Origin of the sequence: Nostoc sp., from assembly GCF_036917275.1 — a bacterium.
GTDB lineage: Bacteria > Cyanobacteriota > Cyanobacteriia > Cyanobacteriales > Nostocaceae > Nostoc.
In genome coordinates this window covers 173,015-230,685 of record NZ_JBALDF010000070.1, presented here as the reverse complement: position 1 = coordinate 230,685, position 57,671 = coordinate 173,015, and the positions used below count along the sequence as shown (strand labels likewise).

General features: G+C 41.6%; 49 protein-coding genes and 2 pseudogenes. 18 read left to right on the top strand and 33 right to left on the bottom strand.

Annotated elements, in window-relative coordinates; translation table 11 throughout:
* Window positions 1-207 precede the first annotated feature (207 nt).
* A complete protein-coding gene (locus V7K35_RS27920; RefSeq protein WP_335083507.1) occupies window positions 208-858 on the top strand; it encodes a pentapeptide repeat-containing protein in 651 nt (216 codons plus the stop codon).
* A gap of 70 nt (window positions 859-928) precedes the next feature.
* Here V7K35_RS27920 and V7K35_RS27915 read toward each other — a convergent pair whose 3' ends face one another.
* Both V7K35_RS27915 and recJ read right to left on the bottom strand, forming a co-directional pair.
* A complete protein-coding gene (locus V7K35_RS27915) occupies window positions 929-1,102 on the bottom strand; it encodes a hypothetical protein (RefSeq protein WP_335083505.1) in 174 nt (57 codons plus the stop codon).
* 163 nt (window positions 1,103-1,265) lie between these two features.
* Window positions 1,266-3,671 (bottom strand): single-stranded-DNA-specific exonuclease RecJ, encoded by a 2,406-nt coding sequence (gene recJ, locus V7K35_RS27910; protein ID WP_335083503.1) that lies wholly within the window; start codon window positions 3,669-3,671, stop codon window positions 1,266-1,268.
* Window positions 3,672-4,009: 338 nt separating this feature from the next.
* Between recJ and V7K35_RS27905 the strand changes: the two genes are divergently transcribed.
* The gene (locus V7K35_RS27905) at window positions 4,010-4,342 is read left to right on the top strand and encodes a hypothetical protein (protein WP_335083501.1); all 333 of its coding nucleotides are present in this window, start codon (window positions 4,010-4,012) and stop codon (window positions 4,340-4,342) included.
* A 212-nt stretch (window positions 4,343-4,554) separates the two neighbouring features.
* Here V7K35_RS27905 and V7K35_RS27900 read toward each other — a convergent pair whose 3' ends face one another.
* The 5 genes from V7K35_RS27900 to def form a co-directional block, all read right to left on the bottom strand.
* Window positions 4,555-5,217 carry a GNAT family N-acetyltransferase gene (locus V7K35_RS27900; RefSeq protein ID WP_335083499.1) on the bottom strand — a complete coding sequence of 221 codons (663 nt, stop codon included), beginning with the start codon at window positions 5,215-5,217 and terminating at the stop codon, window positions 4,555-4,557.
* Window positions 5,218-5,270: 53 nt separating this feature from the next.
* Complete coding sequence (locus tag V7K35_RS27895) at window positions 5,271-6,101, bottom strand: PD-(D/E)XK nuclease family protein (RefSeq protein ID WP_335083497.1); 831 nt, start codon at window positions 6,099-6,101, stop codon at window positions 5,271-5,273.
* 219 nt (window positions 6,102-6,320) lie between these two features.
* Window positions 6,321-6,596: a hypothetical protein gene (locus tag V7K35_RS27890; protein ID WP_335083495.1), complete on the bottom strand. Its 276-nt coding sequence runs from the start codon at window positions 6,594-6,596 to the stop codon at window positions 6,321-6,323.
* Window positions 6,597-6,625: 29 nt separating this feature from the next.
* A complete protein-coding gene (locus V7K35_RS27885) occupies window positions 6,626-6,829 on the bottom strand; it encodes a hypothetical protein (protein WP_273762005.1) in 204 nt (67 codons plus the stop codon).
* Window positions 6,830-6,839: 10 nt separating this feature from the next.
* Window positions 6,840-7,403: a peptide deformylase gene (gene def, locus V7K35_RS27880; protein WP_335083493.1), complete on the bottom strand. Its 564-nt coding sequence runs from the start codon at window positions 7,401-7,403 to the stop codon at window positions 6,840-6,842.
* 124 nt (window positions 7,404-7,527) lie between these two features.
* On the opposite strand from def, the gene V7K35_RS27875 reads away from it, so the two are divergent.
* From V7K35_RS27875 to V7K35_RS27850, 6 genes are all read left to right on the top strand, one after another.
* Complete coding sequence (locus V7K35_RS27875; protein WP_335083491.1) at window positions 7,528-8,430, top strand: cell division protein FtsX; 903 nt, start codon at window positions 7,528-7,530, stop codon at window positions 8,428-8,430.
* 26 nt (window positions 8,431-8,456) lie between these two features.
* The gene (locus V7K35_RS27870) at window positions 8,457-9,266 is read left to right on the top strand and encodes a DUF3598 family protein (RefSeq protein WP_335083490.1); all 810 of its coding nucleotides are present in this window, start codon (window positions 8,457-8,459) and stop codon (window positions 9,264-9,266) included.
* A 205-nt stretch (window positions 9,267-9,471) separates the two neighbouring features.
* A complete protein-coding gene (modD, locus tag V7K35_RS27865) occupies window positions 9,472-10,323 on the top strand; it encodes a ModD protein (RefSeq protein ID WP_335083488.1) in 852 nt (283 codons plus the stop codon).
* A gap of 608 nt (window positions 10,324-10,931) precedes the next feature.
* Window positions 10,932-11,609 carry a hypothetical protein gene (locus V7K35_RS27860; protein ID WP_335083486.1) on the top strand — a complete coding sequence of 226 codons (678 nt, stop codon included), beginning with the start codon at window positions 10,932-10,934 and terminating at the stop codon, window positions 11,607-11,609.
* A 476-nt stretch (window positions 11,610-12,085) separates the two neighbouring features.
* Entirely contained in the window at window positions 12,086-13,030 is a 945-nt protein-coding gene (modA, locus tag V7K35_RS27855) for a molybdate ABC transporter substrate-binding protein (RefSeq protein ID WP_335083484.1), read from the top strand.
* A gap of 54 nt (window positions 13,031-13,084) precedes the next feature.
* Entirely contained in the window at window positions 13,085-13,837 is a 753-nt protein-coding gene (locus V7K35_RS27850; protein WP_335083482.1) for a 2OG-Fe(II) oxygenase family protein, read from the top strand.
* A 208-nt stretch (window positions 13,838-14,045) separates the two neighbouring features.
* On the opposite strand, the gene V7K35_RS27845 is transcribed toward V7K35_RS27850, so the two are convergent.
* Both V7K35_RS27845 and aat read right to left on the bottom strand, forming a co-directional pair.
* Window positions 14,046-15,254, bottom strand: a complete 1,209-nt coding sequence (locus tag V7K35_RS27845; protein WP_335083480.1) for a hypothetical protein — start codon at window positions 15,252-15,254, stop codon at window positions 14,046-14,048.
* 57 nt (window positions 15,255-15,311) lie between these two features.
* Window positions 15,312-15,887: a leucyl/phenylalanyl-tRNA--protein transferase gene (aat, locus tag V7K35_RS27840; RefSeq protein ID WP_335083478.1), complete on the bottom strand. Its 576-nt coding sequence runs from the start codon at window positions 15,885-15,887 to the stop codon at window positions 15,312-15,314.
* A 103-nt stretch (window positions 15,888-15,990) separates the two neighbouring features.
* Between aat and V7K35_RS27835 the strand changes: the two genes are divergently transcribed.
* The gene (locus V7K35_RS27835) at window positions 15,991-16,320 is read left to right on the top strand and encodes a hypothetical protein (RefSeq protein ID WP_324978480.1); all 330 of its coding nucleotides are present in this window, start codon (window positions 15,991-15,993) and stop codon (window positions 16,318-16,320) included.
* A 48-nt stretch (window positions 16,321-16,368) separates the two neighbouring features.
* On the opposite strand, the gene rpsN is transcribed toward V7K35_RS27835, so the two are convergent.
* From rpsN to V7K35_RS27805, 6 genes are all read right to left on the bottom strand, one after another.
* Window positions 16,369-16,671 carry a 30S ribosomal protein S14 gene (gene rpsN, locus V7K35_RS27830; protein WP_273762024.1) on the bottom strand — a complete coding sequence of 101 codons (303 nt, stop codon included), beginning with the start codon at window positions 16,669-16,671 and terminating at the stop codon, window positions 16,369-16,371.
* 149 nt (window positions 16,672-16,820) lie between these two features.
* Window positions 16,821-17,489, bottom strand: coding sequence for an endonuclease III (nth, locus tag V7K35_RS27825; RefSeq protein WP_335083473.1), 669 nt, complete (start codon window positions 17,487-17,489; stop codon window positions 16,821-16,823).
* The gene (rseP, locus tag V7K35_RS27820) at window positions 17,486-18,586 is read right to left on the bottom strand and encodes an RIP metalloprotease RseP (protein ID WP_335083471.1); all 1,101 of its coding nucleotides are present in this window, start codon (window positions 18,584-18,586) and stop codon (window positions 17,486-17,488) included. The genes nth and rseP overlap by 4 nt, the downstream gene beginning before the upstream one ends.
* Before the next feature lie 179 nt (window positions 18,587-18,765).
* Window positions 18,766-20,049, bottom strand: a complete 1,284-nt coding sequence (serS, locus tag V7K35_RS27815; RefSeq protein ID WP_335083469.1) for a serine--tRNA ligase — start codon at window positions 20,047-20,049, stop codon at window positions 18,766-18,768.
* 193 nt (window positions 20,050-20,242) lie between these two features.
* Window positions 20,243-20,581: a hypothetical protein gene (locus V7K35_RS27810; protein ID WP_335083467.1), complete on the bottom strand. Its 339-nt coding sequence runs from the start codon at window positions 20,579-20,581 to the stop codon at window positions 20,243-20,245.
* A gap of 243 nt (window positions 20,582-20,824) precedes the next feature.
* Window positions 20,825-21,403 (bottom strand): DUF3611 family protein, encoded by a 579-nt coding sequence (locus V7K35_RS27805; RefSeq protein ID WP_334796633.1) that lies wholly within the window; start codon window positions 21,401-21,403, stop codon window positions 20,825-20,827.
* A gap of 686 nt (window positions 21,404-22,089) precedes the next feature.
* On the opposite strand from V7K35_RS27805, the gene V7K35_RS27800 reads away from it, so the two are divergent.
* Window positions 22,090-22,437 (top strand): PadR family transcriptional regulator, encoded by a 348-nt coding sequence (locus V7K35_RS27800; RefSeq protein ID WP_298913428.1) that lies wholly within the window; start codon window positions 22,090-22,092, stop codon window positions 22,435-22,437.
* Between the two features lie 302 nt (window positions 22,438-22,739).
* Window positions 22,740-23,270, top strand: a complete 531-nt coding sequence (locus V7K35_RS27795; RefSeq protein ID WP_335083465.1) for a cofactor assembly of complex C subunit B — start codon at window positions 22,740-22,742, stop codon at window positions 23,268-23,270.
* 450 nt (window positions 23,271-23,720) lie between these two features.
* Here the strand turns inward: V7K35_RS27795 and V7K35_RS27790 are convergent, their stop codons facing one another.
* Window positions 23,721-24,038 carry a DUF3155 domain-containing protein gene (locus V7K35_RS27790; RefSeq protein ID WP_041566316.1) on the bottom strand — a complete coding sequence of 106 codons (318 nt, stop codon included), beginning with the start codon at window positions 24,036-24,038 and terminating at the stop codon, window positions 23,721-23,723.
* Between the two features lie 286 nt (window positions 24,039-24,324).
* On the opposite strand from V7K35_RS27790, the gene V7K35_RS27785 reads away from it, so the two are divergent.
* Window positions 24,325-25,680 carry a GAF domain-containing sensor histidine kinase gene (locus tag V7K35_RS27785; protein WP_335083463.1) on the top strand — a complete coding sequence of 452 codons (1,356 nt, stop codon included), beginning with the start codon at window positions 24,325-24,327 and terminating at the stop codon, window positions 25,678-25,680.
* A 69-nt stretch (window positions 25,681-25,749) separates the two neighbouring features.
* On the opposite strand, the gene V7K35_RS27780 is transcribed toward V7K35_RS27785, so the two are convergent.
* From V7K35_RS27780 to V7K35_RS27735, 10 genes and pseudogenes are all read right to left on the bottom strand, one after another.
* Window positions 25,750-26,991, bottom strand: coding sequence for an S-layer homology domain-containing protein (locus tag V7K35_RS27780; protein ID WP_335083461.1), 1,242 nt, complete (start codon window positions 26,989-26,991; stop codon window positions 25,750-25,752).
* A 386-nt stretch (window positions 26,992-27,377) separates the two neighbouring features.
* Window positions 27,378-28,025, bottom strand: a pseudogene (locus V7K35_RS27775) (S-layer homology domain-containing protein); the annotation flags it as partial.
* A 1,651-nt stretch (window positions 28,026-29,676) separates the two neighbouring features.
* Complete coding sequence (locus tag V7K35_RS27770) at window positions 29,677-30,390, bottom strand: conjugal transfer protein TrbI (protein ID WP_335083459.1); 714 nt, start codon at window positions 30,388-30,390, stop codon at window positions 29,677-29,679.
* Between the two features lie 525 nt (window positions 30,391-30,915).
* Window positions 30,916-31,092 (bottom strand): annotated as a pseudogene (locus V7K35_RS27765) (NACHT C-terminal helical domain 2-containing protein); the annotation flags it as partial.
* 638 nt (window positions 31,093-31,730) lie between these two features.
* Complete coding sequence (locus tag V7K35_RS27760) at window positions 31,731-32,471, bottom strand: choice-of-anchor K domain-containing protein (RefSeq protein ID WP_335083456.1); 741 nt, start codon at window positions 32,469-32,471, stop codon at window positions 31,731-31,733.
* A 386-nt stretch (window positions 32,472-32,857) separates the two neighbouring features.
* Window positions 32,858-35,071 carry a tetratricopeptide repeat protein gene (locus V7K35_RS27755; RefSeq protein WP_335083454.1) on the bottom strand — a complete coding sequence of 738 codons (2,214 nt, stop codon included), beginning with the start codon at window positions 35,069-35,071 and terminating at the stop codon, window positions 32,858-32,860.
* Between the two features lie 262 nt (window positions 35,072-35,333).
* A complete protein-coding gene (gene psb34 / locus V7K35_RS27750) occupies window positions 35,334-35,513 on the bottom strand; it encodes a photosystem II assembly protein Psb34 (RefSeq protein ID WP_335083452.1) in 180 nt (59 codons plus the stop codon).
* A gap of 298 nt (window positions 35,514-35,811) precedes the next feature.
* A complete protein-coding gene (gene thiO / locus V7K35_RS27745; RefSeq protein WP_335083450.1) occupies window positions 35,812-37,806 on the bottom strand; it encodes a glycine oxidase ThiO in 1,995 nt (664 codons plus the stop codon).
* 107 nt (window positions 37,807-37,913) lie between these two features.
* The gene (locus V7K35_RS27740) at window positions 37,914-38,318 is read right to left on the bottom strand and encodes a hypothetical protein (RefSeq protein WP_334794948.1); all 405 of its coding nucleotides are present in this window, start codon (window positions 38,316-38,318) and stop codon (window positions 37,914-37,916) included.
* 16 nt (window positions 38,319-38,334) lie between these two features.
* Window positions 38,335-38,673, bottom strand: coding sequence for a 2Fe-2S iron-sulfur cluster-binding protein (locus V7K35_RS27735; protein WP_322716724.1), 339 nt, complete (start codon window positions 38,671-38,673; stop codon window positions 38,335-38,337).
* A gap of 75 nt (window positions 38,674-38,748) precedes the next feature.
* On the opposite strand from V7K35_RS27735, the gene cimA reads away from it, so the two are divergent.
* Window positions 38,749-40,395: a citramalate synthase gene (gene cimA / locus V7K35_RS27730; protein WP_335083448.1), complete on the top strand. Its 1,647-nt coding sequence runs from the start codon at window positions 38,749-38,751 to the stop codon at window positions 40,393-40,395.
* A 320-nt stretch (window positions 40,396-40,715) separates the two neighbouring features.
* Here the strand turns inward: cimA and V7K35_RS27725 are convergent, their stop codons facing one another.
* The gene (locus V7K35_RS27725) at window positions 40,716-41,411 is read right to left on the bottom strand and encodes a hypothetical protein (RefSeq protein WP_335083446.1); all 696 of its coding nucleotides are present in this window, start codon (window positions 41,409-41,411) and stop codon (window positions 40,716-40,718) included.
* A 749-nt stretch (window positions 41,412-42,160) separates the two neighbouring features.
* Window positions 42,161-42,394, bottom strand: coding sequence for a hypothetical protein (locus V7K35_RS27720; protein WP_273762052.1), 234 nt, complete (start codon window positions 42,392-42,394; stop codon window positions 42,161-42,163).
* Between the two features lie 160 nt (window positions 42,395-42,554).
* On the opposite strand from V7K35_RS27720, the gene V7K35_RS27715 reads away from it, so the two are divergent.
* Window positions 42,555-44,666, top strand: a complete 2,112-nt coding sequence (locus tag V7K35_RS27715; RefSeq protein WP_335083444.1) for an NAD(P)/FAD-dependent oxidoreductase — start codon at window positions 42,555-42,557, stop codon at window positions 44,664-44,666.
* Window positions 44,667-44,733: 67 nt separating this feature from the next.
* Here the strand turns inward: V7K35_RS27715 and V7K35_RS27710 are convergent, their stop codons facing one another.
* On the bottom strand, window positions 44,734-46,284 hold the full coding sequence (locus V7K35_RS27710) for a hypothetical protein (protein WP_335083442.1): 1,551 nt from the start codon (window positions 46,282-46,284) through the stop codon (window positions 44,734-44,736).
* Window positions 46,285-47,513: 1,229 nt separating this feature from the next.
* Here V7K35_RS27710 and V7K35_RS27705 point away from each other — a divergent pair.
* The 4 genes from V7K35_RS27705 to V7K35_RS27690 all read left to right on the top strand — a co-directional run bounded on the left by V7K35_RS27705 (window position 47,514) and on the right by V7K35_RS27690 (window position 52,234).
* A complete protein-coding gene (locus tag V7K35_RS27705) occupies window positions 47,514-48,968 on the top strand; it encodes an aminotransferase class V-fold PLP-dependent enzyme (RefSeq protein ID WP_335083440.1) in 1,455 nt (484 codons plus the stop codon).
* A 108-nt stretch (window positions 48,969-49,076) separates the two neighbouring features.
* Window positions 49,077-50,363, top strand: coding sequence for a sulfite oxidase (locus V7K35_RS27700; RefSeq protein WP_335083438.1), 1,287 nt, complete (start codon window positions 49,077-49,079; stop codon window positions 50,361-50,363).
* Between the two features lie 36 nt (window positions 50,364-50,399).
* A complete protein-coding gene (locus tag V7K35_RS27695; protein ID WP_335083436.1) occupies window positions 50,400-51,191 on the top strand; it encodes a sulfite exporter TauE/SafE family protein in 792 nt (263 codons plus the stop codon).
* Between the two features lie 50 nt (window positions 51,192-51,241).
* Entirely contained in the window at window positions 51,242-52,234 is a 993-nt protein-coding gene (locus V7K35_RS27690) for an RNA ligase (ATP) (protein WP_335083434.1), read from the top strand.
* Window positions 52,235-52,290: 56 nt separating this feature from the next.
* On the opposite strand, the gene V7K35_RS27685 is transcribed toward V7K35_RS27690, so the two are convergent.
* The 4 genes from V7K35_RS27685 to V7K35_RS27670 form a co-directional block, all read right to left on the bottom strand.
* A complete protein-coding gene (locus V7K35_RS27685) occupies window positions 52,291-53,790 on the bottom strand; it encodes an Ig-like domain-containing protein (protein ID WP_335083432.1) in 1,500 nt (499 codons plus the stop codon).
* 39 nt (window positions 53,791-53,829) lie between these two features.
* A complete protein-coding gene (locus V7K35_RS27680) occupies window positions 53,830-54,603 on the bottom strand; it encodes a TIGR03943 family putative permease subunit (RefSeq protein ID WP_335083430.1) in 774 nt (257 codons plus the stop codon).
* A 53-nt stretch (window positions 54,604-54,656) separates the two neighbouring features.
* A complete protein-coding gene (locus V7K35_RS27675; protein ID WP_335083428.1) occupies window positions 54,657-55,712 on the bottom strand; it encodes a permease in 1,056 nt (351 codons plus the stop codon).
* 876 nt (window positions 55,713-56,588) lie between these two features.
* A complete protein-coding gene (locus V7K35_RS27670; RefSeq protein ID WP_335083426.1) occupies window positions 56,589-57,596 on the bottom strand; it encodes a WD40 repeat domain-containing protein in 1,008 nt (335 codons plus the stop codon).
* Window positions 57,597-57,671: the final 75 nt, after the last annotated feature.

The window sequence follows — 57,671 nt, the reverse complement described above, 5'->3', positions numbered from 1 at the left end:
CCGATGCGATGCTAACGACAAGCCCTCCAAGTAACGCTACGCACAGTCACTACCACTAAAGATTTTTTAATCACTTGAATTTATCAATTTCAATCAAAATAATATTTGATGTTATCAATCAATTTATCTAAAGTGAGAAGAAAGCACATTATTGATGGCTCCTATAAAAGCAAGCTCACCACTACAAATCATAATTGGCAGGAACTAATGAATAAACCAAATCCAAAAAAATTAACTCAGTGGATTGTAACAGCAGTATTTCTGGTACTTATAGCAGGATTTTCCCTGCTTGACCAACAAGCAGTTAGAGCTTTAACACTAACACCATCCATACCTACGGAATCTAAACTAGGTCCAGTAATGCCTCCGGTTATATCGCCAATGGAGTCTGTAACTTCCCCGGTAATATCTCCGGTAATATCTCCGGTTGTATCCCCAATAGTGTCTGTAGCAGAAAACGTTAGACGTTTATTGCAAACTAATGAATGTGTCGGATGTAACCTGACTGGAGCAATGCTCAAGGATGTAAACCTGCAAGCGGCAAACTTGGAGGGTGCTAACTTACAAAATGCAGACTTAGAAAGGGCTAACTTGCAGGAAACAAACTTACAAGGGGCTAACTTTCAAGGAGCAGATTTAGGCAAGGTAAACCTTTTGGGAGCAAACCTGTTGGGAGCAAACCTATTTGATGCAGACCTAGAGAAAGCCAACTTGCTGGGGGCAAACCTACAAGCGGCTAACCTACAGGGCGCAGACTTGGAAAAGACAAATCTTACAAATGCAAACATGCAGGGGGTTAACCTGATGGGGGTTGATTTGGAAGATGCTATCAGACCGGAAGGATTCACTGTTCAGTAATTAAACTGAAGTTCTTTGGGAAAATTTAATAAAAAACCTCAAAAGCCTGATTCACTAATGAATACAGGCTTTATTTTAATATTTGAAGGAGCGCGGCGATCGCATATAGCAATCCTATCTGAGTTGTGAAAAATGTAGATAATGAAACGAACCGCCAAGGACGAGCCAGTGCGTTGGGCGGCTGTGCCGACTTGAAGCAACTGGCGTGCCAAGGACGCAAAGGGAAGAAAGAAGAAAGAGACATATAATTTTCACAAATGATTTAGGACTGCTATATATGACACCTACATTGATGAAGATTTACACTTTTAGTGGTGATGCAAAGTCCAAAAGTAGCAGACAAATGGGTTGTAGATGTCGCCACTCAAAGTGCTTTTCACTCGCAGTCTGATAATCCGCAACTTGGGTTAATAATTGTCGGAGCTGGCGATCGCCACAATAGTAGATAAAGGTACTTCGGCAAAATACTGTTGCTGAAATTGTTCTTCTCGGACAGCGGCTAAAAATCGTGCCACTGCTGCATCAGCAAAGCTTTCTGCACTATCGGTTGGATGCCAGCTAATTTGTAAATAAGGGTCTTGTCCTTTGACTGTGAACCCTAAAGATTTTAAAGCTTTGATTCCTACAAGTAAGGTTTGGTTGCTGATGCCGATTTTCTCTAAAAGTTGGACGCGGGTTACTAGTTGATTTGTACGACTGAGATATTTGGCAATTCCGACAAGAGTCAGCCAAATTTGATTGGGTGGTTGGTGGTTGGGTTTAGACCAAGCGATCGCTAATTGTTGCTGATTGTCAAGCACAGACGCAGAGCGGCTTGTTATTAGACATCGCCGCAACCATGTGCGTAAATTATCCCAATTAGTGGGACATTCTTCGATAATCAGTGCTGTTAGCGGTAGCAGGGCGTTTAGCCAGTCCTGAGTCCTGATTCCTGAGTGTTGCTGATTCCGTAAGTCTAAGATTAGTGGTGTTAGCGATCGCGGGGCGTTTAACCCATTTTGAGCATTGAGTGCTGAGTTAACACTGGGACGCACGGCAATTAATCTGATTTCATAACGTTTTTTGAAGGTGTTATAGTCTAGTTCGGCTATGCAATCACACCTTCCTCCAGGCAATTCATCTTTGTAATGTCCCCACCATAAACCAGGAAAAGCACTTATGCCGGAATCATCCCGAATATCAAACTCGGTTTTAATGTACTGTACCTTTTTGCCTTGCCAATCCTGCTGATTCCGATGCCAAGCATTTTCAAACCAGCAGTTTTGAATTAACAATTTCGGAACAGGATTACCCATTCCACAAGGTTCTAGCAGTTTCAGTTCCAAAAATAACTCTTTTCCCAAGTCTGCTACTGTTACCGTCAAGTCTGCTTGCACGGTAGGCGTTAGGGTTGTACTACCTAAATATTGCCGTAACTGCTGATTAATCGCTGCTGTAAATAAAGGAATGTTCTCTACCAACAAACTCAAACCTGCTGCAAAGGGATGTCCCCCAAAGCGATGTAACAAATGTGCTTGGTCTTTCACCAGTTGGTATAAATCGACGGAATTCACCGAACGAGCAGAACCACGGGCGAGGGGAGTAGGGGTGGAATCTTCTTCACTCCCTTCCGTACTCAACAAAATGGTCGGACGACCTGTTTCTTGCGCTACCTGTCCAGCAACTAAGCCCAATACACCCGCAGGCCATTGGGCATCTTCTAGGACTATGACGCTGGTGGTTGATAAGTCTAGTTGAATAAGTTTTTGTGCTACTTGCGCTTGCACATCTTTTTGTAAAGATTTGCGGCGGGCATTTGCGAGTTCTGTAACTTCGGCTAGTTCGTGACAACGTTTGGCATCACGACTAGTTAATAATTCAACGCAGAAACTTGCATCACCTTGGATACGGCTGACGGCGTTAATTCTTGGCCCCAAACCAAAGGAAATATCTGTGGGGCGATCGCCACTTTTCTGGCACAATTCTAATAATCGCCCCACCCCCGGACGCCGACGCGCTGCTGCTGGCTGTTGAAAATCTGCTTGCAGTCGTTGAATTCCCATCTGTGCCAAATAGCGACAATCTCCACTTAACTGCACTAAGTCGGCAATTAATCCTACTGCTACTAAATCTAATAAATCCTCTAATGGATGTTTTGCAATATTAGGCAGACTTTTATATAATGCTTCCACCAACTTATAAGCTACCGCTACCCCAGAAAGATTAAACAGCCGATGTTCCCTTGGCAAATAACGGGGATTAATAATTGCTGCGACGGGTGGGCGTTCGGTGGGTAAGGTGTGATGGTCTGTAACTATTACATCTATACCTAGTTGTTTGGCATAGATAATTTCATCAATGTTTGTGCTACCTGTGTCGCAAGTAACAATTAATTTGCAACCTTGTTTTGCTAAGTTATCAATCCCTTGATTATTGAGTCCGTGGGATTCTTTCAGGCGATTGGGAATGTAATAAATTAACTGAGTATTTTGCTTGAAAAATTCCCCCAATCCATCCCACAGTACAGATGTGGCGGTAATTCCATCAGCATCGAAGTCTCCCCAGATGGCAATTTTTTCTCTGGCGTTATATGCTTGTTGCAACCGGGCGATCGCTAGGTGCATTTCTTGCCCAAACTCAAACGCGCTGGCTGGTTGATAAGCTTTATAGTTGATAAAAGCTGTTAATTGTTGATCGTCTTTAATTCCCCGTTGCCACAATAATTGCGCTGCATATATTCCACTTGATAGGGGTGTATGTTGTTTCACCGCTTGGATGAACCACTCCGGGGGTTGTTCGGTTGCTGCTATAGTCCACTGCTGTTGTTCTGGCATATAAAGAAAGTTAGGAGTTAGGAGTTGAAAGTTAGGAGTTAAAAGTTGATTTATAAAGTAGTTACTGCTTTGCTATCAAGCATCGTTATATAATATGGTGCGTTAGGCGCTTTACTCATGTCTTTGCTGACAAATGATATCGAAAATATGCGCCTAATACACCCTACTATAATTTTATTTTTACTTGATATAGTGGTTCCCAGGTGGATGAAGTACATATCAAAACCTCACCCCCAACCCCTCTCCTTGCTAAGGCTACGGTGTACACACAAGTCCTAAAAACCTAGCTTGATAAGGCTTTCCTGATTGTCTCATACAAAGCATTGTCAGTCGATGCAATGGCATTGTCAGTCGATGCAATGGCATTGTTAGTCGATGCAATGGCATTGTTAGTCGATGCATTAGAATTGTCAGTCGATGCATTAGAATTGTCAGTCGATGCAATAGGATTGTCAGTCGATGCAATAGGATTGTCAGTCGATGCAATGGCATTGTCAGTCGATGCAATAGGATTGTCAGTCGATGCAATAGGATTGTCAGTCGATGCAATGGCATTGTCAGTCGATGCATTGGCATTGCAGGTGCAAGAGACTCATGTGTATACTGTAGCTTTGCTAAGGAGAGAGGAGATAAAGCTGTACCTCATTTTTATTAGAAAACGCTATAAATGACCTCTAAAAGTTTTAACTTCTAACTCCTAAGTTTTGTTAGAGGATGTTTGAAAAGTCATGATTGATGTATCAGATATTTTTACCCCACCCTAACCCTCCCCGATATATTGGGGAGGGAACCGGATTTTCTTATTTCCCCCCAATATATCGGGGGGATTAAGGGGGGTAATAATTCGATTAAAATCACAACATACCACTTTTCAAACAACCTCTTAAACTGGAGATTGATCCCCGTTCGTTTGAGATTCATTTACTAGGGGATTGAGGACTACTTCATTAGCGACACTATCGGGTTTGCGGGCGCGAATGGCAGGACGCGTAGGCGTAGCCCGTCGTAGACATCGCCTGTAACCTGCTCTTTCAGCTTTTTGGTGTTCGTAATCAATTAATCTGCCATAATATTCATGTTTGCTTAAATTCATCGACAAGAATATATGCTGCCGAATATTACCAAAACCTTTGCGGTTAAAAAACTTTAATGCTGAAGTATTGGTGGGATCGGTGTCTACCAGCATAAACCGCGCCCCATCTTCAATCATCCGGGCGACGACTTTATCAACCAACTTGTCTGCAACTCCTTGACGCTGAAACTTCGGACTAACTCCCAACCATAAAATGTAACCGTAAGTCCAGGATGCTTTGGTGATGATCGTTCCCAAAATGAATCCTGCTAATTCTCCGTCTGTTTCAGCCACAAGACAATATTCGGGATCGGTGTTGTAAAGTCCAATCACCTCCCATTCGTCCCAAGTGCGGTATAAATAAGGATATAAATCGCTGGTAAATAACCCTTCTCCCAAGTGGTAAATGGGAGCAATGTCATCAATTCCTAATTCGCGGACATAAATGGCTTCAGTTTCGTCAAAGCTTGACATAAATTTAGAAGTTGTGATTTATTTATACCTCTATTGGATTTTACAAACATCCTCTAATGTATAGGGTTGAGTGAAACTTCTTGAATGCTGTCAAAATTTGGCAATGAGTCTTTCACTGCTTCTTCAGTAGCTTGTGTGCGGAGTTTACCGTCGTAGGCATCGCACCGTTTGGCAAACTGACAATAATCACAGGTTTTGCTACCCTCCACCACTTGGGGAAACTGCTGGTTATTTTGGTAATTTTCCAGCAAAGTAGTTAACTGGTTTAATAGTTGATTAAGTTTCTTTGCTGTTTGTGTATGTTGAGCAGTATTGTAATTAAATTTAATATTTTGCGGTTTACCCTCAGATTGGACAAACCAGTAAGTCATCGAAATATTTTCTGGCAAATAGTCGCTAGTCTCTGCCAATACATACAGATAAAGCCGTGTTTGCCAGTTTGATTGTAACTTGCGTTTATTGGGTGATTTAGGATAAGTTTTCCAGTCGAGAATTTGCGCTTGTTGGTTATCTGCAATCAATAAATCGTAGATAACCGTCAGCAAATAATCCTGAACTTGCAGAGTGCGGAAGTGTTCACTTTCACGGAAAGTTTGATTATCAGATGCAGCCGTTAAAATTTCTGGGGCTGCATCGGCAAAAGCTAGCATCCAGCTTTGCAGTTTAGCATCTGCTTGCAGGAAACTATCAATTGGCAAACCCATTTCTCGCTGCTGCATTAGCAAGTGAAAACGACTACCCAAAGTTTGCCGTTCTTCTTGTTCTGGATTTGAGGGCGAATTGAGTTGTTCTAGATAGGTATGTTGAAATTTACGCGGACAAGCTTCTAGTAAGTTCAGTTGTCCTTGAGACAGTCGCAGTAGTTGAGTGTGAGTTGACAGCATTCTTCTATTCTAGAAGCGATCGCTTTGAATGGAGAAACGACGCCCTTTGCCAGGAAAAGCAATCAAGTTGCTATAAGGGATTACTTGATTGCTTGAGAGGAGTGGTAAACTAATACCATTTCTTTGTGAAGCTGCGCCAAATCTCTTAATTAATTATTTCTTGGCGTACTTGGCGCTCTTGGCGGTTCGTTCTTTATTTCTTGCACTATAGGCGCATCTTCATCCAGGATTGGTATAAGTATGCAATTGCTTTGTCTGAATTAGTTTTGGGTTGTTTGTCTCGATTATATGCACAGATTGCGACTCTAATTGGTTATTAATGTATTCGGCGATTTGGACACCTGCCCCAATTACTTGGGCGATCGAGGCGATAATTGCGAATGCGGCTACGATCCTTAACCGCAGCGCAGTTAATAACACTAAAAGCTTTAGGAGCAGTGGAAAATGGAGAGTAAAAATAAAAGGTAAAAGGGTGAACTTTACGTTTTTGTTCATCCCCTCTACCTTTTTTATGTACCTGATGCTTATTTTATGTTAGCCCTTGCGTCCTTCACTGCGGCAAAGAAAAAGAATCCTGTGAGTGGAATGCTCAATGCCAGGATAATCGCCGTGACTTGGAAACCCAAATCTGGATGTCCGTAACTGAGTTCAAAAATTGAACCGACGGCTGCGATTGCACTTACACAAGAACCACCCAAAAATAAACCGCTTTTTGGAGTTAAATACACTACTAGCCCCCTATACTATTGGTTTCACCGCTTGATACGAGAAGCCATTCTTAGATAGCTCCTGGGCCAAAGTCAAGGAGTTTTCTACACGGTCTACAAATACCACGCCGTTAAGATGATCCATCTCGTGCTGAATGCAGCGTCCCAGAAGGTCATTAGCCTTTAATGTGCGGGGACGGCCGTATTCGTCCTTATAGGCTATTTCCACGACTTCGGGGCGCTTTACGTCCAGGTATACATTGGGAATGCTCAAGCATCCTTCTTGGGCAACAGAGATATCGCGGCTTACTTGTTTAATGGTGGGGTTAATCAGCACCAAAGGCGGATTAGCTGCATTCTCTGGTTCCAGGTCGATGACAATTAGTTGTTTGTGAATTCCCACTTGGGATGCAGCCAAACCAATGCCATCTTTGCTATACATAGTTTGCAACATTTCGCGCACCAGTTGGCGGAGTTCGTCATCTACTTTAGAAATCCGCTTTGCTGCTTGACGCAGCACCCGATTACCTAAATAATGAAGCTCCAAAGGTGGATTTTTTAACTTTTTTTTCTCTACAGCAATTTCAGAGGGCATGAGTCTTGATGGCTAAATGGTGAAAATTCCTACTTTAATTCTATCAAGCTCGTCACTAGTCAGTTATGAGTGCTGAGTTATAAGTTATGAGTTATGAGTTATGAATTTTTGACTGGGGTGACGTGTGTTTAAATCTTTCACAAAACTTGACTACCTGCTCAAAGAAACTTTCCTCGGTTTATTGCGGGGAGGTTGGATGAATTGGGCAGCTATAAGTACTGTTACGGTGTTACTGTTTTTATTCGGCTTGAGTTTGCAAACCTCTTGGCAAGTCGAAAAACTCCTTTACCAGTTTGGTAGCCAGTTAGAAGTATCAGTTTATCTCGAACCGGATACGCGGATCGAAAACATTGAGCCACTGATCGCAAAAATCCCACAGGTAGCGGCTATACAAACTATTACCAAACAGGAAGCTTGGACTAAGTTAGTTAAGGAAATGAGAATTTCTGATATTGAGGGTGCTACCCAGCAGCTAGGTGAGAATCCTCTGGTTGATGAGATGAAGGTGAAAGCTCGTAATTCTCAAGTTGTACCAACTTTAGCAACCCAGCTGGCTAAGTTACCCGGAGTTGATACGGTGCAATATGTTGATGAAGCAGTTAAACGCATTGCCCAGTTGCACCAAGGTCTGAACTGGATTACTTTAACTATTACAATTATTCTGACTTTAACAGCGATCGCAGTGACTACTACGACAATTCGCCTGATTGTCATGGCGCGACGCCAGGAAATTGAAATTATGCAACTAGTGGGAGCAACTTCGGCTTGGATCTACCTGCCGTTTATTTTACAAGGAATTACCTTTGGTTTAGTTGGTGGTGCGATCGCTTGGAGTTTCATTTCTGTGATTCAACAGTTTCTCGGTAAGTTGCTAGCCAATCAACCTGAGTTTATTCAAGCTATCACTAACGGGGTGCAACTCACTCCAGCCCAAATTTTACTATTGCCCCTGATTCTCTTGAGTTTCGGTGCAGCTGTAGGATTAATGGGAAGCTTATTTGCAGTCCGACGTTTTGCTAAAGGTTAGGCATTGAGCATGGGGGAAAAATCGTAATGAAATCGCAATGGGAATGTTTTCTGCAAAATCTCGGTGTCTGGGAAGGTTCATTTACTAGGTTTTCTCCTCAAGGTACGCTTCTGAACGATACTCCTAGCCGTCTTTCGCTGGAGGGTTTGAACAATAACCAGACAGTGCGCCTAACTCTGAGCCGTTCGGGAGGAGATGATGTCAAGAGAGAATATAGTTCTGTGGGAGGGGGTGTGCTGTTTTTTGAAAATGGTTCATTTTCTGAAGGTTTAATTCAGCTAGGGCCATTTTCCGAATTTGGGGCAGAACTCGCTTTTGTTCATGAAAATAGCCGCTTACGTCTGGTGCAATTGTTTGATAAAAACGGTCAGCTAAATGGGCTAACTCTCATTCGAGAACATCTAGCTGGAACACAAACAGCAGAACGTCCACCCTTGCAGATAGATGACTTGTTGGGAGAATGGCTTGGTGAAGCAGTGACAATATATCGAGATTTGCGTTCGCCTGATATTTACTCTACAACTTTGAAAATACAACTTGATGATACTGGGCGATTAATTCAAAGTACTTCTTTTGGTGAACGGAAAATTACTTCAACAGCTACTATCAAAGGTTCCATCGTTCTTTTTGACCAAGATCCCCAAAAGCAGATACAAGTCTTATTGTTACCTGATGGTGCTTCTGCAACTTCTCCGCTCAAGGTACAGTTACGTCAACCCTTATTCTTGGAAGCGGGTTGGTTAATCCAGCCAAACCTGCGCCAACGCATGATTCGCAGCTATAACGAGAAAGGCGAATGGGTTAGTCTGACATTAGTTACTGAAGAAAGGGTGTAAAAAAATTGTCAGCAGAGCTTATAAGTCTGTAAAGGTTGACTCGTAATCCGTCGTACAAGGCACACAGGAAATTATAAAATTATTTTGTTACCAACTATTTTGGGGAATAGTAGTAATTATTACAATTCCTGCAACTTAATAATATTAGGTTTAGTTGTAAATCTTTGTTGAGCTTATATATTTGTAAGCTGATCACAAAACTAAAATGAGTGTTTTCTTCTCAGATGAGGCGATCGCTAAGTTAATTCAGGAAGATGTTCCCTACCTAGATTTGACAACCTACGGACTTGGTATTGGCAAGCAACCTGGTGAAATCGAGTTTTCTACCCGTCATCCAATGACCATTTGCGCTACAGAAGAAGCAGCCAGAGTATTAAAATATTGTGGTGCCGAAGTTCATTATCAAGTGGAAAGTGGTACAGTCTGCCAGGAAAAGCAATTAATTCTTCAAGCTAGTGGCACTGCTCAAGCTTTGCATAGTGGCTGGAGAGTTGCTTTAAATTTGATGGAATATGCCTCCGGTATTGCTTCACGTACCAGAGTATTAGTAGATACTGCCAAAACAGTGAATCAGTCTGTTTCTATTGTGACTACTCGTAAATGTTTTCCAGGTACTAGAACGCTTTCCATCAAGGCAGTTCTAGCTGGCGGGGGCTTTTTTCATCGCTTAGGATTATCCGAAACCGTTCTGATATTTAACCAACACTTAATATTCCTGGGAGGTATAGCTGGGCTAATTGAGCGCATGAATCAATTACGACAACAGTTTCAGGAACAACTTATTTGCATTGAAGTAGATACTCCAACAGATGCCTGGATGCTTGCTCAAGCAGGTGTAGATTTGATTCAGTTTGATAAAATTCCGATCGCAGACCTTGAGCCTCTGGTTTTGAAGTTGAAGCAGCAGTATCCGAACTTAAAACTAGCGGTGGCTGGGGGTATCACCTCTGAAAATATAAAAGATTATGCAAGCACTGGTGTAGATATTTTAGTGACAAGTTCGCCATACTTTGGTAAACCATCTGATATTGCAGTCAAAATGACAACGACCCAGTAGTGCATTTTTAATTTATAAATTGCGAGAAAGAGAGGCAATTTCAAAGTCCCTCTTCCAGCCTTGGGAGAGGGATTTGGGGTGAGTACTTTTAATTTATGCAAGAAGTCTATTCACTGGAATTTCCAATTTACAGATGAGTCTTACTTGTAAACAGTTTATTAGCTTGATAGTAACCTATTTATAAGGCAAACAACCGCAGCAAGCGTCTCTACAATATTAAGCTTAACTATTTTAAAAAGAAATAAAAATTAATTTTGTTAAGGTTTGATTACCAAAAAATATAGTAATTTACTCAATAAGTTGGTATTATCTTCAATAGATTACACAGATACACTTATCCATTTTGAAAACGCAAGTCTAAAAAGAGATTTGCGGCTAATGGCAAGTGATTTATTAGTTTTTAATAACTCATATTGAAAACTAGGTATTTTGTATCGTCTGGTAAGGAGTTGAAAGTTGAACAATTTGAATGTTTGATTTTTTTATAACAACGTTTATTGTCAACTTGCTCAGTTTTGGCGATAACGATACTAATTTTTGGTGAGCAAACAGCTTTGAGCAAAACTATCTAATTTTTCAATATTCAATAGTAAACGGAGAAATGTTTTATGCGTTTTACCCGACAAATACCCATTGCATCTTTTCTATTATCGATGCTGGTTTTATGGCAGCCTAGTTTAGCTGACTCAAGGAGTGATGTTCACTGGAATAAAGAAGAAAAAACACCATCTATTTGGGAGAAAAATAAGTGTCCTGGAGGTTTTTCACAAAGTTTTCGCTTGGGTGGAGAACTCAAGAATCCAACCACCTATAACTTGCAAAGCCTGAAAAACTTGCGAGATGCTTTAAAAAAACAAAATCCACCAGTAGTTACTGAAATCACTGTGAGCTTTCAAACCGGCTCAGGTCCACGAACAGAAACATATTATGGAGTCCCCTTATGGGAATTGATTAATAATCCGAAAGCCGGAGGTGGTCTAAAACCTGGAAATTCTGGTTTGAATCCTAAAAACTCTTTTCTGAGGCAATATGTTTTAGTTGAAGCCACAGATTGCTATGGTGCAGTTGTAGCTATTGGTGAAATTCAACCTAGCTTTGAAGGGAAAACTGTGCTAATTGCATTTGAAAAAAAAGGTAGTGATGGTAAAATCGTGTCTTTAATAGATGAAGGATTTGCTCGTTTAGTAGTTCCAGGTGACAAAGCTGGAGGTCGTTACGTTAGTAATGTGAGAAATATTCTCATATTATCTGCTCCGGCTTCTCCTTTGAAACCAAGATATTTCTAATGGAGAGGTTAAGATTTTTAGTCTTAAGACTATCAGTAATAACTTCTGGAAACATTTGTAAATCTCTTAAGTGTAACTGGTGAAAAGCTTGTTTACACCCACCATGTCTTCAATAATTAACAAAACCCAATACAGTTTGGATAAACTCTTGAGGTAAGGGAGGAAAAAGAGTTCTTGAGCAATAATTATTTCTCCCCCTGCTCAAGAACTCCTCCTATTTGCCTCAACTGATAACTTTCTTAACAAAGCCAGATTGTATAGAACTTACATAATATATAAAAGTTTAATAGTGAAAAAATCAAACTTGAATGTCTGAAAACTTATATTCATATTTATTTACTTTTGTCAATGGTTAAGTATTAATTGTAACAAAGCCAAAATTTGTCTATATAAAGTAATTGACATTTTTCCAACTAAATTGGTAGTCTAAACCTTGAGGAAAAAATATCCAAAAATTTAAATATTTTAGTAAACAGATGAAAAAATATTTTTTGACAGGTTCTTTGGCAGCTTGCGCCTTTAGTGTTCTGATACCAAATCAAGCTTTTGCAGCTAATCTCAACTTATATGGAGCAGGTAGTTTAAGAAATGCACTAACGGAAGTAAGCCAAGACTTCACCCAAGAAACAGGAATAGGAACGAATACAGTATTTGGTCCATCAGGGATTAGAGAGCAAGCAATAGAAACAGAACTCCAACAAGGAGAGCCTACTGCTGATGTCTTTGCTAGTGCAGATATTGGAAATCCCCAAAAACTCTACACTAAGGGGTTGAGCAGTCAGCCAGTGGAATTTACTCAAAACCAGGTTGTAGCGGTGTTTTCCTCAAAGTATTCCCAGGCAAAAATTACACCAAATCAGGTGTTAGATTACTTACTCAATCCCAACATCAAGTTGGGAACTTCAACACCTCTATCAGATCCTCTTGGAGACTACACTCAACAGATATTTACTCAAGCTAATTCAAAAACCCCTGGTAGTTTTGATACCCTGAATAGTAAAGCCTTGCGATTAACAGGTGGAACAAATTCCCCAATAGTCCCATCAGGACAGGACAGCTTAGTGTATTTTCTTGACAACACTCAGCAAGCAGATGTTTTCTTAACTTACTATACTGGCGCGATCGCATCCCAAAAAATTGATCCGAGTCTGCAAGTAGTTGGATTACCAGATTATTTGTCTGTTGCAGCACCATTCGGTTTAACAGTTATCAAAAATGCTGACCCGAATGCAGAGAAACTAGCAGATTATATTTTATCACCCAAAGGACAGGAAGTTTTGCATAAGTATGGATTTGTTAGCCCGACCAAATCAGTACCCGAACCCAATTATGTTTGCGGATTATTACTAGCTGCGGCTATGGGTTTAGCATTTAATAAAAAATCTGCACAGCAAAAGATAGAGATTTCAAATCTTAAATAAATTGTAATTAAAATTGCAGTGATAGGGAAATGATTGTCACTGCCAACAATCAAGATGCTAAATTTAGATGCCATACGTCATATAGGAATGCAGTCAGTTCCATATCGCTATGCTGTGATCGAGAATTTGTTGCCCAAAGAGGCTAGTTTGGAACTTGCTGTTAGCTTTCCCCAAGAAGAGTTTCGCTTATCAAAGGGCGAAGGATATGGATACCTCTGGAGTGAAATGCTTGCTAGTAATGAGGATATTGCCTTGATGTCCAAGTTTTGCGATGCCTGCGGCGGGCGTAGCCATCGCGCTAGTCCTGAGTTGGCAGTTCGCTGGCGCGATCGCATTGCAGACGGAAGATTATCTTCTAATCTTGAGAATCTTAGCGGCATTTGGCGAAAACTGATCGAAGAACTGTGGACACCTGGTTACCGCCAAGCCTTAACAGAAATGTCTGGGGTGGAACTCAAAGACTGTGCAATGGTGATTGGATTTCGTCGATATAATCCAGGGCACTGTCATCGCCCTCATACTGATGAACCATCCAAAGCTCTAACTCATTTACTATTTTTCAATGAGCAATGGCCTATGGATTGGGGTGGTTGTTTGCGAATTCTCTATGACGAACAACCAGAATCCGTCTTCCAAGATATTCCACCACTGAGCCAGCTTTCGGCTGTGATTGTGCAAGCACATAATTCGTGGCACATGGTCACTACTGTGGCATCGGCTGCATCACAGTGTCGATTGGCTCTCAGGGTCATTTTTTTTCATAAGCTCGATGCAGGTACTTCAAAAATTTATACCAATTGCTCATAACTGTTCAACTGTTAAGTGCGATCGCTTCATTACTCATCTGCTAACCACTTTGCGTAGTTGCAACTCATCAGCTTTTGCTTAACCGAATCAATGACCTCAGATGAAAAGGTCGTCATTGATCCACATCGCTGGCATCCAAGCTTAAAGTTAGTCTTAATGTTTGGGCTGCTGTCATCACCCTAAAATAAATGTTAGGTGAGCTTACACTTTATGGTTTTGAAGCAAGATGAGTTCTTACAGATATATATTCTCCATTATATTTAAGAATTCTTAAAATAATTCTTATTAGTAAATCAAAATAATCTTTAAAAAAATTAATCTTCTCATCTAAAGTCAATTTAGGAATTTCTCCTTGATGAAATAACGGATTCCGAACTGAATTTCGCAATTTATCATCTTTTATCATATTCTTTGGAATGAATTTATCAAGGTGTGTGTTTAATTGTCCTAATTTCTGTTGAATATTCTTCCCGATATTATTTTCATCTAATCCTTGACTCAATAAATACTTGAATGTGATATTTTCATAAGCCATGAGCATTGATGCTATCTTAAGATCAATATATTTCTGCTGCTTCATTTCTACCATAAGTCCAATAATAGTATTAATGTCCATATTGGACTGCAAGTTTTTATAATGTTGATAACATTCATTGAATGCTTTAGGTATACCTTCATTAATATGATAATTATCAATCAGACGATTTCGGATAAAACAATTTTTTACAGTATTCTCTATTGAGTATTGAACTATTTTATCATCCATTAAATATTCAATCAATGGAGAAAAATTTGTATTCATACTGAGAACACTTAAAAACCAGCTTATTACTTGAACTTCATTTTCAATAACTTTAATATCCTCATCATAATTTATCGGAATGCTTACAGCAGAAACTAGGGCATTATTTATTCTCTCTATATCAATGAGATCAATTATCCGATTGCTGTTCTCAAGCATTTGAAAACAGAGTTTTTTGCCATTCAGATTTACAAAGAACCCACGTTCGCAATCAACGCTAGAAAAATTAAAGTTACTAAAGTAAGCTCTAGCCAAAGTAGGAACATTATCTGGCTGCACTTTCAGCTTCAAAACTACAGTACTGGGAAGGCAAAACCAGGTCGATTTATGAGGAACTTCCACTTTAGTTATCAATATTTTAATATCGGTACAATTTATCTCCCAAACTTCATCAATCGAGGTTCCAGAAAAAGACTCAACGTTAGTATTATGGCCTAAAAAATGCAAAGATTCTTTTGAGCTTAATACGAAAATAATGTTTCCAGAAACATCTACACACAGTTCCCAAAGGTATTTAGCATTTTTATTCGATATGCCTTCACCACATTTATATTGAATTCTTGAGTATTCGTAAATATCGCCGAGTCTAATTGTAAAGTAATCTTGTCCAAGCATACGTATTTACTAAATGTAGTAGATTCAGAAACAGCTTAATAGGATATTATTCACCCTTTATATCAATAAACAACGACGTTGCAACGCTTGCTTAAGTAAATTTTGATATTCTTCATCCTCAACTCGATAAGCACCAAACCTCTCCAAATGAGGATTCATCATTTGGGCATCAAAAAACACAAATTTCCTCTGGCGCAATCTTTCCACCAACTTCACCATCGCTACCTTCGAGCCTTCAGTAATGCGGTAAAACATCGACTCTCCAATGAAAGCACCGCCAATAACAATCCCTAAAATTCCCCCAGCTAATTCGTCACCCTGCCAAGTTTCAAAACTATGAGCATAACCATTTTGGTAAAGTAGCCAGTAAATCTTTTGTAATTCTGGTGAAATCCAAGTTGTTTCGCGGTTAGCACATCCAGCCACCACAGCTTGGAAGTCCTGATTAATCGCCACACTAAAACGCTCTTGATTGATGACACGCTGCAAAGACTTGGGGTAGCGAAACCGCTCATCCAAAGGAATAAAAGTCCGATCGCGACTTCCGTACCAATTCAGGCGATCGCGCTCATCAGCCATGAGAAAATAGCCTTGTGCATAGCCCTCAACAATAGCGGCGATATCATATTGCATAAATAAATATAAAAAAACACTCTTAGAAACGCAATTTGATGCTACAAAGTCAACCTCAGCGTTCCTCTGCGTTTCCCTCCGCGTCCCTCTGCGTTAAAAAAAAATGACTCAACCAATTCCACCCATCACCCTACCACCCCCTGAAAACCCCCTGCTCGAAGGTGAATGGTTAAGAGAACGCTTACAACGGTGGCTAGATACAGAATTTATCCCCGAAGCAATCAACCAAAATATTGCTCAACGAGCCGCACAGATTTTTGTGCGTCAACGGATGGAAGGAGAAAACGACCTTGGTTCTCTGGTAATTGCCATTGTCACAGAGATGCAGTCCTATGATTTTTCCAATAGCTTCTATGGAGAGTTTGCGATCGCCAACGCCGTTAGCGATCTACTCTTAGAAAGTCTGGGAATTGATAAATGTTGCGGTCAATAATTTTTGTCATTAGTCCTTTGTTATTTACCAATGACTAATGACTGTTAATTACCAACTAGACTTAACAACTCCAGGCAAAAGACCTTCATGGGCCCATTCCCGCAGCACATTCCGAGACAGTCCAAAATCGCGGTAAACACCTCTAGAACGACCAGTCAACCAGCAACGGTTGCGGTGGCGGGTGGGCGCACTATTCCGGGGTAGCTGTTGAATCTTCCGGTGGATTTCCAACTTATCCAGGGGAGATTCTGCACTTCTGAACTCTTCTAGAAGAGCTTCCCGCTTGTCAGCATACTTTTCTATCAACCTGGTGCGCTTTTTCTCGCGCTCAATCAAGCTCTTTTTTGCCATACGATTTTTAATTGATTAAAAGACAGCATTTTCCATTCTACAGTCTCTCTATCAATTCTAGGGTTTTTGTGTTGCCTACTGGTCTGTCAGGCTGAAATTGACAGACATGGAGACACGAGACGAAGAGACAGAAATTACGCACTGAAAACCTACCCTACAACCACTGGTTTGTTCGCAGCAGGGCATAAATCAGCAAGCTCACAAGCCATGCAGGCAGGAGAGCGGGCTTTGCAAATCGCACGACCGTGATAAACCAGCCGAATTGACCAATTTTCCCAATCTGATTGCGGCAATAACCCGATTAAGTCTTGCTCAATCCGAACCGGGTCTTTTGCTTCAGTTAAACCCAAACGCTCGCACAGGCGCTTGACGTGAGTATCTACCGTCACCCCAGCATTAATGCCATAAGCATGAGCCAGAACTACATTTGCTGTCTTCCGCGCCACACCTGGAAGCTTTAACAACTGTTCCATTTGGTTAGGGACAACAGAGTTAAAGTCAGTGATAATCATCCGACAGGCGGCTTGAATGTTCTTGGCTTTATTGCGATAAAACCCAGCTGAACGCACCAAGGTTTCTAATTCTACCAAGTCAGCGATCGCTAAACTAGCAGCATCAGGAAACTTACCAAACAAAGCTGGTGTCACTTTATTCACCCGCTCATCAGTACACTGAGCCGAAAGAATAGTTGCCACCAACAGTTGTACTGGCGTTGAGTAATTTAAAGAGCAAGTAGCATCTGGATAAAGACGCTTCAGACGAGCTAAAATTTCTAGCGATCGTTTCTTTTTAGATAACGATTTACGGGTAGTACTCACTGGAACAATTTTTGTACCCACTCCAATTGGCTAGTTAATTGAGTAGTTTCTTTAACTATCAAGAAAATTCCTAGTCCTAAGAGTAACACCAAACCTGTTTGCATTACACCTTCTTGAATACGAGCAGGAACAGGCTTACCGCGCAAACCTTCAATCAGCAGAAAAGCGAGTTGTCCGCCATCCAAGGCTGGTAAAGGCAAAATATTGATAATAGCCAAGTTAATGCTGATAATTGCAGCAAAAGACAACAAGTTTATGGTATTGTCCTCAGCTAATTTTGCACCTATTTTGACAATATTAACAGGCCCAGAAACTTGTCCAGCAGTTTGTTGAAAGTTGGTAATTAACTGCCCAAAACCACTGAGTGTCCCAACAAATAATTGTTGAAACCGATTAGCGGCAATACCGAAAATTTCAAAAGGACTATTAGGACGGCGATAAACTGGTGTAGCATTTGGACTGAGTGCCACACCAACTACACCTTTGCCATCGGCTCCTAATTTTGGTGTTAATTTCAGGGTTTGTTGTTGATTTTCACGCAGAATTTTCAGTTCGATTTGCTGATTGGGATGAGTTTGAATTTCTTTAGTCAGCAAAGGAGTTGACTTGTCAGAAGCCGGGAGTTCTTGACCGTTAACAGCCAGAATAATATCTCCTTCCCGAATTCCTGCTTGGTAGGCAACAGATTCTTGATTAACAGGCTGTACGGCGACACCAGCTTTATAATTTAATTCTTTGGGAATGCCGACGATACCCAATTGCAGAACCAACACCAAATAGGCAAATATTAAATTTGCGATTACTCCGGCACTGATAACTATCGCCCGGTCTAAAACTGGACGGTTACGCAGCAGATTTGGGTCATTGGGTGGAACATCGCTATCTGGGTCATCATCGGGAAAGCCCACAAAGCCGCCCAAGGGAAAGGCGCGGATAGCATATTCGGTTTGTGAACCTTGGTACTTTAAAAGAACTGGGCCAAAACCCAAAGAAAAACGGTTAACCAGAATGCCTTGAGAACGGGCTGCAACAAAATGTCCCAACTCGTGTACCAAGATCAAAACAGCCAAGACTGCGATCGCTGCTAAAACTGACATAGAGTAAATTAGTGAAGATATTAAGCTATAGTTATATCCATTCTAATTGGGCATTTGGCATTGGGGAGCCACTGCGTTGTCCGGGTTCCCCGGCTTGTCCCTTGCGCGTCTCCCTTAGGAGAAGCAAGTGGCGTCATTGGGTATGGGGCATATTTCATGCCTGGTTCTAACATCTAAAGCTACAACTTTCCTCCCTGCTGAAAGTAAGGTTGCAACGCTTCTGGTATCCTCACCGTCCCATCAGGTTGTTGATAATTCTCCAAAATTGCTGCCATCGTCCGTCCTACCGCCAAACCTGAACCATTGAGGGTATGTACGAACTGAGTACCTTTCTTCCCCGCCTCCTTGAAGCGAATATCAGCCCGTCGCGCCTGGAAATCTATAGTATTGGAACAGCTCGAAATTTCGCGGTATTTGCCAGAAGAGGGCAACCAAACCTCTAAATCATAAGTTTTGCTAGAGGCAAATCCCAAATCTCCAGTACTTAAATTTACGACTCGGTAAGGCAACTGCAACGCCTGTAAAATTGCTTCTGCATTCCCCACCAATTTCTCCAGTTCATCAAAGGACGTACTGGGTTCGACAAATTTCACCATTTCCACCTTGTTAAATTGATGCAGGCGAATTAATCCCCGCATATCGCGCCCATAACTACCAGCTTCGCGGCGAAAACAGGGAGTAAAAGCACAGTGGTAAATAGGTAAGTTTTCCGCAGCGAGAATTTCACCCCGGTAGAGATTTGTAACTGGAACCTCTGCCGTGGGAATCAGCCACAAATCGTCATCAGCGCATTTAAAGCTTTCTTCAGCAAACTTGGGTAACTGACCGGTCGCCGTTAAAGACTCGGTATTCACTAACAGCGGCGGACTGACTTCCACATACCCAGCTTGAGTATGGAGAGTCAGCATAAATTGAATTAATGCCCTCTCCAATGCTGCACCAGCGCCTATCAATGTCACAAAGCGACTTTGGGCAACTTTTACAGCCCGTTCAACATTGAGAATACCTAGCTTTTCGCCGATTTCCCAGTGAGGAAGAATATTCAGATTTTGGGGAATGTACTCATCACCCCAACGGCGCACTTCTACGTTATCTTCCTCATTCTTTCCAAGGGGTGTAGAGTCGCTTGGTAAGTTGGGAAGTGCCAATACAAGTTGGGCAATTTCAGCTTTGAGGTTTTTTTCCTGGGGTTCCAGTTCGCTCAAGGTAGCTTTGACAGAGTTCCCTTCATCCCGCAAAGCTTGAATTTCTGGGTCTTGAGGATTGATCCCAGATTTAATCTTCTGCCCGACAATTTTACCGATTTCGTTGCTACGAGCTTGAAGTTGACTACGTGTCCCCTCTAGTTGCCGTTGTTGCCTATCTAATTGTAAAATCGGTTCAATGTCGTATTTACCATTACGACTATTCAATCGTTCTTGAACTAATTGCGGATTTTCCCGTATTTGCTTAATATCCAGCACAGATTTTTCTCAATTTTTAGCCTAAATTCTTCCTGTCAATACAGTTAACATATAAGCATTTAGCATATAGTAAATTTGCTTTGCTGTAACTGGAAAAACAAAGTTTATTGGAAAAATTAGTCTCAATCTCTAATCAAGATTTTACCCTAGCATCACTGCCAGGGCGAAGAAACCACATAATGCATTTGACTAATCATGAATTCTGATCTTGAGTTACTGTCGTTTCAGTAACCTGAGCAAGACTTTGACCATTACCATTATTGTTATCAGCGGCTGCAAACGTCCGTTGAGTGATATTCGCTGGTTCTTTATCATCTCTATTTTGTCCAGGTGAAGGTAACCAGTATGCAAGCACACCTGATAAACCACCCCAGTAAAGCGCAATATTCTTTTCGTCCCCTGGCGAGGCTAGCTTGAAAATGCACAGCCCCAACACGATGCTACTAAAGAAAACCTGTACGCCAAATCTCCATACGTCTTGATTAAATTTCTGTGCTGGTTGATTTTTCATAGTGTCAAATTGATTTTTCATGGTGTCAGACTTCCAAAAAAGGTACTTATCATCCCTGTGCTAGTTTTGGCATCACATACTAGAGGCTTATAGAGACGTGAAATTTCGCGTCTCGACAACAGGATTTTGATGACAAACCAACTAATCAAATTTAATGAAGGATTATAAGGATTATGTAGTTGTCTTCACACCCAGTTTTGTCCGTTTCGGAAAAGTATGATTAATTTCTTTTGACTCCTGAAAACTCAGCACTCAATACTCATATTAGGGTCGGTTAATCCGATTTAGTAGCCAAAGTGACGCAATAAGCCCTGCAAAATGCGCTGAGACAGTGTTGGTGTTTGCCTGTACCACAAGCATATCTAGACCGCTAATAATTCGGGTGGGGTCAAAAAGTTGCGTAGTTATGGCTTGGGGAGATATGGATCTTGCTACCAGTGTCCCAACGATCGCTTGCGCCCCCAAAAGAGTTACCAGCGTTCCCCCTAAATTCACCCACAGCCCTAACCGTAATACTTGCACAGTCTCGCTTTTGCGAGGGCGGTTGCTGGAATTGGAGGATTCCAATTGCTTGCCAATTCTAGTGTAACGGTAAGCTAAATAAATGCCCGCAGCCAAAATAACCAGTCCACAAATTGCTAAAAATACGCCAAAGCCAGTCCCAGGATTATTAGTAGGACTGCCAGTTCTTTGATTAAAGATGGCGAACAGCAGCACAATTATGCTAGAAACAACGCCTAGTACTAGCTGAATCCAGAAGCTAATCCAACCTGTAAGGCGAAAGGTTTGGGCAATCGCCCGGAGAGTTGAGGAAGATGATGGAGCATCGGGAGTCTGTGACATACTGTTCACCAATGTGCTGGGCGCTTTCAAAAGACACAAAAATACACAGAGAAGTCTGAGTTAAAAGCCTCAAATCAGAACTTCCAGGGGACACGGAAAGCCTTGTTGAGAGGTATCGCACTTTGCGTCTCTCCCTTTGCTAGTCTTTGCGTCTTCTTTGATAAATTTACTATTACACTTGCCAAATAAGACAAGAGATTCTCTTGTTGAGGAAATCAGAAATAGTTAATGCTTAAGTGTGTCCACAGGCGTAGCAGCTTTAACCCATATGCCTTCTGCTTAAGCTTTTAGAATCTACATTGGTAAAATCACTGGAAAACAAAGTGTTTCTTAAGTTTTACAGACAAAATTGCATTTTACCTGTAAGATTTCTTCGATGGCATTTTATTGCTTAAGCAGTTCTAACCAGTTAGGCATCACTTAATACCAAGATAGTGACTTCGCCACTGTCTGTTTGCTCCTCACCACACCGGATTGAGCTTGGGTAGGGGTACAGTATTTTGTGCCCCTAAAACTCGCAAACTCATCCCACAACTTCACAGGCGTGGGTAATTATTTGGTGTTTACGCTTTGGAAATCTAGTCTAAGTAGTTTTATATACATTACTCACTTAGCAGTAGCACTGTATACTGACTACAAGGAATATAGACCTTACCCTAAGGCATTTTTTTAGCCATTCATTAACCATGAAACTTGAGGATATATATCAATTTTTTGAGAATCCTCCGCCAACTTACCTTTGTCAGGAAGTAGCAGTTTGTTATATACTGTCTGTTTTGTTACAAGGTGAATCCTACGGAACTGAGTTGATTGAGCGATTAGAAACTGAATATTCCACCTATAGGCTTTCGGATACCGTACTTTATAGTGCAATCAAATTTCTGGAAGACCAAAAGGCAATCACTGGATATTGGAAGAAACTCGAAGGACGAGGACGCCCCAGGCGGATGTACCAAGTTTTTCCAGGATGGCAAGTTCAAGCACAGGATTTAGCTTTTCTTTGGCAAGACTACATCAACAGAAGGACAAAGTAACGAATAATTGATAATGAATAAGTCTCCTCCAGTCAATCAATTTTGGATTTTGGATTTCCGATTTAGGATTGACCCCGACCACAAGGGTATGGGGCTTGAGGATTTTAAATTGAGAATTTTGGATTTGTTCTGCCCACGCACTCCTACGGAGAAGCAAGCTAGCAAGAGCGGCACGTACCCCTACGGGGAAGCAAGCTACGCGTTAGCGTCTCCAAGAGTTGTGCGGTGCGGGGCATGAACCAAAAAATCTTTTATCTAAAATCTTTTATCTAAAATTCGTAGTCAAACACTAACAATTAGTTATGGATACTGCTATTCTGCCATCTACGTTCCTGCTTACCTTGTTGTTATCGGTTGGGCTGTTTTTCTTTATTCGTGCCTCGACTAAAGACCGCATAGAAACAGCACAACTGGTATCTGAACAAGACGAAGCGGCTTTAATGTCTCAATTAAAAGAGTATTTTCGCTCGCGGTCTTACCGAGTGGCAGCGGTAGACCGAGAACAAAACAAAGTGACTTTTGAAGGTAATGTTCGCCCCAGTTGGTTCTTAGCTATATTTTTAACTTTGCTGGCAGCGACTGGTATTGTTTGTCTATCACTAGTCGTTTCTCTGCTTTTTCCTAACCTCAGTACCCTTGTTCTGGCTATGGTACTCCTGTCGCCTTTAAGTGGTCTATTTTATTGGAAAAAATCTGGAAGACTTGAGAAGGTGTCGCTCAAAGTAGAAACAACTCAGAGCGAACAAACCTCTTCAAGTAAGATCACTGTAGTTGCCCATCGAGATGAACTCAGTGAGTTACAGAGAACTCTACAGCTCAAGGCTGGTGAATAATTCTTGGTTTGGGTGACCATCTCTTAACTATGATATGCAGACTTTTTACCTGACCTACTCTTTAATCAATGGAAAGTAGTCAGGAGGAAATCAAGACTTCTGCTTTGTCAATTTTCCCCACAACTTGTGTCGTGGGGAAAAATTTAAATTTATTAACTTAAATTTGTTGACAGAGCTTCCTTAACAATTTACGGTATAAGAGCGCAACTTCACTAGCGCTTTTAGACGCGCTTGGCTCTATACCCACTCCCTTTTGCATCATGAAACTAGCATCAATCCATGCAATCTAGCATGGTTTGAGACAAGTTGACTTTACAACTACTTGGACTAGCCTTAAAAAGCAAATCAGCTCCAAACTAAAAAAAAATTAAATTTTGCATAAACTTAGCAATTTTGCCAGTTAATGATAGTTAGGAGCCACATTCAATGCGTAAGATGACCATTTCTGGTTCACCGACTAGCTAAAGCAAGAGGTTCTTGACCTGGCGAAGGTTCTAACACCCTCAAGCTAGGAAACAAGAAATGGTTTTCCTCAACATATTGAGCACCAAAGAGTCCCTTTTCTGCCCAGAAATAACGGTCTGTGGTGTGTTCGTTTCGCTTTACGAGTAGCAAGGCCGGTGGCAAAATACCTTCAGCTTGAATGAATCTTCTCGCTGCTGTCACAGGCTTTTCTTCGCCACTTTCGATGCTATATTGAGGCACATGTTCCAAAATCCGCCGTCCTTCCTGACGACGACGACTTTTCCTTTTGCGTCTCCTTGCCAATCTATTGTCCTCCTCTTTCAAGCTATAGATTGTAGTGATAGCTACAAAATCAGTCGTCATTATATAAGTTCTAGTTCAAAATATCAATAGCTTTTAACCTTTTAATGCAAGAAAATTAATATCTTTGAAAATAGAGAAAACAAAACCACCTAAAAATATAATCCCTTGGTAGTAACCATCACTAAGAAGATTTTAGTTAAGCTTTATAAAATGAGTGAGGTAAAAACTAAGTATCCTCTCTTAACATCATGCCTCAAAATCTGTAATCTTGAGCAAAAGCTAAAAAATGTTAATGTCTGCCAGTTCCGATTTTCTGGCTCTGTGTCGAGAGCAAATAGCGCTGCTAACCCAAGGGCTGGGAGCAACTTTAAGTATTGTGTACCTCACACAAGAGTTGGTAGAGACTCCCTCAGGTGAGGCCAAACTGATTCCTGTGGTAATTTACCCAGAAACAGCATTATTACCGTCAGGGGAGGAGACTGCTGAAGCGACAGTACACAAGCAACTTCAAGTTGGAAATGTGTTTACATTACCCAATGATCAGAGAAAGTTATTAACAGCAGGAGCAGAATCTCCAACCTCGTCACAGGAGTCTGAAAGACCAGACGCATCTCAACCCCATTTAAAAGAAGAATACCTACTTAGTGGTAATCAAATTGTTTTACCTCTGGTTTATGAGGGGGTGATGATGGGGTTACTGGTGACGGGTAGGCAAGACCGGGCATGGAATGAACATGAGGAAAGTCAGATTCAACGGATAGCTCAAACACTGGCGATCGCTTGTATTTTAGATCAACGGCGGGCATGGTTTGAGCAACAATTGCGTGAGCAACAAATTCTCCAAGAAAAACAGGGGGATTTACTGGATAACCTGTTGCATCAGTTTCGCAACCCTTTAACGGCGTTGCGGACTTTTGGCAAACTGCTATTGAAACGGTTCCGGCCAGCAGACCCCAACCGAGATGTGGCAAATAGTATTGTGCGGGAAAGCGATCGCCTCCAAGAATTGCTGCAACAATTTGAGCAAGTAATTGATTTGACAGAGGCAGATTTAGCACCACTACATCTGGCGGAAAGTAAAGTATTTGTGGAAGCAACTGTCCAAAAATCCGCTAAACCGCCGCTATTATTGCCGGGAACGGGAGATAAAGCAGTTGACTGTTCGCTAGCAGATATATTAGAACCATTATTAATATCAGCTAAAGCAATCGCCCAAGAGCGAAAGCTAAAACTAATAACTGAAATTCAACAGAATTCACCTCTAGTTCGTGCCAACATCAAAGCATTACGAGAGGTCTTAACTAACATCATTGATAATGCTTTAAAATATACTCCTACTGGTGGCAAAATTTGGATTCAGGCGAGGCAAAAAAAAGCTAATTTTCAGGGAATTGTGATCAGTGACAATGGGCCGGGCATTCCACCCGAAGATTTAGAGCATCTTGGAGAACGGCATTATCGGGGTGTACAAGCGCAAACAGAAATCCCCGGCAGCGGTTTGGGGTTAGCGATCGCTAAACAATTAATAGAGCAAATGCAGGGCGAAATCGAGGTTTTCAGCCCTGCAATCAACTCTGAGCTAACTTTACCCGATGCGCCGGGGACTACGTTTATTATTTGGTTACCGGAAGTTGAAAATTAAAAGTTAGGAGTTGGGAGTTTTCAATTAAAAGGTCGTTTCAATTCACCACTCATAACTCCTCAGTCCTGATTATCTAAGTGAAACCAACAAGTTTTGATTAATCGTCATTTGTAAATCAGTATTTGGGTCAATGGCGATTAAGTCAACACTCTTCTTACCGAAGAACAGACCAACCAACGCACCGATACCAGCGCCACCCAAGACTTCTTCTGTGGCAATGGCGCGATCGCCTGTGACAACAGATATCGCAGTTGCTGCACCTGCGCCCAATACAGTATTCTTGATAATTGAACCAGTACTAATACCCTTCTTGACGGTTTCAGTTTTGGTAATCACTTCAGAAGTAGCGTTAAGCTGATACTCCTGACCATTGGTCAAAACCAGTTTTTCGGCAACGAATTGAGAACCGCCTGTAGCAGGTTTGAGTTGACCAATAACTTGACTACCAGCAGGAATCACTACAGATCCGTCTTGCGTAACCACGTTTTGGGATACAGTCAATGTCAAAGGCGCTGTTTCATCCTTTGTAACCAGAATTTTTTCTGCCTTGTCATACTTCACAGGAATAGCAGTCCCTTGGGCAATTGTGACTGATACAGGTGTTGGGGTAGTAGATCCGACAGCCACGACATAGGGCGAGTTAATTGCTGAGGCTTGATTAGAACTAACCAATGCTTGGTAAATAAAAGCTGCTACCTGGGCGCGAGTGGCGGTTGCAGTTGGATTCAGTAACTTCACATTCGGATAGTTGACCACAATTTGCTTCTGTGTTGCTGCGGCGATCGGGCTACGGGCATAGCTAGCGATGTTAGAGGCATCGTTGAAGTATTGCAGAGTGCTTTGGGTATTGCCGCTGGGACTATATTCCAGACCGTTAGCCAAAGAAACCAAAACCTGCTCACGGGGAATAGCTTGGTTAGGTTCAAAGCGATTTCCAGGATAACCAGATAAGAAACCAATGGCGTAAGCTTGCTCAATTGCACTAGATGCCCAATAGTTGCTGGGCACATCAGTAAAATTGATTGCCTGCCGTTGCTGTGTTTTTTGGAAGGCTTTGTTGACCATTGCGGCAAATTGAGCACGTGTCACCGCTTCTTCAGGGCGGAAGCTACCATCGGGAAATCCGGCAATTACACCTTGTTGAGATAATTGTTGGATAAATTGTGCCGCCCAATAGTTAGATGAAACATCAGAAAAAGTAGTTTGAGCTAAAGATGGCGAAGCTGTAATGAAAGGCGCTACAGTACCCACTGTGACGCTTAAAGCCATGAGTGCAGCTGTTCTAGATTGCCAACGATTTAAAGTAAACATTATTTTTAACTCCGGTACAATTAGTTTTTTTACTGTTAACTAATTAGACAATTTGCTGAAATATTAGGTTCCCAATTTTTTATATTTTTTGTAAATAATATTACCTAAGTAATACAGTCATAATTCCAAAATCTCTATCAAACGAACTAAGTAATAGCAGTAGTATAATCACCCTATTACTTTTGAGCGCAATTAAATAAGTATTCTAATAAATATCGATGCTGAGTAAGACGATTTAGAGGGAGAATGGTTGCTGTTAAATAAAATTTTTTACTATAAAAAATGAAGGCGATCGCTCACTATAGTTAAAGTGGCGATCGCCTATCATGGGTGATTAAAGTCACGACTTGAATTGAGTTACGACATAGGGCGAGTTAATTGCTGGGGCTTGAGACGACATAGGGCGAGTTAATTGCTGAGGCTTGATTAGAACTAACCAATGCTTGGTAAATAAAAGCTGCTACCTGGGCGCGAGTGGCGGTTGCAGTTGGATTCAGTAACTTCACATTCGGATAGTTGACCACAATTTGCTTCTGTGTTGCTGCGGCGATCGGGCTACGGGCATAGCTAGCGATGTTAGAGGCATCGTTGAAGTATTGCAGAGTGCTTTGGGTATTGCCGCTGGGACTATATTCCAGACCGTTAGCCAAAGAAACCAAAACCTGCTCACGGGGAATAGCTTGGTTAGGTTCAAAGCGATTTCCAGGATAACCAGATAAGAAACCAATGGCGTAAGCTTGCTCAATTGCACTGGATGCCCAATAATTGCTTGGCACATCACTAAAATTGATTGCCTGCCGTTGTTGTGTTTTTTGAAAGGCTTTGTTGACCATCGCGGCAAATTGAGCGCGTGTCACCGGTTCTTCAGGGTGGAAGCTACCATCGGGAAATCCGGCAATTACACCTAGTTGAGATAATTGTTGAATAAATTGTGCCGCCCAATAGTTAGATGAAACATCAGAAAAAGTAGTTTGAGCCAAAGATAGCGGGGAGCATCCCACTTTGATGAGTTTATCTTGCAAACGGTAAGTCACTTGCCCACAAACAAAACCTCCCGACTTAGGCTCTACATAAGTTTGCGTTGGCGGATTTTGTTTATCTAACCGCGATTTCCAATCGCCAGATATTTTTTTGAGAGTGGAATGCTTACTTAAAAACTCGGAGTCTGCAACAATATCGTGAGATCCCTTAACATCTACTTTAGAACTATTGATGTAGATATTATAATCATAAATCACGTTTTCATTTTTATTGTTACCGTTAATATTCTTGTCCGGATAAGCATAGAGAATGTTCCTTAAAATTCTGACATCAGATGACACATTGCCAAATATTTGCCCATCTTTAATTTCTGGACTTTGATTATTTAAAACAGCTGTGTTATTGACGATATCAACATGGTCACTTAAAAATGTATGAATCCCTGAACCACCATTATTAAATGTTAGATTGTTTTGAATTAAAGTCCGTCCTATATATGCACCCAAATTGGGGTTCTGATCATTTCTGGTACTATCGATAATAATGCCATTACCATCTGTGATCTTTCCCGTCGCAACCCAAGGGATGTACATGCGATTGTTATATACCTTGTTATTGGTCACGAACATCTTATATCCCCGGTTGGTGTCAGAATTCCAACTGGTCCCTATCGTAATGCCACTGCAAGCATAAACACCATACCAGGCATTATTGAACACAGTGTTATTATCTATCTTCACATAATCAGCCTGCCCTGCTCCGATACCTCCTCCTCCACAGTCATGCACTTTGTTGTTCAGAATACGGATGTGATGAACATGACCATTGGCTCGTCCGTCAATGTTTATGCAGTTTCCGCTTGTAAGTGGATTTGATCTGTTAGTCTTCTGACTTAATGCATAATCAAGGGTAATATTGGCATTGTTTCCTATAACTTCCAGCCCGTTGATCTCAATATATGAAGCTCCACTTGAAATCAGGATACCGTTCCATGTATTATGCTGAATTTTTGGGTAATGCCCAGGATATGCTTTATACTTAATCCATGCATTTGCAGTTCCAGAACGTTTAATACTTACTACACTCGGAGCTTTGGCTAAATTTGTGTATACTCCGTTCATAATCAATACTGTATCGCCAGGGTTAGTTATATCTGCTGCCTTTTGAATTGTCCTAAAGGCGGATGAAGTAGAAATTCCGCTATTTTTGTCGTCTCCACTACCACTAACATAGTATATTTTCGGTGTAGAATTCGTGCTAATTAGTTCGCGGCTGGATAGACTCATTTCCTTGTTAATGGATACCTGGCGAACGTTTTTAACTAAAGATACTTTTATCCTTTCTCCTTGAGCCAAAAAACTTAATACTAGAGGAATTGCAAGATATGTGCTTAAACTGAAACCTGAAATTACCACAGTAAAAAACTCCTTTATTGTTACTATTTAACAAAAATATCAGGATATTTCATAATTTGGAATACTCTTTTGAATAGAGAATATAATAGAGCCGATTTTCCTAGCTCCTTCCATAGCGCAATTAAATAAGTACTCTAATAAATATCGATGCTGAGTAAGACGATATGGAGGTAGAATTGTTGCTGTTAAATAAAATTTTTTATAGTTAAAAATGAAGGCGATCGCTCACTATAGTTAAAGTGGCGATCGCCTATCAGGGGTGATTATCACGACTTGAATTGAGTTAAATTTAGTAGCGGGATTGTGGTACTAAATTCAAGTTAGAATTCAGTGTGAGCCTTAAATCCTCTGCGGGTCTGAGGACAAAAGCATTTACTTGTTTTTTCCGCAACAGCACACTTGCTCCCGCACCCGCAGCTGCGCCGAGAACAGGTTTTAAATCGTCAATTCTGTTGTTGCCAGTAATTAGTGAACCTAAAACACCAGCACCTCCACCAATAGCTGCATCAGTTAAAACCTGATTTGTGCTTGGTCCCCGTGAAACTCTTTGAGTTGTAGTATATGTTCGAGAACTTGCATTGATCGACTGACGCTGACCATTGGAAAATTCTAATTCTTGAGCTATAAACCGCACGCCTTTTCCTTGGTTTTGATCTGTATCTCTTGAATAATTATCTAAGTCAACAGGTTCTAACCGTCCATTTACTTTAGTACCAGCCGGAATTAAGACATTTCTATTTCTGTCGAGAATGTCTTTGGCTATTTTTAAGGTTAGAGATTTACTTTCCCCAGGAGCAATAGTAATTGTCTCTTTTTCGTAGGTGACAGGAAAAGCAACCCCAGAAGGAATGGTAACGTTTCCGTATTGTCCAGTTCTATCTTGGTTAATTCTATATTGTGCATTAGCAGGAGCCAAGCTCAATAGGGGACTAATAACGGTTGTAGTAACCGCCATTGCCATAAGTGCAGCAGTACCAGATTTCCATTGATATAGGCGAGTCATAAGAGGGTTGTCCTTTGTGTATGTGATGTATGTAATGACGGTAATTCACTGAGTTTGTTTCTGACTGTTTATGAACCTGTCTATAGGCGTATTCCGAAGATAAAAGTACTTATTATGATGAGGAGTCTGTGCGATCGCGATGCCAATAGCGAAGCGGTAGCGAGTCATCAAGCATCATAGCCCATCGTAGACATCGCTCCTCAGAATTTGTATTTTGCTAATGTGCGTCAATAAAATCACAGGCCAGACATTCATAGGACGCAAAACGAGTATCATCTTGTTCCCAAATCCTGTTTTATTACTTATGTCCACATATCTAAGCCATTAAATAGAGGCGAATGTGGCTAATTGCGAACTCTTACTTTTATTCTAGATTGATTTGCTATAACTTGGGAAATATTTTCGTTTTCTTAATGAATGATTTACCTGTATGACTGAAAGATACACTGTCTGTTACATGTGTATTTAAGATTGCTGCTGACGCTGTTTAATCTCTGCGAGCGGTAATAACAAAGTATCTCCAATTTACTGTCGTACTTCACGGCTGACATAACAATCGCTATTTAGGGAATGTACCAATAATTTATTGGTATCATAATACTGCTTAAGCAATTCTTTCTGCTTGTGAGTGAACTGCCAATCATGACCAATATTACGATATTTAATCATTACTTCTGTTAATTCTTCACACCAAGCCTTCCCATTAGCTAACCACTATTTGTTAGGTTCTTCTCTTACTTCATCTAGCCCATCAAGCAAAACCAATACCCTACCGTGCTTGAATAAATCACTTACTTGAGTAGGGACTATTCTGTAACTAGAGAATAGCAGCTAAACTCAAATTATGTCTTGGCGACTCAAAGTCGAACAACCATAAAAACGAAACCCGCGCTGACAGGTTTTAATGTTTTATTATCCACAAAAAGCGATCAGCTAAAATAATTTCCAGCTAGCCAACTTCTGCAAGCAATCACTTGGGCATTAAACCGCAGAGGTGCTGAGAGTGGTGAGAAAAAACAATCTTATTTTACGAGTCACCTTGAAAAGGTTAGTGCTATCAATTTTTGATGCGCTCGCAGCAATTCTTGTGCTGGATTAAAATTTATTCACTTACCATCAACAAGTATGAAATATGGAGTATGTAGCAGTTCTCAATTGCGTGGAATACTGGAGCCAGTTGTATGGGTAGTAACAGACTTGAGCAAACTGGTGTACCGTTCGTAGGGCTTCCCACAGGCTACGAGAACCGCTATAAACCTCATTTTGGAGTCGGGACAATTCCCTAGTGAAATTACATCCTTAAGGGCGAACAGGAGCAGATGTTCTAACCACCAAAGCTTTTAATATTTCTTCTCCAAGAATTTTTTCCGAGATATCATATATATCCCTAGCAGGAATAGACCCGCTACTAGCGGAGGTTCGGGTATGCTTTTGAATTTGGCATAAATAGCTGTTCTAGTTGTGGCTCCTTCAAGAGCATTAATACTTATCTGGGGAATGTCTGGATTAAATCCGGTTAGCTCAAGCGTGTATTTATTGCCTTCAAAGGTGAAACTGCGATTATTTAAATTTGTGTCTATAAATACAAAGTCTGCATTATCTTCTGCATTTGTTGGGTCATTAGGTGTATTTACTAGACCAAACTTGAAGTCAAAAACTTCGCTGATTCCAGTGGGAGGGTTGAAGGATAAATTGAGATTTAAAGGTACAAATCCAACACTTGTACCTTTGAGTACTGTTCCGTTAAAGTAAGTTAAATCAGCTATTTTGAATGCAGAGTTAATGTCAGTTGAAAATGAACTTCCATCCAATGTAAGTTTATTTGAGCCTGTTATTGTACACCCACTAGGAGTATTTGAACTTGCTGGACACACATTAGGATCACCCCAAATAAATGTGTTGCTTCCTACACCTGTGTATATTGGTTTGGTATCTATATTTTCTGGAGTGGGGTTTCCCCATGTGCCACTAGAGATACCAGAAAAAGTCAGAGCATGTGCTTGACCAGAGAAACCAAATCCTGTGGTCGCACTCACAAAAAAACTAGATATAGCAGTCGCAAAAACCAAACTTAGTTTCATAACTTAGGTTTCAATTCTCATTTTCGAGCTTTTCTCAACTAGGTTTCCAGTCTACGGTAGTAATTTTACGGAAAATACGCTTATATATTATTGTAGTTTTTATAAAATATTTATATATTTTTATATTTATATATCTTATTCAAAAAATTATATACATTAAGCTTAGTTTATGAACTGTAAAAATATTTTAGCACTTTGTAATTAGTAAACTGTTAGCGATCGCTATCTTAAGTTGGTTCATTAATTAATTGTCAAGTTGATATCAAGCTACTCTTTTTTGACTTTTGACTTCCCCGTTCGCGTAGCGTCTCCAAGAGTTGGGGCTGACACTCCCTGCCTATTGGGACGCTAATCAGGTTCATCCTCAAGGGTTTTCGGCATCTACTTTATAACTTTGACAAAATCTCTGGCAACAACTGACTAGGAACTTTAGATAAAGCCAGATTTTGTCCCTGTATCCCTAATTCATTATGAAAAGCACGAATAGTTTTCACTACATAAGTGAAGGTTATTTGATAAGGCTCTGGTTGTTTACTTAATCCGTTTAAGGCTTGCAAATGGTTATCTAATGCTACTTCTAAGTGTTGGGAACGTGTTGCTTTGTCGCCATCAAAAGATTTATCTATTACTAGCTGATAATGTGCCAGTCCCAGGTTATTATAAGAAGCAAGCAAATCAAAACTTAAAGAAGTACTGCTAAGTGAGTGAGCTAAGGCTATAGCCTCTTCGTAAGCGCTGATACATAGTTGTAGATACTTTTGCCGTGCCTCTTGAGTTGTCTGAGATAGGTTTGCTAGATGCCAGTAGGCAGTACCGAGATTATTTTGTGTAGCGGCGCAGGCACTGGGAACATTAGCTGGAGTACGATACTTGAGAGCTTCGCTATAGACATCTATCGCTAGTTGGAGATTTTGGGCTGGTTGTTCATATTGTGCTAAATTCCAACAAGCAGTACCGATGTTATTTTGAATCATACCATACTTAAGCGGTTCCTGTTCGGGGTTGTAGTGTACAAGTGCTTCGTTGTAAGCTGCGATCGCTTTCTTTAAATGTATAATCGGTTGATTGTATTGCCCTAGATGCCAGTAAGCAGTACCCAAATTGTTCTGGCAAGCCGCATACTTTAAGGAGTCCATATCAGCTGTACGGTAGCTAAGTGCTTCACTGTAAGCTACAATTGCTTGCTGCCAATTTTCAGATGGGTGAGAAAAATGAGCTAAATCACCATAGGCTGTCCCCAAATTATTTTGCACACGAGCGTAAGTTTCCGAATGTGTCTGAGGCGAAATCATATTTAACGCCAACTGATAAAATTCTATTGCCTGCTCTATATAAGTTTGTCCTTCCTCAGAATTGGGTGGTGTGCGGTAAAGCATCCAGTAGAGTGTACCCAAGTCATTCAAGATATCTGGGAGTTGCGGTGAGGTTTCGTCATAGCTAATTGCCTCCTGATAGGCAATAATTGCCACCATCAGGTTTTCTAGGGTTGACTCTCCTTGCTCAATGCGAAGGCGGTATAAGGTGCCCAAGCGATGATAGGCTTCTGCCAGTACCTCACCTAGAACTTGCTTTTGGTGTAATTCTTCAATCTCCAACAAAATCTGGTGCAGTTGTAAATAATCCTCCGTATTTGGAGCAATATTAGTGTTGATTGTTGCTATTATTAGCTCCGTTAACTCGCTGCTAATATAAGATAAAGATAATAGCGATTGATTATTACTCCCACTACCAGATCTATTAGTAGATTCCTGCTGTTGTGGTGCAGGCTTCAATAAATCTGCTGTTGACGGCGAAACTTCCTGGGTTTTATATACGCCATTCCTTTGTATCTCTGCTGGAAAATCCGAATTATTCTCAAACTTTAACTTGGTGGCTGCGGTTTTCAGTTCCGTTTGGTTAACTGATTCATTTAGAATCGATTGCTCAATACTCCCTAAATCCAAACTTCCAGAACGTGAAAAACTTTCTGGATAGCCCAAATTCTGAGTCGCTGGTGTGGGTTCTCCAGCAAACACAAATACGCCAGTCCGGCAACGCCAAAACTGTGGTGCTGATTGCTTGATAGCAGATAACCAAGGACGCGGTATCCACAACAGCAAGTTAGATTCTAGGAATCGGCTGGATTCTTGTGTAGAGAAATATTCTTCGCTTAAGCGGAGATAGTGCAAAAATAACCGTTGTGTTGCCACTGGTTGCTTGGTGAGATGCTCCACACCTACAATCTGAAATGCTGGGACTGGAAAAGGTCTTCTTGGGGTATCTTTTGATGCCCCAACAATTGGCGGTGGATAATTAGCCAACCATTGATTTATCTGGATTATGGGATTGGGATCGTTTAAATTCAAACGCAATGTGACTAATCGCGGATAAGCTGAAGTGCTATTTTCATGAGAATTTGATGGCCGATATAGTACCTGTCCAACAGGATAAGCCAATGTAGAGTGCAAACGGGCTGCTACCTGATTTCTTAAGTGTAAATCATCACATACCGCTAAAAAAAATTGTCGTCGTAAGCCAAGACTTAGGGCAAGTTTCAGGCGGTGATATACTTGCCGATTCCAAGCAGAATTATTGTTGTGTGCAGGATCATTCACGCTCATAGCGGCTAAAGAGCCAAAACACAGTATATATCACCTTTATGGGTGCATCCAAGTGGGCTAAAGTCATAATGAAAATGGTTTTTAAGTGGATGTTACGCGGCTTTGAATAAACTGAGCCTTCATAATCTATAAAAAGAAAAAAGTATACAATTATACTTTAATTGCTAATTCAATTTTAACAAAAAATAAAAAAGCAGGTCCCTCTTAAAATTGGAACCTGAAAACTATAAAGAAGATGAAATTTTATTAAAATGTTTAATGCTCAACTGCTCTGAGAAACAAAGAAGGCGACTGAAACCAAGCCGCCAACCAAAACTGTAGCGGTGATTGCTAGTAAGATATAAGTTCGTTTTTGCCCTTTTGTGGGAGGTTCTGCTTGATAAATCTTTGGTTCCCGGGCAAAATTATTCAAAAGGCCGCCTTCTTCGTTTGTATAGGGCATAAATCAATTCCTTTATCTTTATCGTTCATTTAATGTTACATAAATGCTAAATCCGCTCTGAAACTGCTAGACAAATCGTTACATTGGGCATTGGGCAATTCAATTTTGGATAATGGAAGTAATAATTTTAGATTAAATTTCAATTCTTAATCTAAAATTATTACTTACCTAGTACAGGTTGGCGGAAATAAACTTACCATTTCATTACAGCCAGAAAGCCCAAAATTAAAACATGAGTGACTTTTGACTTTAGACTTTTGACTTCCGCCTTGCGGTACTATTCCCCATGCCCCATGCCTTAACTAGTAATCGTCCCAGTCAGAGGAGAACTAGGACTAGCATAATGTTTGATGGGCATCCTGCCAGCAAGGTATGCTAGACGACCGGCGACTGTCGCTAAATTCATGGCACGAGCCATTGCTGCTGGGTTTGGAGAAAGAGCGATCGCACTATTAATCAACAAAACATCTGCTCCCAATTCCATTGCCTGGGCGGCTTCTGAGGGTGAACCAATACCAGCATCTACCACCACTGGCACACCCGCATTTTCGATGATGATTTGAATATTGGCGGTTGTTTTTAGCCCTTGTCCAGAACCTATCGGCGATGCCAAAGGCATTACCGTAGCACAGCCTACTTCTTCTAAACGCTTGGCTAACATGGGGTCAGCGTTAATATAGGGCAATACTGCAAAACCTTCTTTAACTAATTGTTCTGCGGCTTGCAGCGTCCCAATTGGATCTGGAAGTAAATACTTAAGGTCAGGTATTACTTCTAACTTGACAAAGTTATTATCTTCCTGCCCTAACAATTTCGCCATTTCTCGCCCCAAACGCGCTACCCGAATCGCCTCTTCAGCAGTTTGACAACCTGCGGTATTGGGCAACATCCAGATTTTTGTCCAATCCAAGGCTTCAGCTAAACCTTCATGTCCGGGGGCCTTGGTTTGAACCCGTCGGACTGCGACGGTGACAATCTGGCAATCGCTGGCGGCGACACTTTGCTGCATTTCTTCAATGCTGCGATACTTACCAGTTCCGGTCATTAAGCGGGATTGGAAGGTTTTGCCAGCAATAATTAGTGGGGAGTCTTGAACGGGGAGTGGTGGGTGCTGTAAAGATATGGCAGTGTGATGCCCGTTGGAGAAATTGGCAGAGTGAGTCAGCATTGGGGTGGAGGTAGATGGCTGGGATTGGAAGCGCGAATAGTGAAAATTTGAAAGTATTGGGTCAGACTTTTGTTCCAAGATTAAATCGGCAATCAATGTCGCTGTTACTGGTGCAAGTAGAATCCCGTTGCGGTAATGACCAGTAGCAAGGGTTAAATTTTGACAGTAGCTGGTGCCAAGGATGGGTAACTCATCGGGGGTGGCTGGGCGAAATCCCCACCAGAATTCTTGGATAGGATAATGCTTTAATTGGGGATACAGCCGGATGGCAGCTTGTAATAATGTTTGAATGCCTTCTGGGGTGTTGTTGGGGGTGAAGCCAACAGCTTCGCTTGTTGCCCCAATAATCAGCCGATCGCGTCTTGGTACGATGTAAATATCCTGACCATATAAAATCCGTTTTAAGGGCAATTCCGAGGCAAATTCTGGTATCCGCACACTCAGCATTTGTCCTTTTCTGGGTAGCACAGGTAGTGGTAACAACTCATTTGACCAAGCACCTGAAGCTAAAACATAGTGCGCGGCGCGAATTACCCCAGTATTGGTTTGCACGCCAACCACTTGTCCTTGCTGCTGTAAAAATGCTTCTACTGTAATCCCGTCTTTGAGTTTAACACCAACAGACTCAGCCGCTGTCCACAGTACTTGAGCTAGAGCTTTATTATCAACTTGTGCGTCTTCAGGATACCACCAGCCACCAATGACTTCTGCTCCCAATCCTGGCTGATATTGATGAATTGCCTCTTTGTTTAACCAGTAAGCTGGGGATGGGGGGGATGAGGAGGAAAGACTTTCCCTCCTACTCCCCTGGTCCCCTGCTCCCCTGCTTTCTTCAAAAAAGGGTGTGAGGATACCGCAGGGCCGGTACCCAGTATTTAAGCCAGTTAGTTCTTCTAGTTTGTGCGTCCAGTCGGGATACAAAGCACGCGATCGCCAACACAATGAACGCATGGCCCCATTAGGGATATTTTCCGCGTCTGGTGCCAACATCCCAGCAGCGGCATGGGTAGCGGCAGCCTGAAAGTTACGACAAAACACGGTGACGTTTGTCCCGCGCAGTTTTAGTTCAATGGCGATCGCTAAACCAGTAACACCGCCACCAATAATTACAATCTCACTAGTCATCAGTCATTTATTATTAGCCATTTATCATTAGTACATAACTAATAACTCATAACTAATTAACTCATAACTTATAACTTATAACTCGTAACTAAAGACGGATCTTATCGTTACCATAAGGCTCGAATTGGTTCGTTGCCTTGGTTTGCATCGCTGGATGGTGTGTTTGTGTTTGTTTGTGAAGTATCTGTATTGCCGTCTGTTGTAGTGTCAGAAGGTGAGGTTGAGTCATTGGAAGGATTCTGGGCAACGTTACTCCTGTTACCAGGTCTTGGGGCTACAATACTGCGCCTGTTTTGGTTTGTTTCAGTTGTTTCGTTTCCTTCAGTGGCAGTTTCTTCATTCTTGCTGCCAGCACTGCTATTAACATTGATATTAGCTGGCAGAACTTTGGCTGCTTTGCCACCGGGAGCGTTAGCGGTTTGTACGCCCATAGGAAAGTTGATGCCTAGTAATGTACCAAGCAGAATGGCTAAACCTCCAGCCATTAGAATTAAGGGTGTCCATCTACCCATCTTGTTTTACTCCTTTTTAACCTTTTGGTGTCCACACTATTCGAGAACCTTGTCCCCAAAATCCATCAAACTTTGTCACTTTCACATCGCCTAAAACCTGGGTTTGACAGGCTAAACGCAAGTCTGTTGTAGGAGAATGGGGAGGAAGCGAACGCCGTGCTCGATCACGCCAATTCGCTGCTGATACTTCGCCCTCTACCTTAACCGCGCAGGTTCCACAACTGCCAATGCCTCGACAGTTTATTACCTTAGCACCGTCATTGTAGAGGTGAATACTATTTTGCAGCAAAATTTTTCGGAGATTACTTCCCTGCTCGCAATCAATTGTTTTACCTTCAGCTAGTACTTTAGGCATTTTTAAATTGCCAAACTGGCGTTTTGTTGTATATTGACACATTGTCTCGAAAGTTGTCTCGTCGGTCTCAGTTTTATGACCACAAATTCCTCACCTCAACTTTGGCTCTATGACACTACATTACGGGATGGCACTCAGCGCGAGGGGCTATCAGTATCGATAGAAGACAAGTTACGCATTGCCAAGAGACTCGATCAACTGGGAATTCCCTTTATTGAAGGCGGTTGGCCTGGTGCCAATCCCAAGGATGTACAATTTTTCTGGCAACTCCAAGAAGATCCGCTAAAATTTGCTGAAATTGTGGCTTTTTGTTCGACTCGACGCCCCAATACCACTGCCGCAACTGAACCGATGCTACAGGCTATTTTGGCTGCGGGGACTCGCTGGGTAACGATTTTTGGCAAGTCTTGGGATTTACATGTCACAGCCAGCCTCAAGACGACGTTAGAAGAAAATTTGGCGATGATTCGTGACACGATTGAGTACCTCCGTTCTCAAGGGCGTCGGATTATTTACGATGCCGAACATTGGTTTGATGGCTACAAACACAATCCAGATTATGCTTTACAGACATTAGAGGCTGCGATCGCATCTGGTGCTGAATGGCTAGTTCTCTGTGATACCAATGGCGGCACTTTACCCCACGAAATTAGCCAAATCGTTCAAGATGTAGTCAAGGTGACTGGGGAATGGGGAACTAGGAAAGATTCCCAATCTTCAATGCCCCAAATCGGAATTCACACTCATAACGATTCGGAAATGGCGGTTGCTAACGCAATAGCCGCCGTTATGGCAGGGGCAAAGATGGTACAGGGGACAATTAACGGTTACGGTGAACGTTGTGGTAATGCTAACCTCTGTTCATTAATTCCCAATTTACAACTGAAGGCGGGTTACAGTTGTATCACAGAAGACCAGCTAACACAACTTACAGAAGCTAGTCGTTTTGTTAGTGAGGTGGTCAACCTCGCGCCAGATGAACACGCTCCCTTTGTGGGACGTTCGGCTTTTGCCCACAAGGGCGGTATTCATGTATCAGCCGTGGAACGTAATCCCCTGACTTACGAACACATTCAGCCGGAACAAGTCGGGAATCATCGCCGCATTGTGATTTCTGAACAGTCTGGACTCAGCAATGTTTTAGCCAAAGCCCGCAGTTTTGGGATTGAACTCGATCAGCTAAAGGCAGAGGCCAAGCAAATTCTCCAGCGCCTCAAAGACTTGGAGAGCGAAGGATTTCAATTTGAAGCAGCAGAGGCAAGTTTTGTATTGTTGATGCACGAAGCTTTGGGAGATCGCCAACAGTTTTTTGAAATCAAAGGTTTTCAAGTCCACTGTGACTTGATTGAGGGGAAAGAAACTAGCAATGCTCTAGCTACAGTCAAAGTCGCTGTTGATGGAAAAAATATTTTGGAGGCGGCCGAAGGTAATGGGCCCGTGGCAGCTTTGGATGCGGCTTTACGCAGGGCTTTGGTGAACTTTTATCCCCAAATAGCAACCTTTGATTTGACAGATTACAAAGTCCGGATTCTTAATGGACATACCGGCACTGCGGCGAAAACTCGTGTATTGGTAGAATCGGGTAATGGTCATCAACGTTGGACAACAGTAGGGGTTTCCACCAATATTTTGGAGGCTTCCTATCAAGCGGTAGTGGAGGGCTTGGAATACGGTTTGTTGTTGCACTCCCAAGCGGAAGCGGCGGTGAAAGCTTCTAGTTGACAAAAAGCACTATGTAGTGTACCCTAATTGACAACCCCCACCTGAAGATCAGCCACCTTCATTAATGGGGGTATTAAACCCGCATCGTGTTGCCACCCGATAAGAAAATGGGGAGACAATTTCCCCTTGTCAAAATTGATAAATTATCCAACCTTGTGGGGTGTTGCTTTTTAGCTTGCCTAGTTGATAGGTGGGGCTAGACGCCTATCCCACAATTGATAATTAGATGTTTTTTACTTGCTAGTCCCTAAGTATAGCATTTCATAAATGCATGACGAATTGAGCGACTTACTGGTAAGGCTTGGCAAAACTCGATAACGCTACGAAGTTGTAGAATTATCTATTACCGTAGGAATGACGTAACCTAGAATACCTTTAAGGACATATCCATTCTTGCCACCACCCAACTCACTAAAATTAGTAGTGTACACGTGGTCTGAAGCTACGGAACTGTAATATTCATATAAAGGAATAGTACCTGTGATCGGTGTAGAATATACAAAATAACCAGTCTTTTTAATTACATATCCATCCCTGGCATTAAAATCAGTAGTGTAGAATTTGTCTGAACCTGTGGTACTGTAATATCGATATAGAGCCTTAGTTCCAGGAGATTGTTGTTGAGATTGTTGTTTGGGAATATAGGCGGCAATTCCTTCAGATATGTATCCGCTGCTACCAGTTCCTAACTCACTCAAATTAAAATTAGTAGTGTAGAAGTGCTTAAAAATTGATTGATTATAATAACGGTAGAATGCATCTGCCGTAACTCTTGCACCATCAATTGTTCGAGTAGTTGTATTTGGAAGAACTGGATTTTGAACAACTAAAATATTTGAGGATCTAGTTTTGCTTTCGCTAATAGTTAATTGATTAATATTCTGCAGTTGAGAAGAATTTGATGTTGCTAAAGCTACATGGCGACTAGTTAAATTGTTCATACTAATACTTGCAATGCCAACAGCCAAGCCACCAAAGGTTTTTAAGACTTTACGCCAAGACCAATTACTAAACATAGTAGTATCTTTTTAGCCTGATATTTAGAAGGAAAAACATTACCATACTAATACCACACTATGCAACAAGGTAGTGGATAGGGGGATATAAGGGCAAGCAAGAATGAATGATACTTTTAAATATGATGCACAGACGCAAAGTCTCACATCTTGCACCACTTGCTTTATTACTATTTTTGTAGGGTGAATACTGCCTAACGCTGGCTCAAACCCTAATTTTTACGTTATCAGCAGTGCCCACCCTACGGTTATTGAGAATGGTGCAAGATATAAGCAGCATCTGGCACTTGGGTAAGCAATGGTTTAAATGCAAAAATAGCAGATCAATTGCCAATTCTATACAAATAATCATTCTCACCTTTACAGCCAAAGTGCGTAGGCGTAGCCCACCGCAGGCATCGCTCAACTGAGTTGTGTACCAAAAACATTTATTCCATTAAGGCGTCGAAACGCCGATCAAAGAGTATAAGGATTGATCCAAAAAAAAGACCCCTGCTTTGCACCAGAGGTCTTTCCGTTTCAGAACGTTGTAAAATTCATTAGCAACGTAAAACGCTGATATGGTTAATTTAGTGGCTTCTGTGCCATAAATGCAAAAATAGAAACCCAATTGCCAATCCCATACTGACGATTATTGTTACTTTTACACCTAAAATGCGTAGGCGCAGCCCGCCGCAGGCATCGCTAATATTTAGGTGCAGACCTGGAAAGCCGATACTGCGACATAAAACTTCATTCTATGCAAGGTTTTAGGAGAACTTTTCCCAAGATTGGGCAACTAATTGGCTCAACCAGCGACGTTGTTGCTGATCCAGCAGTGGATCATCTGCTAGTAACTGAGCGGTTAATTCTTCTAAAGATTGACCCTGAGCACGGACAATTTTAATTACTCCAGCGATCGCAGCGGCAACTAGTTCTTCATCAATCGGCTGTTGTCGCAAGGCAAAAATTTCCTGGGGACTGTCTGGAATGGGATAATTCATGGCGTGGGTTTACAGAAATACAAAATGAACAATAAATTTGGCAAATTCTTAAAATTTCTTCACTGAATCTTTACGAAACTAATAGGGCGGAGTTTACCTTACTTTGTGCCTTCATAAAATCTGTCTTAGTAAGTAGATTGATCGGAGATGTCAGGAAACGATGAGAGAAATCCTTTATTTAGAAGTTCCAACTCCGGATATAGCAACTGTGCGTAGCTGGTTACAAACAGATTTTGAACCCGGAAATGGAGAAAAAGTGCTTACCTCGGAAGGCTTTCGCCTCAAAATCCCTACTGCAACTACAATTACTGGGGTGGCTGTTTCGGAAAACTTGCCTGCGGAACTTTCTGTATTTGTCTGGTCGGTGCAACGAACTACTTATCTAAAAGTGTTTCGTTGGACAGAACAGCCTTTTCCCAAAGAGGGACAAATCCTGCAACGCCTGACCAAGGAAATCAGAAGCCGTTTTGGGCATCATTACCCAGAACCGCCAGCGATTGATTTATCACAGCAATCGATTTTTGCCGCGCTAGGCTCTGTTTATCCCCTCACTGTCAAATATTTTCAGAAAATGCCCAACGGTGAATATGACCTAACTCGTGCCTATTGGTGGGAACAACGATGGCGCGAAGGAGTACGGAATCCGCAGCAGCCGCGTCAAGTGGTGTTTTCGCAGGGGAGCAGGGGGGAAATAACCAATGCCCCAATGCCCAATGCCCAGTACGACATCATCTACATAGGTGGCGCACTAGGCGCCATCCATGCAGCACTGATGGCAAAACTGGGATATAAAGTTTTGTTGGTGGAACGAATGCCCTTTGGGCGGATGAACCGAGAATGGAATATTTCTCGCGATGAGATTCAAAGCTTAGTTAACCTGGGTTTAGTCACCCCCGCTGAGTTAGAAACGATCATTGCCAGGGAATACAAAGATGGATTCAATAAGTTTTTTGATGCTAATAATCCATCCAAACTGCGATCGCCTGTTCTGCACACCCCCACAGTCCTAAATTTAGGCTTAGATTCCGAAAAATGGCTCCAAATGTGTGGGCAAAAACTGCAAGCGGCAGGCGGTGATATCTGGGATGAAACAGAGTTTATCCGTGCAGATATTGATATATCACAAGTACTTTTGAAAGTCAAGCACTTACCCAGTCAGGTTGAAAAGCAAGTAAGTGGACGACTGTTAATAGATGCAATGGGAACTGCGTCCCCCATCGCTTGGCAATTAAATGGTGGTCGGGCTTTTGATAGTGTGTGTCCGACAGTGGGAGCGGCAATTGAGAGCGGATTTGAGCCGGGGGTGTGGGATTCCCAATATGGGGACGTTCTTTATAGTCATGGGGATATTTCGCGGGGAAGGCAGTTAATTTGGGAATTGTTTCCTGGAGCAGATGAAGAACTGACGATTTATTTATTTCATTACCATGAAGTCAATGCTGAAAATCCCGGTTCCTTGCTGGAGATGTACGAGGACTTTTTCACGATTTTGCCAGAGTATCGCAGGTGCGATATGGACAAGTTGGTGTGGAAGAAGCCGACATTTGGGTATATACCGGGGCATTTTAGTGTCGGAAGTAGCGATCGCACAGTTGCCTTTAATCGATTGATTGCGATCGGTGATGCCGCATCACTCCAGTCTCCCCTTGTTTTCACCGGTTTTGGTTCTCTAGTTCGCAACTTAGAGCGCTTAACAACGCTGTTGGATACTGCTCTAAAACATGACTTGTTGAGTTTCCGACACTTGAACCAAATTCGCGCTTATCAAAGCAACGTTTCAGTGACTTGGCTATTTTCCAAAGGCATGATGGTGCCCACAAGGAAATTTTTACCACCCCAACGGATCAACTCCATGCTCAATACCTTTTTTGGGCTGTTAGCAGACGAACCTTTAGAGGTGGCAGATAATTTCATTAAAGATAGGTGTGATTGGTTAACTTTTAACCGCCTAGCACTCAAAGCAGCGAGGACAAATCCTGCCTTGCTTTTATGGATCTGGGAACTTGCTGGCCCAAGGGATTTGCTCAGATGGCTTGGTAGTTATTTTAACTTCGGTCGTCATGCCCTGGTTAGTGCTTTGCTGAGTCCGTGGTTCGGGCGCTTCTTGAATCGGGTGGGTTTTTGGCTGGAACCTCGGAATCCGGGATTGTGGTTGTGGCTGTTGACGATTAATTATGCGATCGCCACAGGCAAACCGCGATCGCCCAGTCAGGTAGCCAAAATTAGCCCAGAAGACATAATTCCGAAGTCAGAAGCAAGGATTCTGAATTAGTTATTAGGCATTGGGCATTAATCACTTGACTCCTTACAGACGCGATTAATCGCGTCTGTACTCCTAACTATTGACTCTTGGGGCGAAAATTTGGTAGTTCCACAGATGCCAATGACTTACGCCCCTTGGGTGGACGCTGGGGATAAACTACGGGTGAGGGTGAATTGGCATCATTGATGTTATCACCTGATAAATCTGGGGACAAATCAGTTGCCGACAATTCCAAGTGCGTCAATTGTGAAACTTCTGACCAGTAGTCTTCAGTTTCTCCACCAGGCGTCTCAAGATGAGGTTGAGTAGAGGAAACCAGTAAGTTATTGGCTGGTGAAACCACAGAATCTGTCGTCCCAGAAGTGGAGGTAGTTGCAGGGGGATTAATTTCTGCTTCCAACTGCTCCTTTTGTGGATTTTCTAGTTCTTCATCATCTTCTAAGATTGTTGCTAAAGTCTCCCAGATCGGCGCATCACCCTGATTACTATCCACATGCGTTTTCGCAGCAGGTGGTGGTGATGCAGATGCAGGCTGGGAGGTGAAAAACATTTGAATCAGACTATCTAATTGCTGATCTAAATTTGATGAACCCGAAGTTGAAACAGCTTCCGGTGTATCTGGGGAATCATCAATTTTTGGAGAGGGGCCGGTTTCTGCTGGTGTTGGCGTATTTTGCTTAACTGACCAGTTCCAAGAAGATGGCGTCGGAGTCGGTTCATTTCTTTGGAATGGGACTGGTGGTGACGGTTCGCCCCAAGAATTATCTAGATTCTCAGTCAAGGATTCTGGTTCTGCTGACCAAGGTTGAATTGGCTGGGCGTTAGGAAACAAAGACCGAGCTTTTCGAGAAAATCTTCCTTGTCCGCTAGTTATGTCTTTGGGATGTTTTGCAGTATCGTCTAAGGAGTCATAACTAGGAACTGATGTATCTAAACATTTTTCTAGAGCTGCTTTAAATTGCAGGGTCTGGCGTTGTTGTCGCATCAGTCTAGTACGTAACTCCCGACAAGCATTTTCTGATTGCAATAACTGCTGAGACTGTTCGCTGTTGTTAGTGTGTAATAACGTACATTCTCGCTCTAACTGGGCAAGACGTTGTTGACTAATTTGTAGCTGTGCTTTATGAGTATCAATAAAAATTTCCTGGCGTTGAACAGTTTGTACAGCAGTTTCCAATTGTTGAAATAGGGACTTTATCTGTTCTTGAGCCGCAGCCAATTCTTGAGTATGTTGGTTGAGCATCGACTCAGTAACGCTAGAACGCGTTTTCTGCCACTGCAAAACCTTTTCTGACTCAGCTAGGTTGTCTTTTAGCTGCTCCACTTGTTGATACAAGTTATTGTTAGCTGCACGCAATTCTTCGTTCAATGCCAGCAGGTTTTGAAACTCCGAGTCAATAAGTGCTTGCTTGCCGCTTTCAGGTTCTGCAACCCAGTCCTGCTGGGTAGTATCTTTTGAAATTTGTCTATCTTCAGCTGCCATGAGGAGTGGCAGTTTTTTAACTGCCATATTGTCATTAGGCACAACTGAGTAAAAGGGACAACTCGCCTGCTCCGATTGTGGCGAATTAGCAGAATTTAGGGATTCCATCACAGCCGCCTTGTTTGAGGTGTCAGCTTCATTCATCACTCTTGACCCACCTGCTTAAAAATATTCAGCAGTACTGGCATTAGCATTGCTTATCAACTGTGTCTAATCAGGGTTGCTCTAGAAGCTAAGTTTAACTCTCTCCAGCCACCAGCAATTAATCATCAATTGGTGTTCCCCATTTTGTATTTAGACTGATGCCGTTATAACACTATGATGCTGTTGCCCGTCAAGAAGAGGATGAGGGGACAAGGAGACACGACTTGGGGAGTAATTTTGTGTTCCCACCTGATTACAGTCCACGCTCATCTTAGTGATGAGCGTGCTTGCTCTAAAACTCTCTTTAGTTACCGCCTTTATCTTGACGATGGGGGGACAATTCCATTTGTCCTTTTCATGTCTTGAAGCAGGCAAAAGGGAAACTCGGGTCGCCAGCCAGGGCTATTTCGTTTTAGACATAAACCGCCCAGAATTAAAGTTCCGCAAATCATAACTAAAGTCCGTTTTAACGCACTAAACCGCATCACCTTAAAAACTAAACTGTATTGGCTGATGAAGTTTTTCTACATGAAAAAATTGTATACACCTTATTTTATATAATAGCATCTTTCTTAAGACATATATTATAAATATCCTCTTCAATATATTTTTATATTGACTTATTTATTACTTAGGAGCGATGTCAGTACAAGTATCTGTTATTCGATCTAATTTTGTAATCTTGGGCGATCGCTATTTAGTGTCAGCGAACAACTAAGAGCTTCTGCTAAAACTGCAATGTTAGGAAATTATGATTTGCAAGAGAAAATACTTACAAAATTTTTTAAGAGTAACAATTTATCTAAGTAAAATAATAAAGTTTTTTTAAAGAATAATCTCAATTTAGTATGGGCTTTTTTATAGGTAAATGCAGTCCTAGTAAGCAATTTCAGGCTTAATTAGTCAGAGGCTTTTCTATAAACTTGCCTTCAATACGTCAAGTTTGTCTAATGACTAGAAGAAAATTGTTTAAAGTATACTTAGTTACCTAGAAATAATAACTACAAAGTATATTAAACTACAAATGCTAAAGATCATTTTAGTATTAATACGTATGTACATTTTAATTATTTTATTAAACAATAATTGGAATAACCGAGTTTTCTAGTAGTAACAAAGTAATTTTAAAGACCATAATTACTGCTGACTAATCTGATTGTTGCGTTAGATAAGGCAGTGTGGCAGTTAGGTTTGTCCAAAAATTAAAAGCTTAAAATAGGGTGCTAAAGATGACCGATATAGTTGCAATGGGTACAAATATAAAGCAAGAAGCTGCCCAATTACCGCTAGTTGCAGAAAATTGTGACAGTTTTTGGAACAAAGAAATTAGACCGTTATTCACAAATGAGTCTCTATCTTTTAGAGTGAAGACTCTTAAGGGAAACTATGTCAAGTATGTCAACTTGGATAATGGAGCTACAACCACTCCTTTTGCAACCCTTAAGCAACATGTGGACGACATGCTTGACACCTATGGCAGCGTGCATCGAGGTTCTGGGCAAAAGTCCATCATCACTACACGAGAATATGATGCCAGCCGGAACGTCATTCGGGACTTTGTGGGGTCATCTTTAGACAACTATGTAATATTTGCCAAGAATACAACAGAAGCAATTAATGGAGCCGCCACACTTTGGGCAAAAAAACCTGGAAAAATCTTAGTTTCTGATATTGAGCATTCATCCAACCTGCTGCCTTGGGTTACTAGAGACGAAGTTGTGCAGTACAGAACGCAGCCGGATGGAAGTGTAAGTGTCACAGAAATTGAAGATATCTTCAAGGCACACCAAAATCTCCCTAAAGCCGAACAAATTAAGTTAGTGACTATTACAGGTGCTTCGACAATTACAGGTTACAGACCACCGATTTACGAAATTGCAGCTTTAGCACATCGATATGGTGCTAAGATTTTTGCCGACGTGTGTCAGTTGATTCAGCATGAACGAGTAGATATGCGTGCTGATGATGACCCATGTCATTTAGATTTTGTGGCTTTCTCTGGACATAAAATGTATGCACCTTATGGAACAGGGGTTTTGCTGGGGCCAAAGGAATTTTTTGATAGCTCCTACCCTTATCAAATCGGTGGTGGAAACCTACCTTATATCACTAGAAACTTAGAAATTAAGCGTTTTTATACAGAACGGGCCCATGATCCTGGAACACCAAACGCAATGGGTGCGATCGCCATTGCCAAGGCGATTGAAATTATCGAAGCAGTAGGGCGCGATCGCATTGCTCAGTATGAACACTCTTTAGTTGAATTCACATATACACGGCTTGGGCTGATTCCTGGGGTGAAAGTATATATTCCAGGAGATAATTTAGCCCATGTTATTCCCTTTGATATTGATGGATTTGATGGACGCTTAGTGGCAGAAATTCTGGCACAAGAATACGGAATTGGCGTTCGGGCTGGGGCTTTCTGCACTTATGAATATATTCGCAAACTCAAGAATATTTCAGACGAGCAAGACCACCAAATTGCTCAGGAAGTAGACAGGGGAATCACGCGCAACATTCCTAGTATTATCCGAGCTAGCTTTGCTGTATATAATACATTAGAAGATTGCGATCACTTTATTGATGCGATCGCTCAAATAGCTAAAAACGGATTTGCTCACTATTTGCCCAACTACACACAAGATCAGATAACTGGTGTTTGGACAGCGATAGACAGCTAGTTTTTTCAGAGCATGGGGCAGGGGAGAGGAGAGAAATTTTCTGCCTGCTCCAACTCCCTCATCTCTGTCCCTTAAATTACGTATTACAAATTACAAGGGGGTAATAGCTTGAGCGATGAAAACCTCTTTGACCAGGAGGAGTATTTACAGGCACGGGTTGAGCAGTGCATCTGGCAAAAAAGTACAGATGCAGGTATTTCGCGCCAGCGCTTTCTAAAAATATTAGCCACTATGGTTGGTGCAACAGCCATCGGGGGGCTAGCTAAACCTGCACCTGCTCATAGTCAGGCAGATGTTAAAACTAAAGGCAGTAAAATACTTAAGCCATTGCCACCTGGGTATATCTCTCATAGCAAAGGCACATTAGAGATGAACTGGGAAGCGATGTATGGGCGTGGTTATTTAGTACCAAACGATTGGTTCTATGTTCATAATCGTAGTACACCTCCCCCGTTTGACCCTTCTACATGGCGTTTGCAAGTTCATGGAACTGGCGTTTCTGCTCCCTGCGAGTTCACATACGATGAAATCATTGCTATGCCTTCCATCTCAGTCACTTGCGCTATTGAGTGTGCTGCTAATGGTCGGCGTTTTTTTGAAGAGGCTTTCAACACACCACTCCCTGGAACGCGGTGGAGGCTTGGAGCGATTGGTGTAGCTGAGTGGACTGGTGTACCACTGAGCATATTATTAGAGCGGGCTGGATTGAAATCCACAGCAAAAGACGTACTCGTTGAGGGTGCAGATTTTGATTCGCTGGACTCAAAGGCGACGAATAAATCCAAGTTCAACAATGTAGTTCCGATTAGCAAGGCATTAGCAGATAACTCGCTTCTTGTCTATGCAATGAATGGAGAACCATTACCTCCAGATCATGGCCAGCCATGCCGTGCCTTATTCCCTGGTTGGGGAGGAAACGCCAACGTTAAATGGATTGAGCGAATTGAAGTTTCCCAAACACCGATATATACCCAGTGGGTGACGGAGCAAATGGTGCTGGTTGGTGCAGATTATCCAGCGATCGCTGCGTATAAAGGTAAGCTGATTACCTATCAAAATGTTAAAAGCGCTTTTGAGTTGGCTTGGCCAGCTACGCTTTCGGCTCGAACCCACTTATTACGTGGACGTTCTTGGTCTGGTAAAGGAAAAATTGTCCGTGTGGAAGTCAGCCTAAATGGCGGTAGAACTTGGCAATTTGCACGACTGCGAGAACCAAATTTTCCATTTGCATGGGTACGCTGGGACATTGAATGGAACCCAACTCCTGGGGAATATTTTCTCCAAGCTCGTGCTACTGACAATTTAGGTAACATACAACCAAGTACAGTTCCGTGGAATGATTCTGGATTGCTCTATGGAGGCGTTGTTAGCCATCCGGTAACAGTACGAGGTTAATCACACCAAATCAGTTGTTTAGAAAAAGACCTATTTATGATTGATTATAGTTGGTTGATTTTGGTGACTGGGGGTCTAATATCTGGAGTCATAGCTGGGCTTTTAGGAATAGGTGGCGGTATTATCACAATTCCTCTTTTAGTCACACTAGGTTATACTCCCGTTCAGGCGATCGCTACTAGTAGCCTTGCTATTGTGATTACTTCAATTTCTGGAAGTTTGCAAAATTGGTGGATGGGCTACTTTGACTTTAAACGAGTAATTTATTTAGGAATTCCAGCTTTCCTAACTACTGGAATCGGTGTATATTTCGCCAATAAAATCCCATCCTATATAATACTCTTTACATTCGGCATTATACTACTTGCTAATATCTATTTGATTGAGCTTCGTAAACAACTGGCTTTCAAGGAGATAGAGAATACACCACTAGTATTTAACCCATTAGTTTCTAAAATTGGCACTGGGGGAGCAGCAGGAATTTTAGCAGGTTTATTTGGCTTAGGTGGCGGTACGATTATGGTGCCACTACAAATGTTACTACTAAAAGAAGAAATTAAAGTAGCAATTCAAACTAGTTTGGGTGTGATTGTCATCACTGCTTTAGCTGCCTGCACAGGACACGCATTAGAGGGAAATATTTTGTTCGTTCAAGGTATAGTTTTGGGATGTGGTGGTCTTTTAGGCGTTCAAATGAGTACTCGCACATTGCCAAAAATACCAGATGATACTGTAGGTTTAGTACTTCGTATTTTCTTAGGAATACTATCAATTTATATTTTTTGCGAAGCGTGGATAAACTATCAACAAATAATTACTACTTCGTAATTTGTAAAACTTTAGAGGTTTTATAAGATATTTTTTAAAAGAGGTGAGCTATGAGTATTTTTAAAGTTGAAGTTGTCAAAATCAACAGCATTAATCCTCATCCCAATGCTGATAGGCTAGATATTGCCTCTATTGAAAATATGGAGTATCAAGTAGTTATAGTCAAAGGTAACTTTCACCCTGGAGATTTAGCTTTTTACTTTCCTATTGATAGTGTTATTCCAGAAAACTTTTTAGATAAGTTTGGTATTCGTAACTACTACTCGAAAAAACTGCGTGCTGCCAAACTTCGCGGAATTTTTTCTGAGGGTTTGCTTATTCCCGTTGGGAATAACTTTATGGGAAATGTCGGAGACGACTACACGGACTATTTTAGTGTAACAAAGTATGAGTATCCAATTCCTCAAGGAATGAGTGGGGAAGTAGAAAGTTTTATTGGACATTACAAATTCCCCAGTCCAGAAAACCTGAAACGTTACAAAAACATACTAATTGAAGGTGAAGAAGTTGTTGTAACAGAGAAGTTGCACGGAACTAACTTCACTGTCTTAGTTGATGCTGATGGCACAACTAAAATTGGCAGCCATAATTACTTCTGGAAAAACAGCGAAGTAAACAAAAAACTAGTTTATATTCGTGCTTACAACGAGAACGAAGCTTTCCAGAAACTTCCGCCAGGAACTCAGATTTTTGGAGAAATCTACGGCGTACAAGATATCAAATATGGCTTGAATAATGGCAATATTAAAATTGCTATATTTGCTGTGTGTCGCGGCAGTTATTTTCTTAATCACAGCGATTTTGTGGCTTTTTGCGAAGAATTTGTTTTGCCGAGAGTACCTGTGCTTTATATCGGCGCTTACACTTGGGAAGTGGTTTCTCAGTTCAATAATGCCAATAGTGTAGTCAGTCCCAATTGCATCATGGAAGGCGTTGTTGTGCAACCAGTCATTGAGAAAACGCATCCAGAAATAGGTAGAGTAGTTTTAAAATTGATTAGCGATCGCTATCTGCTCCGTAAGGATGGAACTGAACTTCATTAGGTTCAACTCAAGTTTTGGTGGCCACACCTTAACTAATCGACTTACCAATTATTCTCTTAAGGTAGCCACCGGGGATGAAATCCGGCTAAGGGGAGTTGTTCTGGTCTAATTTCCACAGTCGCAGCATCAGCGATGGGCAACAGAGGCATTAACCACAGGCTACTGGTAGCAATAACATCTCCATCATCAGTTTTCAAAGTGTTTGTGGGTAATGATGTTGTCGGGTTTGTCTGCGGTACTACTTGGTCAAATAACAAGCCCAAACCGTCGGCAGATAAACTCATTTGCACATTCCGTTGATCGGGAGGCAGTACTAGCAGTGGTTTCTGTTGCCCAGTTTTTAGATCAATTGCCACTACATAAGGCTGTTCTATGTATTGTTCCTTGGATACTAACTGTGTCAGCAAGCAATAGAGGGTGGGTGAGGCGATATCAAATTGGCAACTGAGAATTGAGCCTGTTGTTTTTAATAGTTGTTTCTGCACACCTTGGTTTGTCACTAAAAACAAATCTCGCGTGTAATCTGTATTAAACTTTACCATCGCTGCTTGAGAGCCATCTTTGGAGAAAGCCTGTACCAAGCCAAACTGCGGCAGAAAATCTAGGGGTTTACTGGCATCACCTTGCAGTGGTAGAATTGCTGCTCCCTGTCCTTGGGCAACTGCTACGGCTTTACTATCTGGGGTGATCATAAAGTCTCCCCCCGGTTGGCTTTTCAGGCGTTTAGGGGTGGGTTTTTCTGCTGAACCGTCGCTGATTGCTGGCATAAACCATAGTCCAAAGTCGCCGGGATTAGTTTTGTTTCCCCGCTGGATGACAATAGTTTGCCCATCAGGTGATAAGTCAAATTTCAGGTTTTGATAATCTTTACTATCTAAAGTTAGGTCAACTTTGCCTCCTGGCTCTGCTTGTTGTCCAGATTTACCAGAAACGCCTGTTGTCACTGTGTACAATTGAGATGAAAGTAAATCTTCGTTCTTAGCGGCACGAGCCGAAAATAAAATTTTCTCCCCATCTGGAAACGACTCAAAGTCCATTACTATCAAGTCTTTGGGGGTAAGTATCCTTTTTTGCTCTTGGGTTAAGTTGTAAAGAATTAATCGTCCCTGTTCTTCTTGATTGGTTCCTATGTAAAGAATGACGCGATCGCGTGTGCGGAAGCTACCAATAAAGGGCTGGATCACCCGATTTTTGCCTTCTTCCTCTGCAAACTTGTCTTTCGCTCCCTGTAACTGCACTTTATAATTCGTGCCGTAGGGGGCTGGTGTCACGAGTGTATAAACCATCCGCCGCCCAGCCCAACTGAATTTACCTGCTAGAGGTGGCTCGATTTTCAAGTTATTCTCTACGCTTTTTATTTCCATTGGGCGGCTAAAGGTGAGGGTGAAGGAGTTATCTTCTGCCCCAATTTGTTGATTTTGCCAGGTAAAGTCCCGGACACGAGCAGTCACCACGTCACCTTGCAATATTATCAACCCAATCAGCACACTCAACAGTAGCATCAGTCCGATCGCTATCCGATCCAGTGGTTCGATAAATGCTTTAGATTTAGTCATTTGTCGTTAAGCATTAAGCATTGGGCATTGGAAAAACAATTAATAACTATAAGGATTCTGTGGTTGAGAAATCTTTTTGAGAGAGGTAGCGGCAATAGTAAGTTGGCGTTTACCTGCCAGATTTTCTGTCACCATTTGTCCTTCTATTTCCAGCCAGGTGTCAGGGGAGTAAGGTTCTTGATTGTTTGGCAGTTTGACGGGTAATCCCACAGGGTAAGCATCTGCTGCACAGCAAGTTAAGACAAATCGGGCTAAGAACAAATATTCTTTTCCTATATCTGGCGGATGGATGACAAATCCCTGCACCTTGACTTTTTGTCCTGTATATGTATCTGGCTCTGGATAGACATTGACAGTGCGTACCCAGTCTACAAGCGATCGCTCCTCTGGACGAACAGTAGCCCGAAAGGCTTGGGGTTTGACGCGTGTAGTTCCCAATAAATCAGCCGTCACACCTCTTTGGAGTGCTTTGTCACTAGCAAAAACTTGCGGTGTAAAGATGAAACCCAAAATCGCTGCAATCAATAACACAGAACTGCCCCAACCAGGGGGAAATAAACTAATATGCTGGGTATTTGGCATAACATCAGGGCGACGCCGCAGCCAAAGTTCCTGCATCTTGAAAAAACCAATAATGATCAAGCTGATACCAGTTACAACCACGAACCAAATGTAATTTGGATGAATCAATAGGTTCAGCTTGTTAGTTAGCCAATATCTCAACATCAAAATACCCCAAGCTGTAATTGCTAAGGCATCCAGCCAAGGGAGTAACAGATTTGAGATTCTAGATTTGGGATTTTTGCTAGCCATTAGTTATTGGGCATTGGTTATTAGCAGAGAATAAAAGACAAATGACTAATTTTTTAAAGAACATGCAAGTTCATGAAAAGAGTTAACACAAATGTTAATTGTGCCGCTAAAGCAAATAAGTAAAAGACAGTTTTGGGTTTAAAAATGGATAACATCAAACCAATGCCTTTGATGTCAATCATTGGGCCAAACACCAGAAATGCTAATAAAGAACCACTGCTAAAGGTTGAGGCAAAAGATAGCGCAAAGAAAGAATCGACTGTAGAACAAATTGACACCACTACTGCTAATATCAACATGACCACAATCGAGCTAATAGGCCCAGCACCCAAACTGAGAATTAATTCCCGTGGGGCTAGCACTTGAATAGCAGCAGCGATCGCACTTCCTAAAATCATCACTCCGCCCAATTCCCGAAATTCTTGGACGCTATTATCTACCACTAGGCGCAGTTTATCTGCAAGGGGTTTATTGGTATTAGAGATTGGGGTAGTCGCCTGTACCAAATTAGAATCTATCCGCAGAGGTATACCTGCTTTTCCTCCTAAGATATAAGTCCCGGATTGCAAGATATTTGGTACTGCTTCTTGCTGTTGTACTTGGTAATGTTTACCACGGCGTTTGGTTTGGGGCTGCGCGGGTGGATTAAACTTCATATACCGAGCGATCGCAGGTTGGACTATGGGATTTAAGTCCTTTTGAAAACTGAAAACAAAACCGATAATTGTGGCAATTGCTAGGGAAAATACGACTCGTAAAACGACTATTTCTGGTTGATCTCGAAATGCTGTCCAAGTTGCCCAAATTACAACTGGGTTAATTGTTGGTGCTGCTAGCAAAAAACCAATTGCCACTGGTGTGGGTACTCCCTGAATTAGGAACCGCCGCGCTACCGGTACATTCCCGCACTCACACACTGGAAATAAAAAGCCGATCATGCTGCCAACTAAAGCACCCAACAGCGGATTTTTGGGCATTTTTTCTACTAATTTGCGCTCATCAACAAAAAACAGTAGCAAACTGGAGAGTAAAACCCCAAGAAGCAAGAAAGGCATCGCCTCGACTAGCAGACTTAGAAATATCGTAAAACCATTGTTCAGTTGATTCATGGGCGTCGCAGTCAAAAGCGATTTTGAGTTTTAGGGTTCTGCTTAGTCATTCTATCGAAATGGGGATCAAAAGCAGATCGGGAAAATTAAACATCATTTAAGTAGCAAGTTGTCCGATGTTTCGAGTAACGCTTAAGCGCTACAAACCTTTGCTTCAGACGAAATAGTAAGTTTTACCTGAGTGCATTTTTTGACGATGATCATTTCTAAGATTGTCTAAGTTTAGAAATTGTTCCCATTGCAGAGGGCAAGTAACTGCATAGATGATTTAAAATTACTTATGTTTATACTTACAGTAATATGCTGGATAAGATATTAGCTCGGCTGTATTTTCATCAAGTATTCACAGTTCTTCAATATTTGGGGTAGGGGTAGCCCGTCGTAGACATCGCTCTTGGTTGCTACTATCATTGGTTTTGGCTAGTTCTGGGAAAATTTTATCTAAGTTTTGGTTGATTGTGTACTATAACAACTCTAAAAAGGCAAGACCAAAGTTGATCATCTTTTGCAGATGGTTCTGTGACTTTGCTTCAAAAAGAACGACTGCACCCTTGTTTTTCGTGTCCAGCGCCCACACTTGACGCAGACATCCCTCCGTTTTTGGAGATATTTAACTACGCCTAAATCATGATTTTCTTTGGCAGCGAAGTACTTCTTGCTGCTTATGTATAAGTAGCTGGCGCAATTTCTCCAAGACTGCTTGCTCAATATTCATATCCCGACTTCTTTAATAATAGGACTTACGCACTCGTGACGAAAAACTAAGCCTTTGCGATTACTTCGCTTCTCTACGAGAGGCTGCGCCAACGCTCGTAATGACGTAAAATCGTAGTCCGTGCGTAAGTCCTAAAAAAGTCGGGGTTCTAGCGTTCGCTATTAATTATGTTTTCGTGGAGTTCCCCAAATCTTGATTTGTTGATCAAATCCACCACTGGCAAGAATTTTACCATTTGGACTAAAAGCGATCGCACTCACCCAGTCTGTATGTCCACTCAGTGTATTTAGTAACTCACCTGTAGTTAAATTCCATAATTTAATCCCATCTTTGCCGGCACTGGCAAGGGTTTGTCCATCGGGGTTAATGGCGATCGCATTCACCCAGTTATTATGTCCTGTAAGGGTGCGGACTAATTCTCCAGTATTAATATTCCACAGTTTGACTGTGCGATCGCGGCTTGCACTAACTAATGTTTCTCCATCTGGTGTAAAGATAACAGCGCTAACAGCATTAGAATGAGCTACAAATTCACTAATTAATTTACCAGTACTCAAATTCCACAGCTTGATTACACCCTTATTGTCACCACTAGCCAAAGTCTGCCCATCAGGACTAATAGCTAGGGTATAAATCAAATTATCAAAGTTTACTAGAGTCCCTAGAGGGCGCTGCTGTAGCAAATCCCATAGACGAATCCCATCTAAAGCTCCACTAATTAGAACTTTACTATCAGGAGACACCGCTAAAGATAATACGTTACTGGTATGTCCAACAAAAGAACGACTAAATTTTAAATTTTTTAAGTTCCAGAGGTTAATCGTATTGTCATCACTACAGCTAGCGAGGGTTTGCCCATCTGGCGAAATTACTAAAGATTCTACGGCTGTTTGGTGTGCTTTGTTAATATCCGCCAACTTTTTGCCGTTTGCTGGATTCCACAGGCGAATTACACCCTCATTTTCTGCACCTCCACTCACAAGAATTCTGCTATCTGGGCTGAAAGCCAGGGATTTAACAGTTCCTCTATGTCCTCTGAGTGTGTAAAGTAATTGTGCATTAACAAAGCTGCTGGTAGTTTGGGAATTTGGTGTTATTTCAATAGCAGCATGAGCTTGATGAATATGAAACCCTTCCCAGGTAATCACTGGAAGGGCAACAGCTGCCATAAATGCCAGGATAATATATGGCCGCAGAAAATTACCCCCACCTCTTCCCTTACTACTCACTCTTTTCCCTCACTT

Excerpts from the sequence above, each read along its gene's own strand:
- V7K35_RS27795 (WP_335083465.1), top strand. The coding sequence starts at position 22,740 with ATGGATACTGCTATTCTGCCATCTACGTTCCTGCTTACCTTGTTGTTA.
- V7K35_RS27785 (WP_335083463.1), top strand. The coding sequence starts at position 24,325 with ATGTTAATGTCTGCCAGTTCCGATTTTCTGGCTCTGTGTCGAGAGCAA.
- V7K35_RS27800 (WP_298913428.1), top strand. The coding sequence starts at position 22,090 with ATGAAACTTGAGGATATATATCAATTTTTTGAGAATCCTCCGCCAACT.
- V7K35_RS27780 (WP_335083461.1), bottom strand. The coding sequence starts at position 26,991 with ATGTTTACTTTAAATCGTTGGCAATCTAGAACAGCTGCACTCATGGCT.
- V7K35_RS27685 (WP_335083432.1), bottom strand. The coding sequence starts at position 53,790 with ATGACTAAATCTAAAGCATTTATCGAACCACTGGATCGGATAGCGATC.
- V7K35_RS27695 (WP_335083436.1), top strand. The coding sequence starts at position 50,400 with ATGATTGATTATAGTTGGTTGATTTTGGTGACTGGGGGTCTAATATCT.
- psb34 (WP_335083452.1), bottom strand. The coding sequence starts at position 35,513 with ATGCCCTATACAAACGAAGAAGGCGGCCTTTTGAATAATTTTGCCCGG.
- V7K35_RS27720 (WP_273762052.1), bottom strand. The coding sequence starts at position 42,394 with ATGAATTATCCCATTCCAGACAGTCCCCAGGAAATTTTTGCCTTGCGA.
- V7K35_RS27770 (WP_335083459.1), bottom strand. The coding sequence starts at position 30,390 with ATGACTCGCCTATATCAATGGAAATCTGGTACTGCTGCACTTATGGCA.
- V7K35_RS27740 (WP_334794948.1), bottom strand. The coding sequence starts at position 38,318 with ATGGGTAGATGGACACCCTTAATTCTAATGGCTGGAGGTTTAGCCATT.
- V7K35_RS27735 (WP_322716724.1), bottom strand. The coding sequence starts at position 38,673 with ATGCCTAAAGTACTAGCTGAAGGTAAAACAATTGATTGCGAGCAGGGA.
- V7K35_RS27915 (WP_335083505.1), bottom strand. The coding sequence starts at position 1,102 with ATGTCTCTTTCTTCTTTCTTCCCTTTGCGTCCTTGGCACGCCAGTTGC.
- V7K35_RS27870 (WP_335083490.1), top strand. The coding sequence starts at position 8,457 with ATGAAATCGCAATGGGAATGTTTTCTGCAAAATCTCGGTGTCTGGGAA.
- recJ (WP_335083503.1), bottom strand. The coding sequence starts at position 3,671 with ATGCCAGAACAACAGCAGTGGACTATAGCAGCAACCGAACAACCCCCG.
- V7K35_RS27690 (WP_335083434.1), top strand. The coding sequence starts at position 51,242 with ATGAGTATTTTTAAAGTTGAAGTTGTCAAAATCAACAGCATTAATCCT.
- V7K35_RS27725 (WP_335083446.1), bottom strand. The coding sequence starts at position 41,411 with ATGTTTAGTAATTGGTCTTGGCGTAAAGTCTTAAAAACCTTTGGTGGC.
- V7K35_RS27890 (WP_335083495.1), bottom strand. The coding sequence starts at position 6,596 with ATGAACAAAAACGTAAAGTTCACCCTTTTACCTTTTATTTTTACTCTC.
- V7K35_RS27835 (WP_324978480.1), top strand. The coding sequence starts at position 15,991 with ATGACTCAACCAATTCCACCCATCACCCTACCACCCCCTGAAAACCCC.
- V7K35_RS27710 (WP_335083442.1), bottom strand. The coding sequence starts at position 46,284 with ATGAATGAAGCTGACACCTCAAACAAGGCGGCTGTGATGGAATCCCTA.
- V7K35_RS27680 (WP_335083430.1), bottom strand. The coding sequence starts at position 54,603 with ATGGCTAGCAAAAATCCCAAATCTAGAATCTCAAATCTGTTACTCCCT.
- aat (WP_335083478.1), bottom strand. The coding sequence starts at position 15,887 with ATGCAATATGATATCGCCGCTATTGTTGAGGGCTATGCACAAGGCTAT.
- modA (WP_335083484.1), top strand. The coding sequence starts at position 12,086 with ATGAAAAAATATTTTTTGACAGGTTCTTTGGCAGCTTGCGCCTTTAGT.
- V7K35_RS27860 (WP_335083486.1), top strand. The coding sequence starts at position 10,932 with ATGCGTTTTACCCGACAAATACCCATTGCATCTTTTCTATTATCGATG.
- cimA (WP_335083448.1), top strand. The coding sequence starts at position 38,749 with ATGACCACAAATTCCTCACCTCAACTTTGGCTCTATGACACTACATTA.
- modD (WP_335083488.1), top strand. The coding sequence starts at position 9,472 with ATGAGTGTTTTCTTCTCAGATGAGGCGATCGCTAAGTTAATTCAGGAA.
- V7K35_RS27900 (WP_335083499.1), bottom strand. The coding sequence starts at position 5,217 with ATGTCAAGCTTTGACGAAACTGAAGCCATTTATGTCCGCGAATTAGGA.
- V7K35_RS27715 (WP_335083444.1), top strand. The coding sequence starts at position 42,555 with ATGAGAGAAATCCTTTATTTAGAAGTTCCAACTCCGGATATAGCAACT.
- V7K35_RS27810 (WP_335083467.1), bottom strand. The coding sequence starts at position 20,581 with ATGAAAAATCAATTTGACACTATGAAAAATCAACCAGCACAGAAATTT.
- def (WP_335083493.1), bottom strand. The coding sequence starts at position 7,403 with ATGCCCTCTGAAATTGCTGTAGAGAAAAAAAAGTTAAAAAATCCACCT.
- V7K35_RS27670 (WP_335083426.1), bottom strand. The coding sequence starts at position 57,596 with ATGGCAGCTGTTGCCCTTCCAGTGATTACCTGGGAAGGGTTTCATATT.
- V7K35_RS27760 (WP_335083456.1), bottom strand. The coding sequence starts at position 32,471 with ATGAAACTAAGTTTGGTTTTTGCGACTGCTATATCTAGTTTTTTTGTG.
- thiO (WP_335083450.1), bottom strand. The coding sequence starts at position 37,806 with ATGACTAGTGAGATTGTAATTATTGGTGGCGGTGTTACTGGTTTAGCG.
- rseP (WP_335083471.1), bottom strand. The coding sequence starts at position 18,586 with ATGTCAGTTTTAGCAGCGATCGCAGTCTTGGCTGTTTTGATCTTGGTA.
- V7K35_RS27920 (WP_335083507.1), top strand. The coding sequence starts at position 208 with ATGAATAAACCAAATCCAAAAAAATTAACTCAGTGGATTGTAACAGCA.
- V7K35_RS27905 (WP_335083501.1), top strand. The coding sequence starts at position 4,010 with ATGGCATTGTCAGTCGATGCAATGGCATTGTTAGTCGATGCAATGGCA.
- V7K35_RS27845 (WP_335083480.1), bottom strand. The coding sequence starts at position 15,254 with ATGCTTGGACAAGATTACTTTACAATTAGACTCGGCGATATTTACGAA.
- V7K35_RS27850 (WP_335083482.1), top strand. The coding sequence starts at position 13,085 with ATGCTAAATTTAGATGCCATACGTCATATAGGAATGCAGTCAGTTCCA.
- V7K35_RS27675 (WP_335083428.1), bottom strand. The coding sequence starts at position 55,712 with ATGAATCAACTGAACAATGGTTTTACGATATTTCTAAGTCTGCTAGTC.
- V7K35_RS27705 (WP_335083440.1), top strand. The coding sequence starts at position 47,514 with ATGACCGATATAGTTGCAATGGGTACAAATATAAAGCAAGAAGCTGCC.
- V7K35_RS27805 (WP_334796633.1), bottom strand. The coding sequence starts at position 21,403 with ATGTCACAGACTCCCGATGCTCCATCATCTTCCTCAACTCTCCGGGCG.
- V7K35_RS27895 (WP_335083497.1), bottom strand. The coding sequence starts at position 6,101 with ATGCTGTCAACTCACACTCAACTACTGCGACTGTCTCAAGGACAACTG.
- rpsN (WP_273762024.1), bottom strand. The coding sequence starts at position 16,671 with ATGGCAAAAAAGAGCTTGATTGAGCGCGAGAAAAAGCGCACCAGGTTG.
- V7K35_RS27755 (WP_335083454.1), bottom strand. The coding sequence starts at position 35,071 with ATGAGCGTGAATGATCCTGCACACAACAATAATTCTGCTTGGAATCGG.